The following is a 56,746-nucleotide window of genomic DNA, read 5'->3' on the forward strand; positions in this document are numbered from 1 at the left end:
CAGCAACCGTTCCGCCTGCGCACGCGCCTCGTCGGTCACCGTCGCCCCCGACAGCATGCGGGCGATCTCCTCGCGGCGTTCCGCCTCGCCGAGGACGCGGACGCCGGTGCGGGTGACAGTGCCGTCGTGGCTCTTGGCGATCAGCAGATGCTCGGCACCGCGCGCCGCGACCTGCGGCGAATGGGTGACGACGAGCAACTGGGTATGCTCCGCGAGGCGCGCGAGCCGTTCGCCGATCGCGCTGGCGACCGCACCGCCGACGCCGCGGTCGATCTCGTCGAAGATCATCGTCGCCGCGCCGCCTTCTTCGGCCAGCGCCACCTTGAGCGCGAGGATGAAGCGCGACAGCTCGCCGCCCGACGCGATCTTGGCGAGCGGCGCGAACGGCGCGCCGGGGTTGGTCGCGATCTCGAACTCGACGCGGTCCTTGCCGTGCGACGACCAGCCGTCCCGCGGCGCGGTGACGACCACGGTCCGGAACCGCGCGGCATCGAGCTTCAGCGGCGCCAGCTCCCCCGCGACCGCCGCGTCGAGTCTCTCGGCGGCGGCATGGCGGCGCAGCGACAGCACGTCCGCCGCGGCATCGTAATCGGCGCGCGCCGCGGCGACGGCGGTTTCGAGCAGGGCGATGCCGTCCTCGCCCGCATCGAGCCGTTCGAGCTTCGTGCGTAGGTCTTCGGTCAGCGCCGTGAGATCGTCCGGCTGGACGCGGTGCTTGCGCGCCATCCCGCGCAATTCGAACAATCGCGCCTCGTCATCCTCCAGCGCGCGGGGATCGAAGGCGAGGTCGCGACGCGCCTCGGCCAGTTGGTCCTCCGCCGCCGATGCCTCGATCACCGCGCGGTCGATCGCCGCCAGCGCCTCCGCCAGCGCGGCATGGTCACCCGCGACCCGCTCCAGCACCCGCGCGGCCTGGCGCAAGCGGGCGAGGCCGCCGTCGGACCCTTCCAGATACGTATCGATTGCGGCGAGATCGTCGGCGACCTTCTCGGCGCGCTGCATGCCGCGACGCTTGTCGGCAAGCGCCTCTTCCTCGCCGGGCTCGGCGGCGAGCGCGGTGAGTTCGCCGACCGCATGTTCCAGCCATTCGCGATCGCGCGCCGCGGTTTCGATCTCCGCCTGCACGGTGGCGAGTTGCGCCTCGGCCGCACGATACGTCGCCCAGGCCCGGGCGGTGTCGCCCGGATCAACGCGGCCGAACGCATCGAGCAGCGCGCGATGTCCGCGTGGGTTGAGCAGGCCGCGATCGTCGTGCTGGCCGTGGATCTCGACGAGCATCGGCGCCATCTCGCGCAACAGCGCGGCCCCGGCGGGCTGGTTGTTGACGAAGCCGCGACTGCCGCCATCCGCCTTGACGATCCGGCGGATGAGCAGCGGTTCGCCGGGCTCGATCTCGACGCCATTGTCGTCGAGCACCGCGGCGAGCGGGCCGGTCGGAGGATCGAAAGTGGCGGTGACGACCGCCTGAGTCGCGCCGTGGCGGACCAGACCGGTCTCGCCGCGACCGCCGAGCGCGAGGCCCAGCGCATCGAGCAGGATCGACTTGCCCGCACCGGTCTCGCCGGTCAGCACGTCGAGCCCCGCTCCGAATTCCAGATCGAGCGCCTCGATCAGCACCACATCGCGAATGGACAGCGCAGTCAGCATCGCCGCCGGTATAGCGTGCCTTGCGGCGATGTTGATCCTTAAATGTTCTGTTTCCGCGCGAAAGTGCGGACGCGCCGGCCCGTTTCGTCAGGTCGTCGGCGTTTCCGTCGTCGGTACCGGCGCGCCGGTGGTGCCGCCGCTCGGCGCGACCGGGGTCGGCGGCGCGGGCGCTTCCGCCTTGGGCGTCGCCGTGCCGGACTGCCCCGGCAGCGACAGCGTCTGTGCGCCCGGCGTACCGACCGGCACGATCTGCTGCCCGGGCGGAACCGGCGCGACGGCCTGCGGCGGATGCTTCTGCATCAGCTTGTACGCCTGATCGTACCACGGCGTGCCGGGATAGTTCGCGCCGAGCACCGCGGTCGCTTTCTGCGCCTCGTCGGGCAGGCCGAGCGACAGATAGCTCTCGGTCAGGCGCATCAGCGCCTCGGGCGTGTGGGTGGTCGTCTGATATTTGTCGATGACGGTGCGGAAGCGCAGCGTCGCCGACAGCCACTGGCCGCGCGTCTCGTAGAAGCGACCGATTTCCATCTCCTTGCCGGCGAGGTGATCGTTGACGAGGTCGATCTTCAGCCGCGCGTCGGAGGCATAGCGCGTGTTCGGATAGCGGCGGGTCAGCTCGCCGAGCGCATTCAGCGCCTGCAGCGTGATCTTCTGGTCGCGCGTGACGTCGCGGATCTGTTCGTAATAGCTGAGCGCGACGAGGTAATAGGCGTACGGCGCGTCGCGGTTGCCCGGATGGACCGACAGGAAGCGCTGCGCCGACTGGATGCTCTCGGTATAGTCGCGATTGAGGTAATAGCTGAACGCGCTCATCAGCTGCGCGCGGCGGGCCCAGACCGAATAGGGATGCTGGCGCTCGACCTCGTCGAACAGCACCGCCGCCTCCTTGTACCGCGCCTGATCGAGCCGCTTGCGCGCGGTCGAATAGAGCGTGCCGACGTCGCGGGCGACATAGGGCAGGTCGGATTTCGCGCGATTGCGGGCGCAGCCCGCGATGGGAAGCGCGAGGACGGCGATCAGCGCTGCGGCAAGCGCCTTGGACTGTGGGGTACGCATCGGCTAAGGCTCTTAGCGTAAGCCCGGCCTTGCGAACAATCCCTTCCGTCGCACGTTGGCGCTCACTGGTTTCGATCACGAAAGGACCCGCATGCCTGCTACGTTGCTCCACACCCATCGCGTCGAAAAGCCGTGGGGCCGGCACGACCTGGGCTTCGGGTTCGAGGATGCGCCGAAGGACGGCGAGCCGGTGGGCGAGATCTGGTTCCAGGAACCGGGCGACACGACGCCCGACCTGCTCATCAAATATCTCTTCACCGGCCAGAAGCTGTCGGTGCAGGTCCATCCCGACGACGAACAGGCGCATGCCCGCGGCCTGCCGCGCGGCAAGGACGAATGCTGGACGATCCTGGCGGCGCGACCCGATTCGACGATCGCGCTGGGGCCGAAGGCGCCGATGACCGCCGAACAGCTCCGCGCCGATGCGCAGGACGGCTCGATCGAGGCCGACCTCGACTGGGTGCCGATCAAGGTCGACGATTTCTATTATGCGCCGTCAGGCACGATCCACGCGATCGGCGCCGGGCTGACGCTGATCGAGGTGCAGCAGAATTCGGAGACGACCTACCGCCTCTACGATTACGGCAGCGATCGTGAATTGCACCTCGATGACGGAGTCGCGGTGTCGCACCTGACCCCCTATCAGCCGATCACCTCGCCGGGTCCGGCAGGCGAGGGGCGCGACATCCTGGTCGAGGGGCCGAAGTTCGTGCTGGAGCGCTGGACGGGCGGGACGCGCGACGTCGCGCTCGCCGATGGCCAGACCGGATGGCTGGTCCCGATCAGCGGGTCGGGCGAGGTCGCCGGCGTCGCGTTCAGGGCGGGCGAATGCGTCACCGTCACCGGCAGCGAGACGGTGACGACGAGCGCCGACGCCGACCTGCTGTTCGCCTATCCGGGGACCCGGCGAATCTGACCCCCCGGGAGAGGATGCGTTAACCCCGAAGCATTAGCGTATCCGCGCATGCTTCGGGTCCTGACGCTCTCTTCCCTGTTCCCGGACGCGACGCGGCCCAATTTCGGCATCTTCGTCGAACGGCAGACCGCCGGCCTTGCCGCGACGGCGGGCGTCGAGGTCAGGGTGGTGGCGCCGATCGGCCTGCCGCCCGGCCCGCTCGCGCTGATCCAGCACGCCGAAAAACTGTCGCTGCCGGCACGCGAGACGTGGCGCGGGCTGGACGTGTTCCGGCCTCGCTTCACCAGCATTCCGGGCGTCGGCGGGCGGTGGCACGTCCATCACCTGCTCCGCGCGCTCGAACCGCTGCTCGATTCGATCCGCCGCGATTTCCCGTTCGACGTGATCGATGCCTCCTTCTTCTTTCCCGATGGTCCCGCCGCGGTGGCGCTCGGTGCGCGGTATGGCGTGCCGGTGTCGATCAAGGCGCGCGGTGCCGACATCCAATATTGGGGGACGACCGGTCCGACCGCGGCGCAGGTCGTCGCGGCAGGGCAGGCGGCGGACGGCGTGCTCGCGGTCAGCGCGGCGATGCGCGCCGACATGGCGTCGATCGGCATCCCGCACGAGCGCATCCGCGTCCATCATACCGGCGTCGACCTGGATCGCTTCCGGCCGGTGGATCGCCGCGCCGCAAAGGCCGCTTTGGGCATCACCGGGCCGCTGGTGCTGTCGCTTGGCGGCCTGATCCCGCGCAAGGCGCATCATCTCGTCCTGCGTGCGGTCGCGGCGTTGCCCGGCACGACGCTGGCGATCGCCGGCAGCGGGCCGGAGCGCGCCCGGCTGGCTGCGCTGGCAGCGGAACTCGGCGTCGCGGATCGCGTGCGCCTGCTCGGCGGCATCCCGCATGCGGACCTGCCGGCGATCATCGGCGCCGCCGACGTGATGGCGCTTGCCTCGACGTCGGAGGGGCTCGCCAATGCGTGGCTGGAGGCGCTGGCCTGCGGTACGCCGATCGTCATCTCGGATGCCGGCGGTGCGCGCGAGGTGGTCCGAACGCGCGATGCGGGGCGAATCGTCGCGAGCAACCCGGCGAATATCGCGGTGGGCATCGCCGAAGTGCTCGCCAACCCGCCCTTGCCCGAAGCGGTGCGCGCCACGGCGGCCTCGTTCACGTGGGAGGCCAATCGCGCGGCGCTGGTCGATCATCTCACCGGGCTGGTCGCGCGGGGTCGCCGCAGGACGGTGCGCCGGGGTCAGGCGTCGAGAGGGTAGAGCGCGGCACCGATGACGCGGCCCTCGCCGCGCAGCACGCCCCAGGCGCGGGCGGCGGCACGGCTGTCCATCGCCTCGACGCCGATCTCCCGATCCTCCAGCGCGCGCACCAATGCGACCGGCGGGCGCACCAGCGCCGCACCGGTGCCGATCAGTACGAATTCGGGCGCCAGATCGATCAGCGACTGCAAGGCCGCTTCGGTCAGCGCATCGAGTGGCGGCGGCGTCCATTCCGCCGCCGTTTCGGGCGTCAGCAGCAATGCGCGATAGACCCGTTCGTCATCGACGCGAAAGCCGTTGCCGGCGAAGCCACGGACGATCGGTCCGCCGGCCTGCTGCTCCCGCTCCATCCGCATCGCGTCAGCCCTCCCGCGGGCCGACGCGCTCGGCATTGTCGACGCCGCCCCGGCGCGGCTTGTCGATGCCCTCCGGCTCGGCACGCAGGCCGAGCGTGATGAGCAGCGACGACGAGACGTAGATCGACGAATAGGTGCCGACGACGATGCCGAGGATCATCGCGGCGGTGAAGCCGCGCAGCACATGGCCGCCCAGCGCCAGCATCGCGACCAGCGCGAGCAGGATCGTGACCGAGGTCATGACCGTGCGCGGCAGCGTCTCGTTGACCGACAGGTTGATGATCTCGCGCATCTCCATCTTGCGATAGCGGCGCATGTTCTCGCGGATGCGATCGTCGATGACGATCTTGTCGTTGATCGAATAGCCGATGATGGTCAGCACCGCGGCGACGATGTTGAGGTCGAATTCGAACTGCGTCAGCGCGAAGAAGCCGACCGTCATCAGCAGATCGTGGACGATCGCGACGATGGTGGAGACGCCGAACTGCCATTCGAACCGCACGATCGCGAACAGGCCGATGCCGAGCACCGCGAGCACGACCGCGAGCACGCCGTTGCGGATCAGCTCGCCCGACACCTTGCCCGACACCGTCGAATAGCGGCTGAACGTCGCGCCGGGAAAGGCCTGCCCCAGCGCCGTCTCCACCTTCTTGACGACGGCGTTGGTCGCGCCCTCGTCGGCGCCCTCCTGCACGGGCAGGCGGATGACCAGGGTCTGGGGGCCGCCCTGCTGCTGGAGCGCGGCCTCGCCGACGCCGAGGCTGTCGACGACCGAGCGGACCTTGTCCTGATCGGGCGGGCTGGCGAACTTTTCCTCGATCATCAGGCCGCCGACGAAGTCGACGCCGAAATTGAGGCCCTTCACGCCGGTCAGTCCGACCGCGAGCAGGCTGAGCAGCAGGGTGAGCCCGAAGGCCCAGCCGCGCAGCGAAACGAAGTCGATATTGGTGTGATCGGGTACGATTTTCAGGAGGCGCATGTCTTGGCCTTTCGCCTCAGATGTTGATCGTCTTGGGCTTCTCGCGCCGGATCCACTGCGCGACGAGCATGCGCGTGAACGTGACGGCGGTGAAGACCGAGGTGACGATGCCGATCAGCAGCACGACGGCGAAGCCCTTCACCGGGCCGGAGCCCAGGATGAACATGATGATGCCCGAAATGGCATGCGTCATATTGGCTTCGAAGATGGTGCGGCTGGCTTCCTTGTAGCCGAGTTCGACTGCCTGGACGACGGAGCGGCCACGGCGACGTTCTTCGCGGATGCGTTCGTTGATGAGCACGTTGGCGTCCACCGCGGTGCCGATCGTCAGCACGAAGCCGGCGATGCCGGGCAGCGTCAGCGTACCCTTGATGAGCGCGAGCACGCCCAGGATCACGAACACGTTGATGACGACAGCGAGGTTCGCATAGAGCCCGAAGCGGCCATAGGTCACGAACATGAAGGCGATGACCAGCGCCACCGCGACGGAACACGCCAGGATGCCGGCGCGGATCGAATCGGCGCCAAGGTCGGGACCGACGGTCGATTCCTCGATCACCTTCAGCGCGACGGGCAGCTTGCCCGACCGCAGCGCGATCGCCAGCTGGTTGGCGCTCTCGACGGTGAAGCCGCCGTTGATGACCGCGTTGCCGCCGAGGATCGGCTCGTTGATGTTCGGGGCCGAGATCACCTTGTTGTCGACGATCATCGCGAACGGCTTGCCGGTGTTCTGCTGCGTCACCCGCGCGAAGCGGTTGCCGCCGACCGCATTGAACGTGATCTGCACGTTCGGCTGGTTGGTCTGCTGATCGAACGCCTGCCGCGAATCGGCGAGCTGGTCGCCTGAGATGATGACCGAGCGCTTTACCGCGATGAAGGGGATGCCCGACGGATTGCCGGGATAGGGAAGCACCTGGCTGCCGATCGGGGCAATGCCCTTCACGAGGTCGGCGGGATTGGTCGCGGTCGTGTCGACCAGCTTGAATTCCAGCCGCGCGGTCTTGCCGAGCAGGTCTTTCAGCGCCTGCGGGTTCTGGAGACCCGGCACCTGCACGAGGATGCGGTTGTCGCCCTGGCGGACGATCGTCGGCTCGCGCGTGCCGAGTTCGTCGATGCGGCGACGGACGACGTCGGTCGCGTCCTCCATCGCGGTCTTGATCGCCTCGTTCATCCCGGCCTGCGTCGGGCTGAGCACGAAGCGGCTCGAATCCACGACCTGGATGTCCCATTCGCGCTGGCCGGTCATGCCGGCACCGCCGCCGGTGATGCCGAGCAGCCGCTCGCGCGCCGCGTCCACCTGGCTGGGATCGCGCAGCATGAAGCTGATCTGGTTGTTGCGCGTCGAGATGTCGCCGATCAGGATCCGCGGCGTGCCGTTGCGCATCGTCCCCTGGATCTGCTCGCGCAACGCCTCGATCCGCGTGTTCGCGAGATCCTGCGTATCGGCTTCCAGCATCAGATAGCTGCCGCCGGCAAGGTCGAGGCCCTTGTTGACGCGGGACGGCTGGAACGGCCAGTTGGCCGTCATCGATTCAGGCAGGAACGTCGGGATCGCCAGCGCGCACAGCACCGCCAGCACCGCCCAGATCGACGCCACCTTCCAACGCGGAAAGTCCAGCATCAGTCGTTCGCCGGTTTCGAATTGGGGCTGGTCACCTCGGCGATCGTCGCCTTGACCACGCGGATTCGCGTGTTGAGCGCGATCTCGACCTCGACGATCGTGTCCTCCACCTTGGTCACGCGGCCGATGATGCCGCCGGCGGTGACGACGCTGTCACCCTTCTTCACCGCGGCGACCGCCGCCTGCAATGCCTTCATGCGGCTCTGCTGCGGGCGAATCATCAGGAAGTAGAAGACGATGAAGATGAGCAGCAGCGGTGCGAAGCTGATGAGCGAGGCGAACCCGCCGGCTTCGGCGGCGCCGCCCGCGGTCTGGGCATAGGCTGGGGAGATGAACATCTGATCCGTGCATGGCTGATCGGCAGGAGAAATCCCCCCGCACCTGAAGCGCCGCGCGCTAGCATCGCTTGGGGTTTCGCGCAACGCCGCGACGCTGCGAACGGCCGGCCCGACGCGCCGCATGCAAAGGCGGCTTGCATCGCCGCACCGACCCGCCTACAGGCCCCGCTCCGGGATCGATGGCCGCTTGGCCGACGGTCCCGTCGGTCGGGGCGTAGCGCAGCCTGGTAGCGCATCACACTGGGGGTGTGGGGGTCGCAGGTTCGAATCCTGTCGCCCCGACCATTTATCTTCCGCGGCGATACGATGCCGCGATGACGATCCGGCGGTATCCGGCTTTCCGAAAAATCCGCCCCGGGCGGCACCGTCAGCCGCCGCGCAATTCCGCCTGAAGGTCGGCGCGGGTCGAGGCGAGATGCCGGATCATCGCCTGCTCCACCGCGCCGGCATCACCCGCGATCCAGCTGTCCAGCATGTCGCGATGCTCGCGGTCGGCGCGGGCATAGCGGCCGTCGGGCTGCATATGGGCGATGACATAGCGTTCGGCGAGCATCGCCAGCCGCTCGACGAGGTCGGTGGTCAGCGGCCGCCCGGCGGGCCGTACCAGCGCGAGGTGGAACTGGCGGTGACGCACCGCGATCTCGCTGGCGGTGCTGTCGCGTGCGTCCTCCAGCGCGGCCAGCGCCGCCTCGGCATGGCGGTGCGCGGCGTCGTCGGCGCTGGCAGCGCCCGCCGCTGCGGCGGCCGGCTCGATCGCGAGGCGCAATCCGTAGATCTCGTCCGCCTGCGCCGCCGACAGCGGCAGCACCGAATAGCCGCGATTGGCCTGCCCCTGGATCAGCCCTTCATGCTCCAGCCGGGCGAGCGCCTCGCGCAGCGGGATCTTGCTGACCCCCAGTTCGGCCGCCAACGCATCCTGACGGATCGCGGCCTCGGGGCGGATCGACCCGTCGACGATGCGCTCGCGCACGATCGCGAAGACCTGCTCCGACAAGGTCCGGACAACGATGCTCATCGGCACACTTCCTCAGGCGACGGGCACGACGCACTGAAAGGCCATTCCAGAATGTGGAGGCGCGATCAATGCCTTACGCGAACATCATTCCTTGGGGCGTCAGCAGTTCGCGTTCACGGCGTCGCCACGGCCTGCGGCGCGCTCCATCCCAGTCCCAGCGCCTTTTGCAGCGCGACGTAGTCCCCGGTCAGCCCGGCGACGCCCGACGAGAGGTTCTGGTCGGCGGCGACCCGGCTGCGCTCGGCATCCAGCGTGTCGATCAGCGTCGCGGTGCCGGCGCGGAAGCGCTGCTGCATCAGCGCCGCGGCGCGGTCGGCGCTCGCCTTGCTGCGCATCAGGCTGGCGACCGTCTCGCGGCGATGGCCGAAGCGCGACAGCGCATCCTCGGCATCGCGCAACGCGCTCAGCACCGCGCCCCGATATTGCGCCTCCGCTTCGTCGCGCTGCCCCTCGGCCTGATCGATGCGGGCCCGGTTGCGGCCGAAATCGAGGAAGTTCCATTGCAGCATCGGCGCCGCCACCCCGAGCAGCTTGTCCGGGCTGATGTCCGACAGCTGCGTGCCGCCCAGTCCGATCAGCCCGAGGATGTTGAGCCGCGGGAAGCGTGCCGCATCGGCGACGCCGACCTGCGCGGTGCGTTGCGCGAGCTGCCGCTCCGCCGCGCGGATGTCGGGCCGTCGCTGCAACAATGCGGCCGGATCGCCGACCGCGACCTGCGCCGGGGGTAACGGGACCGGCGTCGCGGTGGCGAGCATCGTATCCAGCGTCCCGGGCTCTGCGCCGGTCAGCACGGCGAGCGCGTCGAGATAGGACTCCAGTTCCGCCTGCAGCGGCACGATCTGTCCATTGGTCGCCTCCACCTGTCCGCTCAACCGCTCGACATCGAGCGCCGAGGCGGCCCCGCGATCGAAGCGCTGCCGGGTCAGCGTCAGCATCTGCTGCTGCATCTGTGCCGATCGCCGCGCCAGATCGATGCGCCGCTGCCGGTCGCGCAGATTGACATAGGCTTGCGCGACCTCCGCGGTCAGGCTCACCTGCGCATCGGCGACATTCGCCTCCGCCGCCTGCGCCTGCGCGCGCGTCGCCTCGACGGAGCGACGGCGACCGCCGAACAGGTCGACCTCCCAGCTCGCGTCGAAGCCGAGATTGTAGACGTCGACCGCGCTGGCGCCGGTGTCGCCGGTGGTTTGCGTGTTGCCGAGGTCGAGCCCGGGCACGCGGGCGTGCAGATAGGTCGCCGACGCATTGGCGCTGGGGGCCTGGTTGGCGCGCTCCAGCCGCAGCGAGGCGCGCGCCTGCCGCAGCCGCGCCTGCGCGACCGCGATGTTCGGATTAGCGGCGAGCGCGCGGCCTTCGAGGTCGTTCAGCGTCGCATCGTTGAGCTGCGTCCACCAGTCGGCGACCCCCGGTGCGGCGGGACCGGCGCTCCGGCCGCCGCGGACGAAGCCGCTTTTGCCGGGCGTGGCGGACAGCGTCTGCGGCGGCCCCGCATAGTTCGGGCCGACGGTGCATGCCCCGAGAAGCAGGGCGAGGGAGAGGAGGGGGAGGGTACGCATCATCGCCTCAATGCATCGCCACGGGGCCGCCCTGCGGCAGCGGGCGGAGGAACAGGACGAGCGGCACGACACAGCAGATGCCGACCGACAGGAGCCAGAACAGGTCGTTATAGGTCATCACCAGCGCCTCGCGCTGGATCGTGCCGCCGAGCGATTGCAGCGCGGTCGCGGTGCTGCCGAGCGACTGCGCCATGCCCGCGACATAATCCTGCACCGCGACCGAATTGGCGTTGAGCACCTCGTCGATGCGGCGGCTGTGCAGATAGCTGCGCTGGTCCTGCAGGGTCGCGATCCCGGCCAGCGCAAACGACCCGCCGATGTTGCGCGCGGCGCTGAACAGCCCGGCGGCATCGCCCGCTTCCTCCGGCCGGACCGAGGCGATCGCCGCCTGGTTGAGGAAGACGAAGCCGAGGATCGTACCGACGCCGCGCAGCAGCTGCGAATCGGTGAAGGCGCTGCCGACCGATTCGGCGGTCAGCGTGGTGTCGAGATGACAGCTCATCGCCATCAGCAGCAGGCCCGATCCGACCGCGACGCGGATATCGAGGTGCCGGATCATCAGCGGCACCAGCGGCATCATCAACAGGCTGGGGATGCCGCTGAGCAGCACGACCTTGCCCGATTGCAGCGCATTGTAATCGGCGATCGCCGCGAGGAACTGGGGGATGACGTAGCTGCTGCCGTACAGCACCATGCCGAGCACCAGTCCCATGATCGCGACGCTGCCGAACTGGCGGTCGAGCAGCAGGCGCAGCTTCACCACCGGCTTCTCCGCGATGAACTGCCCCGCGAACAGCATGCCGAGGCCGAACACGGTCAGCACGGTCAGCTTGATGATCGTCGCCGACTGGAACCATTGCTCGCGCTGCCCCTCCTCGAGCACGACGGTCAGGCCGCCGAGGCCGAGCGCCAGTCCGGCGATGCCGAGCCAGTCCGCCTTCAGCAGTTCGCCCAGATGAGCCTTCTGGTGCGGCAGGCCGACGAGCAGCAGCACGAGCAGGACCGCACCGACGGGAATGTTGAGGAAGAAGGCGTAATGCCAGCTGACGTTCTCGGTCAGGTAGCCGCCGATCAGCGGCCCCATCACCGGGCCGAGGATCGCGGTGACGCCGAACAGCGCGGTGCCGATCGGCTGCTGCGACCGCGGCAATCGCGTCGCGATGATCGTCATCGCGGTCGGAATCAGCGCGCCGCCGGTGATGCCCTGGCCGGCGCGGCCGATAATCATCATCGTCAGCGTCGTCGACAGGCCGCAGACCACCGAAAAGGCGGTGAACAGCACCGAGGCGATCAGCAGGAAGGTGCGCAGCCCCAGCACCCGCTCCAGCCAGGCGGCGAGCGGGATGATGATGATCTCCGCGACCAGATAGGAGGTCGCGATCCAGGTGCCCTCGGTGCCGCTGGCGCCGATCTCGCCCTGGATCACCGGCAGTGCCGAATTGACGATCGAGATGTCGAGCGTCGCCATCAGCGCGCCGAGGCTGCCTGCGGCGACCGCGAGCCACGCGCCGAGGTCCGCCTTTTCCGGCGGCGCGGCATGGGCCGTCGCGGCACCGCGGCCGGCCGGGGCCGCCGCCGCGCTCATCGGGCGCGCCGCTCGTTATGCTGTTCCTGCTCGTCCTTGATCCGCTGCACCGATCCCTTGGCGGAGCGGGTGTCGACGGTGACGTCGACCGACATGCCCGGAACGAGCAGCTTGCGCGTCTCCGGCCCGGCATCGAGTGCGATGCGGACGGGCACGCGCTGGACGATCTTGGTGAAGTTGCCGGTCGCATTCTGCGGCGGCAACAGCGAGAATTGCGCACCGGTGCCGGGCGAGACGCTCTCGACATGGCCGCGGATCTCGACGCCGGGCAGCGCATCGACCTCCAGCGTCACCGGCTGGCCGACGCGCATCAGGCCGAGCTGGGTTTCCTTGAAATTGGCCTCGATATAGATTTGCTGGACCGGGACGACCGACATCAGCCGGGTGCCGGCCTGAACGAACTGGCCGATCCGCGCCGTCTTGTCGCCGACGCGGCCGTCGATGCTGGCGCGCAGGACGGTGGCGCCGACGTTGACCTGCGCGGCGTCGAGCTGCGCGCGGCTGGCCTTGCCCTGCGCCTGCGCCTGCGCGACCTGCGCCTGCAGCGTGCCGACGCGGCGGGTGGCGCTGGTCAGCGCCGCGCTGGCGGCGGCGACCTGCGCGTCCGCCTGACGCGCCTGATTGACGAGCTGCGACAGCTTCTCGCGGGTTTCGGCGCCCGACGCGGCGAGCGGCTGGTAGCGGATCACCTCGGCATGGGCGAAGGCGGCGTCGCTGCGTGCCGCGGAAAGGTCGGACCGCGCCTTGTCGATCGCGGCCTGCTGTTCGCGAATCTGCGCCCGGACGCCATCGGCATTGGCGCGGGCGACGTCGATCTGCGCCTCGACCTGCGCCGCCTGCGCGTGATAGTCGCGCGCGTCGATGCGGAGCAGCGGATCGCCGGCCTTCACCTGCTGGTTGTCGGCGACGAAGACCGCGTCGACATAGCCCGACACCTTGGGCGAGATGGTCACCGCATCCGCCTGGATATAGGCGTCGTCGGTGCCCTGCATGAACTTGCCGACGCTCTGATAGCGGACATACCACAGCACCCCGCCGATCACCGCCGCGGCAAGCACCAGCAGCAGGACGAGGCGGACCCTTCGCTTCTTCAGCCGCGATGCCTTGGCCGGCGAATCGTCGGTCGCCTCGCTGCGATCGTCCGGCTGTTGCTCGTGTTCGGCCATGCGCTTCATCTTCATCGGTCAGGAATGCAGGCGTAGATGCTCGCACTTGCAGCATAGTGCAAGACCATTTAATGAGGGTCCTCACATATGTCCGCACCCGATCAGCTCGCCTCCAGCGTTTTCAGCCTCTTCCTGCGGATGCACCGCCTGATGAACCGCCGGATGGCGGATCAGGGTGCCTCGCTGGCGCGGACCAAGCTGCTGCTCTTCCTCGATCGCCGCGGGCCTGCGCGGGCCGCGGACATCGCCGAATTTTTCGACAATGCGCCGCGCACGGTGACGGAGGCGATCGACGGGCTGGAGCGGGACGGACTGGTCGTGCGTGCGCCGGATGCGCACGATCGACGCGTGAAGCGCGTGTCGATCACCGAATCGGGCCGACGCGTCATCGGCGAGACCGAGCCGCTGCGGCAGGGGCTGATCGACGGCGTCTTCGGGGTGCTCGATGCCGGAGAGCAGGCCGCCTTGTCGGGCATGATGACGCGGATGCTGGCAGCGCTCGACGAGCAGGAACGGTCGGATCGGCCCCAATAACTGTTGCATCCGGATCGGCCTGTGTTAGCCTCTCCTTCGCCGCCGACAGAGCGGTAGATAGAGGAGAGGTGCTATGGACCGGTATCAGCCGACCTTGTGCCAATGCGGGTTCGGCATGCTGTGCGCGGCGAGCGGCGCGGCGCTGTCGATCTGCGCGATGACGTTCCTGCTGCTGGGCTGATCCGCCCGGCGTCACTGTCGTCCCGTGCGCTGCGCGTCAGCAGCAACGCCCGCCGTTGCGCCCGCCGTATCGCGCCTCCTGCCGGTTCCTGAAGAACGCTGCCTCGCTCATCACCGGCTGGTCCGGGTGCGTCGCCGCCATATGCTCGACATAGGTGCGGTAGGACGGCACGCCGACCATCAGCCGACCCGTCGCGGCGAGACCATGCCAGAGGCCCGCGACGCTCATTCCGCCGCCACCGCCAGCGCCGGGATCTCGCTCGCGCTCGGCCCGTCGAGACGCCGCGCGATCAGGCAGGTGCGGATGCCGTAACCGATGATCGACACCACCACGCCCAGGAACAGCGCGCAGAGGGCCGCGTCGATCCGGTCGTTCATCACCACCCGGCCCATTTCGCCGAGCGACTTCGCCGGCGCCAGCACCTCGCCCCGCGCCGCCGCCTCTGAAAAACGACTGGCGTGCGCGAGGAAGCCGACGCGCGGGTCGGTGGAGAACAGCTTCATGAGGCTGGCCATCACGGTGCACAGGACCAGCCACGATGCGGGCAGGATCGTCACCCAGGCATAACGTTCGCGCTTCATCCGGAACAGCACGACCGTCGCCAGCACCAGCGCGACCGCGGCGAGCATCTGGTTCGAGATGCCGAACAGCGGCCAGAGCGTGTTCACGCCCCCCAGCGGATCGGTGACGCCTTGATACAGGAAGAACCCCCAGGCCGCGACGCACAGCGCGGTGCCGACCAGCCCCGGCACCAACGAGGTCGCGTTGCGGAAGCCCGGCACCGCCAGCCCGATCAGGTCCTGCAGCATGAAGCGGCCCGCGCGCGTGCCGGCATCGACCGCGGTGAGGATGAACAAAGCCTCGAACAGGATCGCGAAATGATACCAGAAGGCCATCATCGCGCGCCCGCCGATCAGGTTGCTGAAGATATGCGCCATGCCGACGGCCAGCGTCGGCGCGCCGCCCGCGCGGCTGATGATCGTCGTTTCGCCGACATCCGTTGCCGTCGCCGCGATCGTATCGGCGGTGATCGGAAAGCCCATCGCGGTCACCGCCGCGGCGGCGCTGGCGGGGTCGGTGCCGACGATCGCCGCCGGGCTGTTCATCGCGAAATAGATGCCCGGATCGATGATCGACGCGCCGACCAGCGCCATGATCGCGACGAAGCTTTCCATCAGCATAGCGCCATAGCCGATGAAGCGGGCATCGCCCTCGCTCGCGATCAGCTTGGGCGTAGTGCCGCTGGCGATGAGCGCGTGGAAGCCCGACACCGCGCCGCAGGCGATGGTGATGAACAGGAACGGGAACAGCGATCCCGACCAGACCGGGCCGCTGCCGTCGACGAAGCGGGTCAGCGCGGGCATCCGCATCGGCGGTGCGACGATGACGATGCCGATCGCCAGCGCCGCGATCGCGCCGATCTTGAGGAAGGTCGACAGATAGTCGCGCGGCGCGAGCAGCAGCCATACGGGCAGCAGCGAGGCGATCGCGCCATAACCGATCAGGATCCAGCACAATTGCACCGGCGTGTAGGTGAACCACGGCGCCCATGTCGCCGACGCGGCGATATCCTGTCCGTAGACGATGGCGAGGATCAGCCCGACGAGGCCGAGCAGCGACACCTCGCCGATCCGCCCCGGCCTGATCCAGCGGGTGTAGGCGCCCATGAACAGCGCCAGCGGGATCGTCGCGGCGACGGTGAACATGCCCCACGGGCTGTCCGCCAGCGCCCGCACGACGATCAGCGAGAGCACCGCGAGGATGATGACCATAATCATGAACGCGCCGAACAGCGCGATCGTCCCCGGCACCGCCCCCATCTCCATCCGGATCAGTTCGCCGAGCGAACGCCCGTCGCGGCGCATCGACAGGAACAGCACCATGAAGTCCTGCACCGCGCCGGCGAGCACGACGCCGGCGAGCAGCCACAGCATGCCGGGCAGATAGCCCATCTGCGCGGCGAGCACCGGTCCGACCAGCGGCCCCGCGCCGGCGATGGCGGCGAAATGGTGACCGAACAGCACGCGGCGGTCGGTCGGGACGAAGTCGAGCCCGTCGGGATGGCGCGCGGCGGGCGTGGGGCGGGCGGGATCTATCCCGACCACGACCTTGGCGAGGTAGAGCGCATAGAAGCGGTAGGCGATCAGATAGACCGAAACCGCCGCGACGACGATCCAGATCGCGCTGATCGCCTCGCCCCGCGCGGTCGCGATCACGGCAAGCGCCCCCGCGCCGATCAGCGCGAGGACGATCCAGCCCAGCCTGCTTGCGATGGTCATGCGCGTGCGTCCCCCCGGAAGATACGCCGCGTGCCTAGCCGCTATGCGCCTCGTCCTTCAAGGGAGCGGACGCCTAGATCACCCGATTCGCGACCAGATCGTCGACCACCGCCGGATCGGCGAGCGTCGACGTATCGCCGAGACTGGCGACGTCGTTCTCGGCGATCTTGCGCAGGATGCGGCGCATGATCTTGCCCGATCGCGTCTTGGGCAGGCCCGGCGCGAACTGCAGCTTGTCGGGCGTGGCGATCGGACCGATCTCCTGCCGCACCCAGCCGACCAGCGCCTTGCGCAGATCGTCCGAACCGTCGCGACCCGCGTTGAGCGTCACATAGGCGTAGATGCCCTGGCCCTTGACGTCGTGGGACATGCCGACGACCGCGGCCTCCGCCACCGCCTCGTGCAGCACCAGCGCGCTTTCGACCTCGGCCGTGCCCATGCGATGGCCCGACACGTTGATGACGTCGTCGACCCGGCCGGTGATCCAGTAATAGCCGTCCGCGTCGCGGCGGCAGCCGTCGCCGGTAAAGTATTTTCCCTCATAGGTGGTGAAATAGGTCTGGAAGAACCGCTCCTCGTCGCCCCAGACGCCGCGCATCTGGCCAGGCCAGCTCTGCGTGATGCACAGATTGCCCTGCGCCGCGCCGACCAGCACGCTGCCCTGATCGTCGACCAGTTGCGGCGCGACGCCCGGCATCGGCTTCGATGCGGAACCCGGCTTCATCGGCACGGCGCCCGGCACGGGCGCGATCATGATGCCGCCCGTCTCGGTCTGCCACCACGCATCGACGATCGGTGCGCGCCCGCCGCCGACGACGTCGTGATACCAGCGCCACGCCTCCGGATTGATCGGTTCGCCGACCGAGCCCAGCAGCGTCAGCGACGACCGGTCGGTCCGGCGGACATACTCGTCGCCTTCCTTCATCAGCGCGCGCAGCGCGGTCGGGGCGGTGAACAGAATGTTGACCTTGTGCCGGTCGACGACCTGCCAGATCCGGCTGGCGTCGGGCGAGGTCGGCAGCCCTTCGAACATCACCGTCGTCGCGCCGTTCGAAAGCGGGCCGTAAAGGATATAGGTGTGCCCCGTGACCCAGCCGATATCGGCGGCGCACCAGAAAATCTGGCCGGGTTTATAGTCGAACGCGGTCTTGAAGGTGAAATCCGCCCATAGCAGATAGCCCGCGGAGGTGTGCAGCACGCCCTTTGGCTTGCCCGTCGATCCGCTGGTGTAGAGGATGAACAGCGGGTCCTCCGCCGCCATCGGCTCGGCCGGGCAATCGGCGGCGACGCCCGCGGCGGCGTCATGATACCAGACGTCGCGCTCCCCCATCGGAACGTCGGCGCCGGTCGCCCTGACGACGATCACCTTTTCCAGCCCCGGCGCGCGCACCGCGGCCTCGTCGACGCACGCCTTCAGCTTGATCCGCTTGCCGCCGCGGCGGCCCTCGTCGGCGGTGACGACGATCTTCGACCCGCAATCCTCGATCCGGCCGGCGAGCGCGTCCGCAGAAAAGCCGCCGAACACCACCGAATGAACCGCACCGATCCGCGCGCAGGCGAGCGCCGCATAGGCCGCCTCGGGGATCATCGGCATGTAAAGGGTGACGCGGTCGCCCTTCACGACGCCCTGACCCTTCAGCACGTTGGCGAAGCGGCAGACCTCGGCATGCAATTCGCGATAGGTGATATGGCGCGCCTCCTCACCCGGTTCGTCCGGTTCCCAGATGATCGCGACGGTATCGCCATGCTTGGCGAGATGGCGGTCGAGGCAATTGGCGGCGACGTTGAGCGTGCCGTCCTCGAACCATTTGATGTGGAAGTCGGCCTTGGCGAACGACCAGTCCCCGGCGATCGTCGGTTCCGTGATCCAGTCGAGCCGCTTGGTCGCCTGATCGAGCCAGAAGCCGCCCGGGTTGCTCGCCGCCGCCTCGTACAGCTCGACATAGCGCTTCGGATCGAGGCTGGCGTTGGTCCAGTCGCCGCTGATCGGATAGATTTCTGGATCGGTCATCACGCATCCTCGACTCAAAACCGCGGGCGCTCTGGCGGCACCCGCGGGTCTGACTAATCACGCGGCGGCCAAGATGCCAGCCGCCTTTCCCTATCGTCCGAGGAAGGTGAGCAGGTCGCTGGTCAGCCGGTCGCCATGGGTGGCGAACAGGCCGTGCGGCGCGCCGTCATATTCGACCAGCTGGCTGTTCGCGATGCCCACCGACGCCGCGCGCCCGGCAGCATCGATCGGCACCGTCGCGTCGTCGGTGCCGTGGATGATGAGCGTCGGCACCGAAAAGGCGCCGAGATCGGGCCGGAAATCGGTGTGGCCGAACGCCTGCGCGCAGGCGAGCGTCGGCTTCAGCCCCGCCTGCATCGCGGTCGTCGTCGCCCAGTCGAGCACGTCGTCGCTGACCGGATGGCTGATGACGCCGACACCGAAGAACTGCTTGAAGAAGGTATCGCGGAAGAAATGCGCGCGATCCTTCTGAATCGATTCCCCGATCCCGGCCAGCGTCTCTTCGGGCGTGCCGTAGGGATTGTCCTCGGTCTTCAGCATGTACGGCACCACCGAGGCGACCAGCCCGGCGGCGACCACGCCCTTGCCGCCGTGGCGGCTCATGTAGCGCGCGACCTCACCGCCGCCCATCGAGAAGCCGACGATCGCCGCGTCGCTGTCCGCACCGGTCGCCGCCATGACATCGGCGAGGTCGTCGGCGAGCGTGTCATAATCATAGCCGCTCCACGGCTGGCCCGACCGCCCGAAGCCGCGCCGGTCATAGGCGATGGCACGGAAGCCCGCATCGGCCAGCGCCATCATCTGCGGGTCCCAGCTGTCGGCGGAGAGCGGCCAGCCGTGCAGCAGGATCACCGGGCGCCCCGACCCCCAGTCCTTGACGTACAGGTCGGTGCCGTCGCGGGTTTTGACATAAGGCATGATGGTAAGTCCTTGCAGGCGTTTGCCTTGCGTCAACGATGACGGCGGACGGCCGTTCCTTGCCGGGTCGCATGGGGGCTCGGGGCGGGGTGGCATTCCGGCGGCGCGGCTGCCAGCATCGGCGGCAAGATCGAATCGAGGAGTAGGACATGCGTATCATCCTGACGGCGTCGCTGCTGGCCATGGCCGCGGCAGGCTGTTCGCCAAGCAAGCCGGCCGCATCGAACGAGGCCGCGCCGGCCGCCGCCGCCACCCCGGCCCGGCCGAGCAACTGGGCGCAGTTCCGCGATGGCTTCGTCGAGGGCTGGTTCAAGCTCGACCCCGCCAATGCCGTCTATCAGGGCCGCCACGACTTCGACGGGCAATTGCCGGACTGGAGCGCGGCGGGGCTGAAGCGTCAGTCGGAATTCCTGCATCAGGCGATCGACCGCGCCCGCGCGTTCGGCGACGCCGACCTCAAGCCCGACGAGCGGTTCGAGCGCGATTACCTGATCCGCGTCGCCGAGGGGAAATTGTTCTGGCTCGACGATGCCGACCAGCCGCACGGCAATCCCGCTTATTACGTCGGCGGCGGGCTCGATCCCAACGTCTATATCGCCCGGCCTTATGCCGACGCGCCGACCCGGATGAAGGCGCTGATCGCCTTCCTGCAACGCGTGCCGGCGGCGGCGGGGAACATCCGCGCCAATCTGAAGACGCCGATGCCGCGGTCGTACGTCGATTACGGCGTGGCGGGCTTCAACGGCTTCGCCGATTATTACGTCGGCGATGCGAAGAAGGCGTTCGCGGGCGTCGCCGATCCGGCGCTGCAGGACCAGTTGACGCAGGCCGCCACCGCGGCGAGCGGCGCGATGCGCGACCTCGGTACATGGCTGGCGAGCCAGCGGGCGACCGCCACCGGCGACTTCGCGCTCGGCGCGGACCGCTTCCAGCGGATGGTGCGCGCGACCGAGGGCGTCGACACTTCGCTCGATGCGCTCGAGGCCGCGGGCCGCGCCGACCTGAAGCGCAATCAGGACGCGCTCGCGGCGGCGTGCAAGCTGTTCGCCAAGGGCAAGACGATCCCCGAATGCATCGACAAAATGAACGCGAACAAGGCCGCCGACGGCCCGGTCGCCGAGGCACGCCGCCAGATCCCGACGCTGCGCGCGTTCGTGGTGAAGAACGACCTCGTCTCGATCCCCGGCACCGAAGAGGCGAAGGTCGAGGAAAGCCCGCCCTACAACCGGCAGAATTCCGCCTATATCGATCCTGCCGGGCCGTATGAGACGAACATCCCGTCGGTCTATTACATCTCGCCGTCCGACCCGTCGTGGGACCAGAAGACGCGCGATGCCTTCGTGCCCGGCAAGAAGGATCTGCTGTTCACCTCGATCCACGAGGTGATGCCGGGGCATTTCCTCCAGTTCCTGCACGCCAACCGGTCGAAATCGATGTTCGGCCGGATCTTCGTCGGCTACGCCTTCGCCGAGGGCTGGGCGCATTATGCCGAGGAGATGATGTGGGAGGCGGGGCTCAACAAGGGCGATGCCGAGACGCATATCGGCCAGATCAGCAACGCCCTGTTGCGCGACTGCCGGTTCCTGTCGGCGATCGGCCTGCATGCGCGGGGGATGACGCAGGAGCAGAGCCTGCAGATGTTCCGCGAGCAATGCTATCAGGATGAGGGCAATTCGCGCCAGCAGGCGGCACGGGGCACCTACGACCCCGCCTATCTCAATTATACGCTCGGCAAGCTGATGATCCGCAAGCTGCGCGACGACTGGACCGCCTCCCGCGGCGGACGCAAGGCGTGGAAGGCGTTCCACGACCAGTTCCTGAGCTACGGCGGCCCCGCCATCCCGCTGGTCCGCCAGCAGATGATGGGCGAACCCGAAGCGAAGGCGGTGTTCTAGAAGCAGGACGTTCACGCGGAGACGCGGAGGTGTTTTGCGTGCGGCAGCGTTATCCTGCCGATGCGAAGGTCCGGTATGCGGCGCGATCGAAAGATGAGCGCCGCTGCCCCGGACGAGACACCTCCGCGTCTCCGCGTCTCCGCGTGAACCCCCTTCTTCCTACCTCGAAACCTGCATCCCCGGCCGTTCGTCTTACAACGTCTCGCCGAAGGCATTCGACGACCAGTTTCGGCAGTTCCAGAGCTAGGGCGGCCCCGCGATCCCGCTGGTCCGCCAGCAGATGACAGGCGGGTCCAAGGCGAAGGCGGTGTTCTTGAGGGCTGATTGTTCACGCGGAGACGCGGAGACGCGGAGGTGTTTCGCGTGCGGCAGCGTTATCCTGCCGACACCAAGGCCCGGTATGCGACGTGATCGGAAGATGAGGGCCGCTGCCGCGGACGAGACACCTCCGCGTCTCCGCGTGCCCCCCTCCTTCCTACCGCGAAACCTGCGTCCCCGGCTGTTCGTCCTCCGCCTCGTCGCTGCGCGGATTGCGGATCGACGGGCGCAGCCGCGCGAGGCTGCACAGGCCGGCCACCAGCGCGAGGGCCGCTGCGACGAGCGGCGGCGTCGCGCCGCCACCGACGCCAATCGCCAGCAGCGCCGCGACCAGCGTCGCGCCCGTCGTCTGCCCGACCAGCCGCACCGTACCGACCAGACCGCCCGCGGCGGCGGCACGCTCGCGCGGGGCCGAGCCGATGATGAGGCGGGCGTTGGGCGGCAGGAACAGGCCGAACCCCGACCCGCACAGCGCCATCCGCCACGCGATATCGATATAGGCCGCCTCCGCCGGCAGCGTCGCGATCAGCAGCAGCGCGACGATCGACACCGCCATGCCGATCCCGCCGAGCAGCCCCGCCGGCACCCGGTCCGACAGCCAGCCCGCCAGCGGCGCGACGATCATGTTGGTCAGCGGCCATGGCGCGATCGCCGCGCCCACCTCGGCTGCGGAAAAGCCGAAGCCATGTTGCAGGCGGAACGGCGTCGACAGCAGCAGCGTCATCGATGCGGTAAAGGCGGTATAGGCGCCGACCGCCGACAGCGCGATCACCGGTCTGGCGAGCAGGTCGATCGGCAGGATCGGCTTCGCCTCATGCCGCTCGCGCCGGATGAAGAACCAGCCGATGCCGGCACCGACCGAGACGATCGCCGCCGACACCACCGGGCTGTCGCCGTGCACCGCGCTTTCCGCGCCCGATATGACGAGGCCGATCATGCTCGCGCACAGCACCGCGCCGAACACGTCGAACGGTTCGTCGCGCGGCTCCGGCGCAGGCAGGGCGCGGCCGAGGATCAGGCTCAGGATCGCGAACGGCACCGCGCTCGCGAACACCCACGGCCATGGCGCGATGCCGAGCACGAGGCCGCCGATGGTCGGCGCGGCGGCGGCGGAACTCGACACCACGACCGAGTTGATCCCGAGCCCGCGGCCGAGCTGCCTCGACGGATAGATCGACCGGATCAGCGCCGACGACACGCTCAGCGCCGCCGCCGCGCCCAGCGCCTGCGCGGCGCGGACGACGAGCAGGAACGGCAGGCTCTTGGCGAAGAAGCACAGCAGCGTCGCGACGGTGAACACCGCCTGCCCGAACTGGTAGGTGCGCTTGAGGCCGAATTTGTCGCCGAGCCCCGCGAACGGCAGGATCATCATCGCGAGGATCAGCTGATAGACGGTCACCACCGCCACCACCGCGCTGTTGCCGACGTGAAGGTCGCGCGCGATCGTCGGCAGCGCCACCGTCGCGATACCGCCGTCGATGATGACCAGCGCGGTGCCGGCGGAAATTGCGCCGATCGCGACATAGCGGCGGGGCAGGGGCAGGCCGTCGGCCGGGGCGATGCGTTCCGTCATGACCGCATGCATTGCGCCGCGACGCTTTGGCCGGCAAGACCGGCGCATCAAGGGAGATGCACCACCGATGATCCTCCGTACGCTGCTGATCGCCTCCACCATCCTTGCCGCCGGCCCGGCGCTCGCCCAAGTGAAGCCCGCCCCAATGAAGCCTGACATGACCCATATGACCGACACCGATCCCTATCTCTGGCTCGAGGACAAGGACGGCGCGAAGCCGCTCGCCTGGGTCGAGGCCGAGAATGCGAAGACGCTGCCGCGCCTGCAATCCGATCCGCGCTACCGCACCTTCTATGCCGAGGCGCTGGCGATCGCCTCGGCCAAGGATCGCATTCCGATGCCGAACCAGCTGTTCGGCCGCATCTACAATTTCTGGCGCGACTCCGATCATCTGCAGGGCATCTGGCGCTGGACGACCGAGGCCGGCTACGCAGCCGCGCAGCCGCAATGGACGACGGTGCTCGACCTCGACGCGCTGTCGCGGGCGGAGGGCAAGAAATGGGTGTGGAAGGGCGCATCCTGCCTCCAGCCCGACGAGCGGCTCTGCCTCGTGGCGCTGTCCGAGGGCGGCGAGGATGCGATCAGCTATCGCGAGTTCGATCTGGCCGCGGGCCGGTTCGTCGACGGCGGCTTCGCGCTGCCCAAGTCGAAGCAGGGCGCGGCGTGGCTCGACAAGGACACGCTGCTGGTCAGCCGCGACTGGGGGCAGGGGACGATGACCGCGTCCAGCTATCCCTTCGTCGTCAAGCTGGTGAAGCGCGGCCAGCCGCTCGAACAGGCGCAGGAGATCTTCCGCGGGCAGCCGACCGACCAGCTCGGCACCTATGCGGGCGTCATCACCGACGGGCAGGGCAACCGGCTGGTCGCGATCGAGCGGCGCACGACCTTCTTCGGCGGCGAGACGCATGTCTGGACGCCGCAGGGGACGAAGAAGCTCGACATTCCGGCACGCACCTTCCCCGCCGGGATGGTCGCCGGGCAGGTGCTGTTCCAGACCAGCGATCCCTGGGGCGCGGTGCCGGCCGGTGCGGTCGCCTCGGCGCCGCTCGCCGATGTGCAGGCGAATGCGATCCGGCCGACCGTGCTGTTCGCGCCGACGCCGCGCCAGTCGGTCGACGAGGTGGTGACGACGAAGGGCCATGTCGTCCTGATCTACAACGACAACGTCCGGGGCCGCGCCGCGATCTACACGCCCGGCGCGGCGGGCTGGACGTCGCGGCCGGTGGCGCTGCCCGACAACGCCTCGCTCGGCGTCGCCAGCGCCGACGACAAAGGCGATCACGCCTATCTGACCGTCACCGGCTTCCTGACGCCGACCACCCTGCTGCCGCTCGATGCCGCCGCGGCGACGGCGGCGGCGCCGGTCAAGACGCTGCCGGCGAAGTTCGACGCGAGCGGCCTGGTGGTCGAACAGCATGAGGCGACCTCGACCGACGGGACGAAGGTGCCGTATTTTATCGTCCATAAAAAGGGCATCGCGCTCGACGGCACCACGCCGACGATCATGACGGCCTATGGCGGCTTCGAACTGCCGATGCTGCCGAGCTACAATGCCTCGACCGGCAAGCTGTGGCTGGAGCGCGGCGGCAGCTACGTCCTCGCCAACATCCGTGGCGGCGGCGAGTTCGGGCCGAAATGGCATGACGCCGGCCGCAAGACCAAGCGGCAGGTGATCTACGACGATTTCGCCAGCGTCGCGAAGGACCTGTTCGCGCGGAAGCTGACCAGCCCACAGACGCTCGGCATCTATGGCGGGTCGAACGGCGGGCTGCTGATGGGCGTCGAGTTCAACCAGCATCCCGATTTGTGGAAGGCGGTGACCATCCAGGTGCCGCTGCTCGACATGATCCGCTACGAACAGATCGCCGCCGGCGCATCCTGGGTCGACGAATATGGCTCGGTGAGCGTCCCGGAGGAAAAGGCGTTCCTCGAGACGATCTCGCCCTACCGGAACATCCGCAAGGGCGTCGCCTATCCCGAGCCCTATATCTGGACGACGACCAAGGACGACCGCGTCGGGCCGCAGCACGCCCGCAAGTTCGCCGCGCGGCTCAAGGAATACGGCCTGCCGTACCTGTTCTACGAGGACACCGCCGGCGGCCATTCGGGCGATGCCGACATTGAACAGGGTGCCCGGCTACAGGCGCTCCAGATGACCTATTTCGCACAGAAGCTGATGGGGCCGGCGAAGACGACGACCGCGGCGAAGTGAGTGCGCCGCCACCGCGGGCATCGCCCCGCGGTGGCGGGTTGGTCCCGGCTAGTCGGTGTCCGTCGACGGCAATGACTCCAGCAGCTTCGCCCGGCAGACGTGCAAGATCTCATCGGCGAGCGGCGAATCGTCCGGACATGCGCGCGACAGCACGACCGCACCCAGCAGGTGCGCGAACATGTCGATCGCTTGCGCCCGCACCGCGTCCTGCCCCCCGTCGCCGAACATGCCCCCGCGTTCCACCGCGTCGAGGATGCGTTCGATCCCATCGGCGAACGTCGCCTTGAGATGCCCCGACTGGCGCGCGGCGTCGCCCGATAGCGCTGCCATCGTACAGCCGGCACCGCGACCGTCGCGATGCTCTCTCGACGTGTAGAAATCGATGAACTGGCGGATGTCGCCGCTGCCGGCCTGATCGAGGATCTGCGCGACGCCGCTTGCCGCCGCCTCGGCCATCAGGTCGGCCTTGGAGCCGAAGTGCTTGTAGAAGCCGCCATGGGTCAGCCCCGCCGCCCCCATCAGATCCGCCACGCTCACCCCGTCATAGCCCTGCTCGCGGAACATCGCCGACGCCGCGTCGACGATGCGCACCCGGTTCTCCTGCGACTGCGCCTTGGTGATCTTCATAGGGGACCTCTTTGCCCGACACTGCCGCCTGCTATACATTGATGTCGACCATAATCAAACCTGTTGACGAGTTTGATTATGAGTGACATCATAAAGCTACAGAGACCGGATGCAGGGGCGGATACCCTGCCGGTCTCGTCACTGGCGCTGAAGGACATCCGTATGACAACACCGAAAAAAGTGGCACTCGTGACGGGTGCATCGTCGGGAATCGGCGAAGCGGCGGCGCTGCAGCTCCTGTCGGCGGGCTATAGGGTCTACGGCACCAGCAGGCGCGGTGCGGACGCGGGCGACCGCGCGTTTCCGCTGCTCGCGCTCGACGTGACCGACGACGCGTCGGTCGCCGCCGCGATCGCGCAGCTGGTGGAGCGCGAAGGGCGGATCGACCTTCTGGTCAACAACGCGGGTGTCGGCGTGACGGGCGCGGCCGAGGAAAGCTCGATCGAGCAGGTCCATGCGCTGTTCGAAACCAACTTCCACGGCGTGGTCCGCGTCACCAACGTCGTCCTGCCGATCATGCGCCGGCAGGGCAGTGGACGCATCCTCAACATCGGGTCGGGGCTCGGCCTTATCCCGGCGCCGTTCAACGCTTATTATTCGGCGACCAAGCACGCGCTGGAGGGATATTCCGAATCGCTCGACCATGAGGTGCGCGGGTTCGGCGTGCGGATCGTCGTCATCGAGCCGGGCGCGACGCGGACCGCGTTCGAGACGAGCACCGTCCCGTCGGACAAGCCGATGGCCGCCTATGACGCGATCCGGGCGAAGTATCTCGCCGCCTACGATCAGGCCATCGCACATGCCGGCAGCGCGCAGGACGTCGCGGCGACGATCGTCCGCGCCGCCAGCGCCGGCACCCCCCGGCTGCGCTATCCGTCCGGCAAGGATGCCAGGCAAGGCGCATTCGCCCGCAGGTTCCTTCCCCGATCCCTGTTCGATCGGGTGCTGCACAAGCAGTTCGGGCTTGCGTAGCCCGGGACCGACACGGGCCTTTCCGACACAGATTATCACCGAACACGAGGGGAATAGCATGAAAGCCGTTCGATTTCACGCAACCGGCGACGCCAGCGTCCTGACCTATGAGGACGCGCCCGAGCCGACGCCACAGGACCATGAGGTGCTGGTGCGCGTCGAGGCCACGGGGGTCAATTTCGCCGATATCATGCGTCGACGCGGAGACGATTATCCGGAGGCATCGCCGCTGCCCTTCACCCTCGGCGCGGAGATCGCCGGCACGATCACTGCGGTCGGCAAAGCCGTGACCTCGCTGCACGTTGGCATGCCGGTGCTGGCGGTCGTCGGAGCGGGAGGATATGCGCAATATCTGTGCGTGCCGGAGGCGATCGTGGTGCCCTTGCCCGAGGGCGTGGCGCCGGTTCAGGCCGCGGCGATGATGGCCAACGGCCTGACCGCCGCGCTCGTGCTGCGCAATGCGGCCCGGCTGGCGCCCGGTGAAACCGTGTTGATCGAGGCGGCCGCCGGGGGCCTCGGCTCGTTCGCGGTGCAACTCGCCAAGGTCTACGGCGCCGGCAAGGTCATCGCCGCCGCCAGCACCCCGGAAAAGCGCGCCATCGCCGAGCGTCTGGGTGCGGATGCGACCGTCGACTATACCGCGCCCGGCTGGGCCGAACAGGTGCGCGCGCTGACCGACGGCAAGGGCGTCGACATCGTCGTTGAAACCGCCGGTGGCGACAATGTCGCCGAGGCATTCCGGGCACTGGCGCCGTTCGGCCGGATGATCTTCGTCGGCCAGTCCAGCGGCAAGACGAGCCTGATCGATCCGTGGGACCTGATCGTGCCGAACCATACGCTCACAAGCTTTTACGTCGGCGCCTATGCGGCCTTCCCCGATGTGATCCAGTCCACCCTGACCGAGATCTTCGGACTGATCGTCTCCGGTCGGATCGCGCTGCAGGTGAATACCGTCCTGCCGCTGTCGCAGGCCGCCGAAGCGCACCGCCTGCTGGAAGGCCGCCAGACGGCGGGCAAGGTCGTGCTGCAGCCCTGGGTCGACGTCTGATCCACCGCGGCGTGGAACAATCGGAATCGGGTTCCGCGATGCGGGGAACAGCAGGGAAGGGGTGGCGGAGCGCACTCGATGGTCATGAGCACGACGTCTCCGCTATCGCCCTTTGACGCCGCCGGACGCGAGCCGGAACGTTTTATCCACCCGGCGATCGGCTCAGGGGCATCCACCCATGTCTCGTACGCTTGGCTTTCGAGCAGCGGGCGTCGGTTTTCTTACCCACGTATTGCGCCAGTCCAGAGGGCGCCCGTCCTGCGCATGCAGGTCCAGCCGGGCGACGGGGGCGTCTGTTTCAATGGGGTTCATGCTTCACTCGCGCGCCGGACCAGCGGACAGTCCCTCGTTAATCGAACATCCGCAGCAGCGGGGGCACTCCTTTGCGCCCTGACGCTGCAGGCGCCCTACACCTCACGGTGCGGGGCGCTGACCCACCGCAAACGCTTATGCGTTCGCCACGCCCTCAAATAAATACCTTAGAGGGGCAGGGCAGAAGACCCGGTGTTCCGTTAGCACTTCTTCCACGACAGCCATGACCAGCGCCCCGCGATTGGACCACTTTCTCAGGTACGGAAATGCTGCACGGAGGGCGTCTTCGAGGGCGTGGTCGTCCATTGTGGCGTAGTCGCGCAGCACGTTTGACGTTTCCCCGCCCAGGTAAGTGATGGCCACCGGTCCGTTGGTGTTGCCAGGCAGCACCCTGTGCTGAACTGCATCAACCAGCCGTTGGATGTCCGCTGTGTTGAGCGTGTCGGCACCAGCGAAACGATCGATATCGTCCAGTCCCTCCGGTGGCCTTCGCTCCTTGAGGAGCAGTAGGCAGATGAGCAGCGGATCGAGAAGCAGGTTCTCAATGCCGTCATGCGTGCCCTCCGCAACCACCCTGACACGATCGGTTGACGTAGTCCCGCCGTCCCAGTCGACGATGCCAAAGACGCTCATGTTGCCCGTCTCGTTCAGGCGCTGGACGATGTTCGTGACGACGGTACAGCCACTGTTTATCTCACCGCCGTCTTTGTTGCGCATGCCGGTAGAGAGGAATTTAAGCTCCCGAGTGCAATTTATACGACCTTTCACGAGCGAGTATACACGCTCGTAGATAGCGGCATCAGTATCGCTCTCGGTGAAAATTTGCCTACGGCCAGAATAATCAATTGACAGCATGGGTACGCCGAAAGTCAGCCTGTTCAGGGCATCCTGCTTAGATATTTTCCTCAGGCCAGAACGGCCATCACGCATCTCAAACATTGCTTCTTCAGGTGCGAGGGCAATGGTGGTAGGAGAGTGGGTTGTCAGGATGCAGTTAATTCCCTGCTCCTCCACGATGCCGCTTTGGACGGCGGTGAGCCAATAGTGGACCATCTCTGGGTGTAAGGGCGCGTCCATCTCGTCCAGCAGGAGGAGTGAAGGTCGAGTCACCCTGGTAAGGTCATCGTCGTAGCTGATTGACGATATTGCGAACTGGAGGAGTATCTTCTCGCCAGACGACAGGTTTGTCGGCGCCACGGCGTCCCCGGTGTCTTGCCGTTGAAGGGAGAAAGAGACAGGCGAGAAGTCGTAGAGGTTCGGCGGTGTTGCGATGTACGGTAGGCGGAAGGACTGGAAGAGTGCCGATATCTCGTCCCATGGTGGGGCCCCGTAGGTGGAACGAAACGCCTCCTCGTTAAGCGCCGACGAGGTCCCGTTCGCGTTGTCCTGGAGGCGAGCCAATTGGTTCTTGAGGGCCGCGTCGCGGTACCTGCCGAACAAAGTCGCAAGATCGGCTTGAAATTGGTCAGTGCCCCAGGGCCTCAGCGCGCGTGCCTGTTCCTGCGTTACAGAAAGGATCGGCACGCCCAGCTTGGTCGCTATCCGAGCGATCGGTGCGAGGGCGCCGGCGACCATCGCTTGGTTTGGGGCAGAGACACCAGAACTAAATGGGTTGGCCATCGCTGAGGCGGCCGCTGCGAAGAGGTCGGCAATCTGCTCCGGCTCCGCCCGATTGCCCGCTCGCCGAATAACTTCGGCCTCACCCAGCCGCCACGGGTCCTGCCCACCCGCGAAGGCAAAAAGCGGCTCACCGATGAGTTGCTCGAGCTGAGCATTGAAGGGGTTGAGAAGCATTTGCCGCGCGCTGTCGAACGGGATTGCTTCCGGCTGCGGCATCGACTGGGCTTCAACCGACATGTATGTCGATTGCGCCACCGGCACATTCATAGCTGCCGCTGAACCTGTCGACAGCAGCCTGACCGGCCCACTCGGCTGTAGCATGGGCATGTTGCCGGCGACTTCTACAACCGAGTTGTGCACTGAGCCGTTTGCGATCGCTTCAAGGAGGTGAGTCGCCACTGCCGTTGAGTCCGAGGATGATCGCGAGGGGCGGCAGATCGACAGGCGGAAACGCGGTGATCGAGAGGTGACGCCGCCGAAATTCTAGTCGCATGTAAGGCCGCCCGAGAATTTGTTGGTAGATGGTGCGGCACGGTATGCGAGCCGACCTGTCGGCACCAGTGCGAGAACAGCTTTGTTGGCGGAAGAGGTGGGATTCGAACCCACGGAACGGTTGCCCGTTCGCCGGTTTTCAAGACCGGTTCCTTAAACCACTCGGACACTCTTCCGTACCACCAACCGGCTTGCAGCTTACGACATGCTTATGGGCGTTTGCACTCCCAATCATAGCCCAGCCGCAAACCCCCAGAAATCCTCGCCTATTCGCCTCCTCTGCAGTGTAGCTCCAGTGGCTTTCAAGACCGCTGCCTTAAACCACTCGGCCATCTCTCCGTGGTCGGCCCCGGATAGTCGCACCGCGGCTGCCCGTGCAAGCCCTGCGACGATAAGAGGTTCCCGTCACCGCCCCCCTGTGGCACCACGATCGGCATGTGGGGGCAAATGACACGGGGCTTGCGGGCCGGTATTCTGGCAACGACGCTGGCGCTGGCTTCGGCCAGTCCGGCGGCGGCGCAGGACGAGGCGGGGTTCCAGGCGTATCTGCCGACGCTCCGCCAGCAGGCGGAGGCGGCGGGCGTCTCGCAGCGCACGATCGACGCGGTGTTCCCGACGCTGACGCTCAGCGAACGCACGATCCAGCTCGACCGCGCGCAGCCGGGCAATCCGGGCAGCACCGCCACCCCGCCGTTCGCGCCCTACAAGGCGAGCCATGTCGACGCGGCGCGGATCGGCCGCGGGCGGACGACCTATCAGGCGCAGCGCGCACGGCTATCGCGGGTCGAGCGCGAGACGGGCGTGCCCGAATCGATCATGGTCGCGATCTGGGGGCATGAGACCAATTACGGCGCCTATACCGGCAATTTCGACCTGCTGCGCAGCCTCGCCAGCCTCGCCTACGAAGGGCGCCGGCGCAGCCTGTTCGCGGGCGAGTTCGTCGCGGGGCTCAAGATCCTCGACCGTGGCATCCCGCGCGAACGTCTGGTCGGCAGCTGGGCGGGGGCGACCGGCAACCCGCAGTTTCTGCCCTCCGTGTACCTCCGTCTCGCGCGTGACGGCGATGGCGACGGGCGTGCCGATATCTGGACCAGCCCCGCCGATACGCTCGCCTCGATCGGCAATTATTTCCAGAACGCCGGTTGGCGCCCGGGCCAGCCCTGGGGCGTCGCGGTCACCGTACCGGCCGGGTTCGACCGGTCGGGCATCGCCAACCGGCTCGTCTCGCCGCGCTGCCCGCGCGTGTTCGAACGCCACAGTCGCTGGCGGACGATGGCGGAATGGCGCGCCGCCGGCGTCGTGCCGCAGGGCAGGGCATGGCCGGCGGACGGCGTGCTGGCGACGCTGATCGAGCCCGACGGCCCGGGCGCGACCGCCTATCTGCTGACCGGCAACTACCGCGTCATCCTCGATTACAATTGTTCCAACTTCTATGCCCTCTCCGTCGGCCTGCTCGCCGATGCGGTAGAGGGCTGACGCCACGCGCTTGCGGCGCTATGCCTGCTCCATTCCCGCTACACGTCCCCGGAAAGTCAAAGACGACGTCATGAACAAGCTGATCGCCGCTCCGCTCGCCATCGTTGCGCTGGCCGTCCCCTTGGTCGCGGCCGCACCGCAGTTCCAGGGCACCGCGCCGATCGCCTATATGGAGGATCTGTCGTCGGGCGCGGTCCTGTACCAGCGGGACGCCGATCGCCGCATGCCGCCGGCGTCGATGGCCAAGATGATGACGGTCTATGTCGCGTTCGACATGATCAAGAAGGGCGAGCTGAAGCTCGACCAGACCTTCACCGTCCGGCCCGAGACGTGGCAGCGCTGGCATGGTCCGCAGGCGGGTTCGACGATGTTCCTGTCGACCGGCGAGAGCGTCAGCGTCGAGAATTTGCTCAAGGGCATCGTCACGCTGTCGGGCAACGACGCCTGCGTCGTGCTGGCGGAGGGGATTTCGGGCACCGAACAGACCTTCACCGACCGGATGAACCAGCAGGCGCAGAAGCTCGGCCTGACCAACAGCCATTTCGGCACGTCGAACGGCTGGCCCGACAATGGCGTCACCTATGTCACCGCGCGCGATCTGGCGCATCTGGCGACTTCGACGATCAAGGACTTTCCCGACCTCTACAAGCGCTTCTATTCACTGCGCAGCTTCACCTGGGGCAAGACGCTGGGTGCGGGCGCGGACATCACCCAGGCGAACCGCGACCCCTTGCTCGGGCGCGTCGCGGGTGCGGACGGGCTCAAGACCGGCCATACCGAAGAGGCGGGCTATGGCTTCACCGGGTCCGCGGAGCAGAACAACCGCCGCCTCGTCATGGTCGTCGCTGGGCTGACGTCGTCCAACGGCCGCGCCGAGGAATCGGTACGCTTCATGGAATGGGGCTTCCGCGCATGGCAGGCCAAGCCGGTCGTCGCTCAGGGCAAACAGGTGTCGACCGCCGAGGTGCAGATGGGCAGCGCGAGCAGCGTCGGGCTGGTCGCACCGAAGCAGCTGACGGTGACGCTGCCTGCCGGTGCGGTGCCGGAGATGAGCGCGAAGGTGGTCTACGAAGGGCCGATCCGCGCGCCGATCAAGGCGGGGCAGCATATCGCCGATCTGGTGGTGAAGTCGCCCGAAATGCCCGAACAGCGCCTGCCGCTGGTCGCTGCCGAGGATGTGAGCGAAGCCGGGTTTTTCGGCCGTGCCTGGGCAGGGCTGACCTCGCTCTTCGGGTGATGGCGACCGACAGGGGCCCCGTGCGGCCATGATCGAACTCTTCGGCCAGGCCGATGCGCATGCCGCCTTCACCGCGGCCCTGCGCAGCGGCGTGCTGCATCACGCGTGGCTGCTGGTCGGACCGGAGGGCGTCGGCAAGGCGAGCTTCGCGCAGGCGGCGGCGTTGCGCATGCTCGCCGAGGCGAGCGCGACCGGCGTTACCGCGCCCGGGCTGATCGTGCCGAAGGGCCATCCGACTCGGGCGCTGGTCGATGCCGGGTCGCATCCCGATTTGCGGGTCCTCAAGCGTCTGCCCAAGGATGCCGAGAAACCCGATCAGGATATTGCGCGCAGCGTCACGATCGCGCAGGTCCGCTCGCTCCAGCCCATGTTCGCGACGACGCCGTCGATGGGGGCGCGGCGCGTCGTCATCATCGATGCTGCCGACGATCTGGAACGCAACGGCGCCAATGCGCTGCTCAAGAACCTTGAAGAACCGCCGGCCGGGACGATCTTCCTGCTGGTCAGTCATGCGCCGGGGCGGTTGCTGCCGACGATCCGATCGCGCTGCCGCGTGCTGCGCTTCGCGACGCTCGATGAGGGCGAGATGGCGAAGGCGCTGCGCGGCGCCTTGCCCGATGCGGAGGCGGACGAGATCGCTGCACTGGTGCGGACGGGGGAGGGCGCGCCCGGCCGTGCGATCCGCTATGCCGGGCTCGACATCGACGCGCTGGACGATGCCATTGCCGGCATCGCCAGCGATGGCGATCCGATGAACGCGCGCCGCGCCGCGCTGGCCAAGGCGCTGGCGGGGAAGGGCAATGCCGCGCGGTACGAGGCCTTCCTCGATCGCGTGCCGGCGATGATTGCGCACGAGGCGCGTAGCCGGTCGGGCACACGGTTGAAAACCGCTCTCGATGCGCAGGCCGCAGCACGCGATCTCGCGGGCGCGGCGCTCGGCCTTTCGCTTGATGCGCAGGCGACGGTGTTCGAGATGGCGGCGATCGTCGCGACGCTGCGCTGACGCCGCTTCACCTCGCGGGATCGATCGACTAGGACGCGCGGCATGGCCGACCCTTATTATATCACCACCGCGATCCACTATCCGAACGGGCGCCCGCATATCGGCCATGCCTATGAAATGATCTGCGCCGATGCGATCGCGCGGTTCCAGCGTCAGGCCGGGCGCGACGTCCGCTTCCAGACCGGCACCGACGAACACGGGCTGAAGATGGCGCAGACCGCGCGCGCGCGCGGCGTCGAAACGCGCGCCTTCGCGGATGAGATGTCGGCGCATTTCAGCGCGATGGCGGACACGCTCAACATCTCCTACGATCGCTTCATCCGGACGGTGGAGCCAGAGCATTATGCCGCCAGCCAGGCGATCTGGCGGGCGATGCGCGACAAGGGCGACCTTTACCTCGACCGCTACGAGGGCTGGTATTCGGTCCGCGACGAAGCCTTTTACGACGAGAAGGAACTGGTCGACGGGGAAGGGGGCGTCAAGCTCTCGCCGCAAGGCACCCCAGTCGAATGGACCGCGGAGGAGACGTGGTTCTTCCGCCTGTCGAAATATCAGCAGCCGTTGCTCGATCTCTTCGCCGCGAACCCGGACTTCATCCGTCCCGAGGCGCGCCGCAACGAGGTGATGCGCTTCGTCGAAGGCGGGTTGTCGGACCTGTCGGTGTCGCGGACCAGCTTCGACTGGGGCGTGCCGGTGCCGGACAGCCCCGGCCACGTCATGTACGTCTGGGTCGATGCGCTGACCAACTACCTGACCGGTGCGGGTTATCCGGACGATGCCGCCATGATGGCCCGCTTCTGGCCGGCGGACCTGCATCTGATCGGCAAGGACATCACCCGGTTCCACACGGTCTATTGGCCCGCGTTCCTGATGTCGGCCGATCTGCCGTTACCGAAGCAGGTCTTCGCGCACGGCTTCGTGCTCCATCGCGGCGAGAAGATGTCCAAGTCGGTCGGCAACGTCGTCAGCCCGGACGCGCTGACCGATGCCTTCGGGGTCGATGCGGTGCGCTATTTCCTGCTGCGCGAGGTCAGCTTCGGGCAGGACGGCAGCTACTCTGCCGAGGCGATCGTCACCCGCGTCAACGCGGAGTTGGCCAACAGCTTCGGTAATCTGGCGCAGCGGACATTGTCGTTCATTGCTAAGAACCTGAGCGGTGCGTTTCCGGATGCCGGCCGGTCGAACCCCGCGGATGCGATGCTGATCGAGGAGGTCGTCGTCGCCTGCGCCGGGTTCAAGACCGCATTCGGCGACCTGCTGCTCAGCCAGGGGATTGAGGCATGGATGCGTGGCGTCTTCGCCTGCAACCAGTATATCGACGCGCAGGCGCCCTGGGCGTTGCGCAAGACCGATCCCGAGCGGATGCATGCGGTGCTGGGGACGCTGGTGCGTGCAATCCGCATGCTGGCGATCGCAATCCTGCCGGTGGTGCCGGACTCCGCTGCCAAGGTGCTCGACCAGATCGGCGCGACCGAGCACGACCATGCCGCGGTCGACGACGATGGCTGGTATGCGCGGCAGGCCGCGTCGGGCTTCGTCATCGCGCCGCCGTCGCCGGTGTTCCCGCGGCTGGAGATGCCGGCGGTGGTGGAGGCGTGATGTTCGCCGACAGCCATTGCCACCTCAACTACAAGGGGGTGTTCGAACAGCAGGGCGAGGTCCTCGCCCGCGCCCGGTCGCGCGGCGTCGGTGCGATGCTCAACATCTCCACGCGCGAGAGCGAATGGGATGCGGTGGTCGCCACCGCCGAGCGGGAGCCTGACGTCTGGGCGTCGATCGGCATCCACCCGCATGAGGCCGACCAGCATCCCGATATCGATACCGCGCGGCTGGTCGAACGATCGGCGCACCCGCGGATCGTCGGCATCGGGGAATCGGGGCTCGACTATTATTACGACCATTCCGACCGCGTTCGGCAGCAGGCGAGCTTTCGCACGCATATCGCCGCCTGCCGCGCCACCGGTCTGCCGCTGATCGTCCACACCCGCGACGCCGAGGAAGACACGCTCGCCATCCTGCGCGAGGAAATGGAGGAGGGGGCCTATAAGGGCGTCATCCATTGTTTCACCGCCAGCGGTGCGTTCGCCGACGCCGCGCTGGACCTCGGTTTCTATATTTCGATCTCGGGGATCGTGACGTTCAAGAATGCGCGGGATCTGCAGGACACGGCGGCGCGGCTGCCGATCGGGCGGCTGCTGATCGAAACCGACGCGCCGTTCCTCGCGCCGGTGCCGAACCGTGGCAAGCAGGGGGAGCCGGGCTTCGTCGCCGATACCGCCACCTTCCTCGCCAAGCTGCGCGGGGAACCGATCGAGGAACTGGCGGCGCGGACTGTGGATAACTTTTTCACGCTGTTCGACAAGGCGCAGCGAGGGACGCCGCAATGAAGGTCCGCATCCTCGGCTCCGGCACTTCGTCCGGCGTGCCGCGGATCGGGAACGATTGGGGGGCGTGCGACCCTGCCGAGCCGCGCAACCGTCGCACCCGCGCCTCGCTGCTCGTCGAGCATGACGGCACGCGCATTCTGGTCGATACCGGCCCTGACATGCGCGAGCAGTTGCTCGCTGCGGACGTCGCCGCGGTCGATGCGATCATCTGGACGCACGATCACGCCGACCATTGCCATGGCATCGACGATGTTCGTCAGATCTTCCATGCGCTCGGTCATCCGGTGCGCGGTTTTGCCCGGCGGCGGACGCTGGAGGCGCTGAAAACGCGCTTCACCTATGTCTTTGCCGGACGGCAGGGATATCCGCCGACCGTCGACGCGGCGGAATTGCCCGAGCGCCTGATGATCGGCGCGATCACGATCGACGTCGTCGACCAGCCGCATGGCAGCATCACATCCGCCGGCCTGCGCTTCTCGGCAGGTGGCATGAACGTCGGCTATGCCACGGATTTCCATGAACTGACCCCGGCGATGCGGGCGCTCTACACGGGCCTGGACGTCTGGATCGTCGACGCGCTGCGCTATGCGCCGCATCCGACCCATCCCGATGTGCCGACCGTCCTCGACTGGATCGGGGAGCTGGCGCCGGATCGGTCAGCCTTCATACACATGGACCATAGTATGGATTATGCGACATTGGTGGGGACGCTGCCCGCCGGTGTCGAGCCAGGCTATGACGGACTAGAATTCGGGCTATGACGATCGACCTGGGCGGCAACGTGCTGCTCTATCTGTTACTTCTCATTCTGCCAGTGTCGGCGCTGATTGCCCGCCGGGTGCCGATCCTGCGGGTGCTGCTGTCGCTGGCGAGCTGGGCGATCATCGCCGGCCTGTTGCTGATGGTGGTGAGTCAGCGCGAGAAGTTCGATCCGTATCTCCAGCGCGTTGCGCAGATGCTGAAGCTTGAGGACCAGAATGTTGTCGGCCGCGAGACGCGCATCCGGATGGCTCCGGACGGCCATTTCTGGGCGCGCGTGACGTTGGATGGTGTGTCCCGGCGGATGCTGGTCGACAGCGGCGCGACGGTCACCGCCGTGTCGACACGGACCGCGCAGGCGGCATCGCTGGACCTGACCAAGAGCATGTTCCCGATCGTCCTTAATACCGCCAATGGACGGATCAGCGCGCAAACCGCGACGGTGCGGGAATTACGACTGGGCGATATCGCCGCGCGAGATCTCGGCGTTGTCGTGTCGCCAGCGTTCGGCGATACCGATGTGTTGGGTATGAACTTCCTGTCCAAGCTGAAGTCGTGGCGTATCGAGGGGAATGTCCTGATCCTCGAACCCCACCACCACCAGGATTTTACATAATGAAGATTATCGGTTTTGCCGGTAGGGTTGGAAGGGGGCCGTGGTGATCGACCGGATCGTCGCGATCATGGCGCGGTTGCGCGATCCTCGGGACGGTTGCGAATGGGATGTCGCGCAGACCTGGGCGTCGATCGCACCCTATACCATCGAGGAAGCCTATGAGGTGGTGGACGCGATCGCCCGCGACGATGCCGACGATTTGAAGGACGAGCTCGGCGATCTGCTGTTGCAGGTCGTGTTCCACAGCCGGATTGCCGAGGAGGCCGGTGCCTTCACGCTGGCCGATGTCGTGACGGCGATCAGCGACAAGATGGAACGGCGCCATCCGCATATCTTCGGCACTGCCGATCACAGTCCCGGCTGGGAAGAATTGAAAGCCGCGGAGCGGACGGATAAGGACGATGCCAGCGCGCTTGCCGGCGTCGCCACCGGTTTGCCGGCGCTGATGCGCGCGGTAAAGCTGCAGAAACGCGCCGCACGCGTCGGCTTCGACTGGCCCGACGCCGACGGGTCGCGTGCCAAGGTCCACGAGGAAATCGAGGAGGTTACCGCGGCTCCTTCGGATGAGGTCGAGGAAGAGGTCGGCGATCTGCTGTTTGCGGTCGTCAACTGGGCGCGGCATCTGGGGATCGATCCAGAGGCGGCGCTACGATCGGGCAATGCCAAATTCGAGCGCCGTTTTCGGGCGATGGAGGAGCTTGCCGGCGCCGATTTCCCGACGCTGACGCTCGATGCGCAGGAAGCGCTCTGGCAGCAGGTAAAACGCCGTTAGCGTTGCAGGAAGCGTTCGTAGTCGCGTTCGGCGAGCCGCACTTCATATTGCGTTTCGAGTTCCTCGCTAACCTGACCGAGTACCTCGCCATGCGCGTGAAGCCACGCCGCTCCCGCGCCATCCCCGGCCTCCAGCGTGATCCAGTAGCGGCGGTGTCCGGCGGTCAGCTTGCCGGCGACCTGCTCGATCAGGGCATCGACCCCTTCCCCGCTGAGCGCCGACAGAGCCACGACGTCGTCGCGACGATCGGCTTCCGCAAGCATTGTATCATGCTGTTCGGTGTCGAGCAGGTCGAGCTTGTTCCACGCCTCGAACCGCGGCGTCATCTCGGACACGCCGATCTCGGCCAGCACCGCCTCGACGTCGCTGCGTTGCGCCTCGGTATCGGGGTGCGCGATATCGCGGACGTGGATCAGCAGATCGGCGGACACCACCTCTTCGAGCGTCGCCTTGAATGCGGCGACCAATTGTGTCGGCAGGTCGGAGACGAAGCCGACGGTGTCCGACAGGATCGCCTTGTCGATGCCGGGTAGCGCGATCTGGCGCAGCGTCGGGTCGAGCGTGGCGAACAGCAGATTCTCGGCCATGACATGCGCGCCCGTCAGCCGGTTGAACAGCGTCGACTTGCCGGCGTTGGTATAGCCGACGAGCGCGATGATCGGCCATGGCGCGCGCTGACGCCGGTCGCGATGGAGGCCGCGGGTGCGGCTGACCTGTTCGAGTTCGCGGCGCAACCGCGCCATCCGGTCGCGGATCAGCCGGCGATCCGCCTCGATTTGGGTTTCGCCCGGACCGCCGAGGAAGCCAAAGCCGCCACGCTGACGTTCGAGATGGGTCCAGCTGCGTACCAGACGTCCACCCTGATAATCGAGGTGGGCGAGTTCCACCTGCAATCGCCCTTCTGCCGTCGCCGCGCGCTCGCCGAAGATTTCGAGGATCAGCCCGGTACGGTCGATCACCTTCGCTTCGAGCGCGGTTTCAAGGTTGCGCTGCTGCACCGGCGTCAGGCTGGCGTCGAACACGACGAGATCCGCCGCGTCCTGACGGACCTGGACTGCGAGTTGTTCGACCTGACCGCTGCCGATCAGGGTCGCGGGCTTGGGCGCACGCACCCGGACCGCGACCTTGTCGGTCACGACCAGACCGATCGCTGCGGCAAGGCCCGCCGTCTCGTCCAGCCGGGCGTCGGCGTCGCGGTGTGCGTCACCCTGATCCGGCAAGACGATCAGCGCGCGCCCGCCGCGTGCGAATTCGTCCCGATCGCGGTTGAAGCCGGTACTCATATTCAGTCTTCCGTCTCGCCCTCATCGGCGAGATTGAGCGCCCGTGCCGGCTGGATCGTCGATACCGCATGCTTGTAGACGAGCTGTGCCATGCCCTCGCGCTGGAGCAGCATGCAGAACAGGTCGAAGCCCGCGATCTGGCCTTGCAGCATGACGCCGTTGATAAGGAACATCGTCACCGAATCTTCGGACTTGCGCACCGCGTTGAGGAAGATTTCCTGCAAAAGCGGCTGCTTGCGCTGTGCCTCTCCGACGGAATCGACGAGTGCGGCGATATCCATCGGACCCGACGGCATGATGGTGGAGATGGCATGCTTGTAGATCAGCTGCGACTGGCCGTCGCGGCGAAGCAATACCGAAAAATTGTCGAACCAGGTGACGATGCCCTGAAGCTTGACGCCCTTCACCAGGAACATGGTGACCGGGGTCTTCGAGCGGCGAAGGGCATTGAGGAACAGGTCCTGAAGGGACCCTTGCTTTTCGGCCATGACGAGCCTTTCGTGTTATTGGCGAGCCGTTTGCCCGCAATCGCGCCGTTTCCCGGCGTCGGATGCCGCCCTGATCGGGCGGCTACGTCCATCTATGAACGAAGGTGCTCCCCGTCCAGCGATCAATCCTCGCGCATGTCGGTGATGCCGAGCAATTTTAGTTTTCGGTGCAGCGCCGATCGCTCCATTCCGATGAAGCTGGCGGTGCGGCTGATGTTGCCCGAAAAGCGGCGAATCTGGACGCGGAGATATTCGCGTTCGAACGTCTCGCGCGCCTCCCGCAGCGGTGCGCCCATGATCGCGCCCCCGCCCCCGCTGCCCAGATCGCCCTGATCGCCGAGCACTTCGGCCGGCAGCAGGTCGAGGTCGATACGGCCGATGCGGTCACCGGGCGCGAGGATGATCGTGCGCTCGACGACGTTGCGCAACTGGCGGACGTTGCCCGGCCAGTCGTAGGATTGCAGCGCCACCATCGCGTCCGCGGCGATCTCAGGTGTCGGCACGCGGCGGTCGGCGGCATAATGCGCCATGAAATGCTCGACCAGCGCGGGAATGTCCTCGCGGCGTTCGGACAGTGCCGGGATCAGCACCGGCACGACGTTGAGGCGGTAGTAAAGATCCTCGCGGAACCGCCCCTCGGCGATCTCGTGCGTCAGGTCGCGCGAGGTGGCGGAGACGACGCGGACGTCGACCTTGACGATCCGCGTCCCTCCGATGCGGCTGAAGCTCTGGTCGGTCAGCACGCGCAGGATGCGCGCCTGCGTCGCGACCGGCATGTCCGCGATCTCGTCGAGGAACAGGGTGCCGCCGTGCGCCTGCTCGAGCAGGCCGGGGCGGACGAGGTCGCCGCTCTCCTCGACGCCGAACAGCTCTTCCTCGACCCGCTCCGGGGTCATGCGCGCGGCGCTGACGATGACGAACGGCGCCTGGGCGCGGTTGCTCCAGCCGTGGAGCAGCCGGGCGGCGACCTCCTTGCCGACGCCGGCGGGCCCCATGATGAGCACGCGACTGCCAGTCGCCGCGACGCGCTTCAGCGTCGCGCGGACGCCGTTGATCGCACCGGAGCTGCCGGTGAGGTCGCTTTCCCGCCCGGCGTAGACGCGCAGGCTGGCGACCTCACGGCGGAGGCGTTCGGTTTCGGTGGCACGGGCGACGAGCAGCAACAGTCGTTCGGCCTCGAACGGCTTTTCGATGAAATCGCTGGCGCCGCGGCGAATGGCGGCGACCGCAGTGTCGAGATTGCCATGGCCGGAGATGACCAGCACGGGGATCGAGGGATCGCGGCGCTTGATCTCGTCGAGCAATTCGAGCCCGTCGAGGCGCGAGCCCTGCAACCAGACGTCGAGCAGCACCAGCGACGGGCGTCGGGTGGCGATCGCCTCCAGCGTCGCGTCGCTGTCGGCGGCCGAACGGGTGTCATAGCCCTCGTCTTCGAGGACGCCCGCGACGAGTTCGCGGATGTCTTTTTCGTCGTCGACGACGAGGATGTCGAGCGCCATATTCTAATTCCGATTGCGTGTGAGTGCTGCGAGCTGGCCGTCTTCGGCAGGCTCGGGTGCCGCGGCGCCCTGGTCGAGGGCGGCGAGCGCGGCGGCGTCGAAGGTCATACGCACCACGGTGCCGCCACCGTCGCGGTCGGCGAAGGTCATGACGCCGTGATGATCCTCGACGATCTTCTTGACGATGGCGAGGCCGAGGCCGGTCCCCCTCGCCCGCGTCGTCATATAGGGTTCGACGATCCGGTCGCGGTCGGGCGGCAGGCCGACGCCGGTGTCGGCGACCTCCACGACCGTCACGTCGCCGTCCTCGCGCACGGTCATGGTGACCGATCCGCCTTCGCTGCCCTTGCTTTCGATCGCCTCGACCGCATTCTTGACGATGTTGGTGAACGCCTGGCTGAGCTGGCGGCGGTCGCACACCAGCGTCGGTGCCGGGATCGTATGGTCGAGCTCGAAGCGCGTCCCGGGATGCGCGACCTCGTGCAGGAAGAGCGACTGGCGCGCGATCTCGACGAGCGATTCCTCGCGAAACACCGGTTTGGGCATGCGGGCGAAGGACGAGAATTCGTCGACCATGCGGCGCAGGTCGCCGACCTGACGGACGATCGTGTCGGTCAGGCGTGCGAACGTCGTGTCGTCGGCGTCGACCTTGCTGCCGTAGCGGCGCTGGAGACGTTCGGCGGCAAGCTGGATCGGGGTGAGCGGATTCTTGATCTCATGCGCGATCCGGCGCGCGACGTCGGACCATGCGGCGCGGCGCTGGTCGAGCAGCTGCTGGGTGATATCGTCGAAGGTGAGGATCGGGCCGGAATCGGTGCGAGCGATTCGCACCGCGAGCGTCCGCGGCTCGCCGTTGCGGACGACCTGCACGATCGCCTCACGCTCGCGCCCCTGGACGAGGTCGGCGAGTTCGGGCGCGACCGAGGTCAGCGGCCGGCCGACCAGCCCGTCGTCGCCCGATCCGATCAGTTCGGTCGCCGAGCGGTTGGCGATCCGGACCGTGCCGTCCTCCGCGACCGCGATGACGCCCGCGGAGACGCCCGCCATCACCGCCTCGATCAACGCGCGGCGGTTGTCGAGCTGATCGTTGGCGGTGACCAGCGCGCTCGTCTGCTCCTGCAGCCGTCCGGTCATCTGGTTGAAGGCGTTGGCAAGCGTGCCGACCTCATCCTTGCGGCGCGGGTCGGGGACGCGCGCGGTGAGATCGCCCGTCGCCACCTTGCGTGCGGCATGGACGAGTTCTGTGACCGGGCGGACGAGGCGATCGGCCACCGCCAGCGCTGCCCAGACCGCGATCGCGACGATCAACAGCGATACGAGCAACAGCGCCGCATTGAACTTCAACTGGAGCGCGCGCGAACGGCTTTGCAGGCTCTGATAGTCGCGGATGATCGCATCGCCACGCCGGATCTGGCTGGCGAGTTGCGGATCAAAGATGCGCGCCGAATAGAGATAGGCGCCCTTGCCATAAGCGAGCGGAACGACCGCGCCGATCCGATCGCCGCTGCGGACGAGGACATAGGATCGGCCCGCATCGAGCGCGCGCTCCATCGCGGGCGTGACGATGTTCTGCAGCGGCCGGTCATAGGGGTTGAGGACGATCAATGGATCTGCCTCGCCGCGCCGGATTATCATGCCCTCCGACTGTTCGCGCCGGTAGGTCTGGACGAGCAGCACCTGCTGGAAGACCTTGCTGTCGACCGCATGGATGCGCAGCTCGGCGGACAGGTCGCCGCTCATCGCCTGTACCTGCGCAACGACCCGATCGGCCTCGCGCTGGTAATTCTCGCCGACGAGCGTCCGCGCATTCTCCAGCATCCCGCTGGCACGGTCGGACGACCAGAATTCCGTCCCGATCTGGAACAGCAGCGACGCGAAGATCGTCACCAGCAGCGCCGGGACGGCGGCGATGATCGAGAAGATCGCCACCAGCCGGACGTGAAGCACGCCCTCCCCCCCGACCAGCGATGCCGCGGCGCGGCGGCGCGCGATGCGGCGACCGACCAGCATCAACAGGGCGATGCCGGGAACGAGATTCGCGACCAGCAGCGCTGCGATCGTCGGCGGCGACAGCGGTACCTGCGGCCGGTTGCTGCCGGCGATGATGAAATAGGTGGTCGCGGCGATGCCGATGGCCAACGCCACCACGAACGCTTCCACCGCGGGCGTGATGCGCAGCCGGCGTTCCGGTGGAGTGTCCGTCAGATCGGGCGTTGGTCCCGCGTTCATTGCGGCTTACGTACAACGCGGATTGTTGCACGGAAACCACATAATTCGCCGTTGGCGATGGTTTGTGGTCACGGTCGGACGAGTGCCCTGTCCTATGCGGCGGTCAATCGTCGCCGCGGGCGCTGATCCCCAGCGTGTCGAGCCGCTTGCGCAAGGTGTTGCGATTGAGCCCCAGAGCGCGCGCGGCGCGCAGCTGGTTGCCGCCGTGGCGGGCGAGCATCGTCTCGATCAGCGGCCGTTCGACCTCGCCGATGACGCGGTCGTAGAGGCTGCCGTCCTCCAGCGCATCGGGACGCTCGCGGGCGATCCGTTCGACGAGATGGTGGACGGCTTCGGCGATGCCGGGATCCGCCGCCTCCCCGCCCGCGGTGCCGGGGGCGCCGAGCAGGTCGCGGATCGTCGGCGCGTCGATCAGTTCGTCGCGGGCGAGCACGGCGAGACGGCGCATGAGATTTTCGAGCTCGCGGACGTTGCCCGGCCAGTCGTGCGCAGCGAGCGAGGCCTGGGCTTCGTCGCTCAGCTGGCGCCGCGGCAGGCCCTGCGACGCAGCGCTTTCGAGGAAATGCCGGGCGAGCAGCGGAATGTCCTGCCGCCGTTCGCGCAGTGCGGGCAGCGCGATGGGCACGACGTTGAGCCGATAGAACAGGTCCTCGCGGAACTGGCCGGAGCCGACCTGCTGCGTCAGATCGCGATTGGTGGCGGCGACGACGCGGACGTCGGCGCGCAGCGGGCGGGCGCCGCCGACCGTGGTGAACTCGCCCGACTGGAGCACGCGGAGCAGCCGCGTCTGCGCCTCCATCGGCATGTCGCCGATCTCGTCGAGGAACAGGGTGCCGCCGGCCGCCTGTTCGAACCGCCCGGCGTTACGCACCGCCGCGCCCGTGAAGGCGCCGCGCTCGTGGCCGAACAGTTCGGCCTCGATCAGTTCGCGCGGGATCGCGGCCATGTTGATCGCGACGAACGGCGCCGCGCGGCGCGCGCCGAGATCGTGGATCGCGCGGGCGACCAGCTCCTTGCCGGTCCCCGATTCGCCCGAGATCAGCACGGTAAGGTCGTTGGACAGCACGCGCGCGATGATGCGGTAGACGTCCTGCATCGCCGGCGAGCGGCCGATCAGCGGCAGCGCCGGGTCCTCCCCCGCTTCCGGTTGCGGCATGACGGCGCCGCGCGCCAGCGCGCCGGTGACCGCGCGGGTCAGATCGTCGAGATCGAACGGCTTGGGCAGATATTCATAGGCGCCGACCTCCGCCGCGCGGACCGCGGTGGTCAGCGTGTTCTGCGCGGACAGGATGATGATCGGCAGCTGCGGCAGGCGCTGGCCGATCTCCTTCACGCGTTCGATGCCGTCGCCGTCGGGCAGGATCACGTCGGTGACGAGCACGTCCGGCACCCGCGTCGCCAGCGCGCGGTCGAGCTGCTGGAGCGTCTCCGCGGTCTGCACCTCGTGGCCCGCCCGGCGCAGCGCCTGCGCGACGACGGTCCGGATCGCGGCGTCGTCGTCGACGACCAGGATACGGGTCATGCGACGGCCGCCCGCGGCAGCAACAGGCGCAGGATCGTCATTTCGGGGCTTCCTTCGCGCGCGTACTGAACGATGCCGCCCATGTCGCGCATCAGCTTGTCGACCAGCGCCAGGCCGAGCCCCTGCCCCTCCGGCCGTCCAGAGACGAACGGGTCGAACAGGTGATCGACGATGTCGGCAGGGGCGCCGGGGCCGTTGTCGATCACGCAGATCTCGATCGGCAGCGGCACCCGCGGCTTGCCGGGCGCGGCGGCGACGGACATGCCGTGACGATAGGCGGTGGTGATGAGAATGCGGGGATTGCGTTCCAGTCGCGCCGCTTCGCGCGCGTTCTTGAGCAGGTTGATGAGGATCTGGAGCAGTGCGTCGCGGTTGATCGCCGCGGGGGGCAGCGACGGGTCGAACCGCTCCTCGATCGCGACGCCGCGGGCAAAGCCGGCGAGCGCCAGCCGCCGGGCATGGCCGATCAGCGGATAGATATTCTCGGGCGCGACCTCCAGCGGGCGGGTGTCGCTGAAGTCCTGCATCCGGTCGATCAGCGCGGCGATGCGATCGACCTCGGTGACGATCAGCGTGGTCAGCTCGCCCGCACCGAGCAACTGCGCGGCACCGCGGATGCCCGACAGCGGGTTCTTGATCTCATGCGCCAGCATCGCCGCGGCCCCGCTCGCGGCGCGCGCGCTCGCCCCCCGCGCGCTGGGGCCGAGCCCGCGCGTGCTGGCGGCGGTGTGCAGCGTGATCGCGCGCCAGCCGGGATGGTCGGGCACCACCGCCTCGACGAAATCCACGCGGATCTTGGGGCCGTGCGGCGTCGCGATCTCGGTATCGTAAAAGGCCATCCCCTGCCCTTCGCGCCGGTCGCCCGCGGCGGGCGGCGGCAGGATCGCGGCCAGCGGCTGGCCCAGCATCACCCGCTCCGACAGGTTGAGCAATTGCTCCGCCAGCGCGTTGGCGTGCGCGATGCGATCGTCGGGATTGACCACGACGACCGCGACGGGCAGCGCGGCGAACAGCTCGGCGAACCCCGGACGACCGGCCATGCTGCGGTCAGGCGGCTTGCTGGACGGGCGGCTGGTCGCAGTACGGCGCGTAGAAGTCGGCGAGCATGCGCTTGACCGTCCGCGCGTCCGGCTGCTGGTTCACGGCATTACGGAACTCGGCCGAACCGGTCAGCCCCTTGGTATACCAACCGATATGCTTGCGCGCCATGTTGACGCCGGTGACGTCGCCATAATGGTCGAGCATCGCGTCATAATGTTCGACGATCACGCGATATTGCTCGTCGAGCGACGGATCGGGCCGGCGCGTGCCGGTTGCGAGATAGTCCATCACCTGGCCGAGCACCCAGGGCCGGCCATAGGCGCCGCGCCCGATCATGATGCCGTCCGCGCCCGACTGGTCGAGCGCGGCGACCGCGTCCTCGATCGTGCAGATGTCGCCGTTGGCGATCACCGGGATATTGACCGCGTCCTTGACGGTACGGATGAAGCGCCAGTCGGCGCTTCCTTTGTACATCTGGTTGCGGGTGCGGCCGTGAACGGTGATGAGCCGGACGCCGAGGTCCTGCGCGATGCGCGACAATTCCGGGGCGTTGAGGCTGTCGAGGTCCCAGCCCATCCGCATTTTGAGCGTCACGGGGGCCTTCACCGCCTTCACCACACTGTCGACCAGCTGCGCGGCGAGCTTGAGGTCGCGCATCAGCGCCGATCCGGCGTCGCCGTTGGTCACCTTGCGCACCGGACAGCCCATGTTGATGTCGATGATCGCCGCGCCGCGATCCTCGGCGAGCTTCGCTGCCTCCGCCATCTCATAGGGCGTGCAGCCGACCAGCTGCATCGACACCGGCTCTTCGGACAGATGCCATGCGGCCTTCTGGATCGACTGGCGCGTCTCGCGGATCGCCGCCTGGCTGGCGATCATCTCGGTGACGTTAAGGCCCGAGCCGTAGCGGCGCACGAGCGTACGGAACGGCATGTCGGTGACGCCGGTCATCGGTGCCAGCACGACGGGGCTGTCGATCCGCACGGGACCGATCTGGATGGGCGTGAGGTGAGCCATGATCTGCCTGAAAATTGAGCAGCCACCTACCCGCTTCTCGCCGCTCTGGCAAGGTTGGCATGGCTGCGCTAGGCGGCGGCGATGATGGATCGACCACGCACGGTGGCGCTGATCGTGGCGGCGGGCTCCGGCTCGCGCGCTGGCGGCGCGGTTCCCAAACAATATGCTTATGTGGCCGGCAAACCACTGATCGCGCATGCTTATGCCGCCTTTGCCGGTCATCCGGCGGTGGACGAGGTGGTGGTGGTCATCGCCGCCGGTGCCGAGGAACTGGCGATGGCGGCGCTTGGGCCGGTGCGGACGGTAATCGGGGGGCGCACGCGGCGCGAGTCGGTGGCGCGGGGGCTGGCGGCGATCGTGGCCGATCGCGTCCTAGTCCACGACGCCGCCCGGCCGTTCGTGCCCGCAGGCGTCCTAGACCGAGTGCTGGCGGCGCTCGAGACGGATGACGGCGCGATGCCGGTGCTCACCGTCGCCGATACGCTGGTGCGGGACGGCACAGTCGTACCGCGCGATGGCCTGTCGCGCGTGCAGACGCCGCAGGGGTTCCGGCTCGGCGCGCTGCGGGCGGCGCATGACGGCTGGCCGGCGGGCGAAGAGGCGACCGACGACGCGCAGATGGTGCGACGGCTTGGCGGGACGATCGCTTTGGTGCAGGGCGATACGATGCTCGATAAAGTCACGCATCCCGACGATTTTGCCGCGGCGGAAGCCAGAGTGGCATGGGAGACGCGCAGCGCGTCCGGTTTCGACGTCCACCGGCTGGAGGCCGGCGAGGAATTGTGGCTGGGCGGCGTGCTGATCCCGCACGACAAGGGATTGTCGGGGCATAGCGACGCCGATGTCGGCCTGCATGCGCTGACCGATGCGTTGCTCGGCACGATCGCGGCGGGCGATATCGGCACGCACTTTCCGCCGAGCGATCCGCAGTGGAAGGGCGCCGATTCCGCCCAATTCCTGCAGCATGCCGCCGGGCTAATCGCTGACAAGGGCGGGCGGATCGACTTCGTCGACCTGACCCTGATCTGCGAGGCACCGAAGATCGGACCGCATCGCGAGGCGATGCGCGCGCGGATCGGCGATTTGCTGGGGCTAAGCGCGGACCGGGTGAGCATCAAGGCGACGACGACCGAGCGGCTGGGCTTCACCGGTCGCGGCGAAGGCATCGCCGCACAGGCGGTCGCGACCGTGAGCCTGCCGCGATGAGGGCGCTCGTCGCCGCCGTCGCGCTGCTCGCCAGCCCTGCGCAGGCGCAGACGCGGTGCATTACGACGCTTGAGGCGGAGGCGATGACGTTGGTTGCGTTGCCCGATATCGTCCAGCAGACCGGCATCGTCTGCGCGACGCGGCTTCCGGCGAGCAGCCTGCTGCGGCGGACCGACAGCGATTTCCTCGCGAAATATCAGGATGCCGCCGACCGCGCTTGGCCGAATGCGCGGGCGGCGATCGTCAAACTGTCCGACCCGATGATCGATTCGCTGCTCCAGTCCGAATTCGCACGGCCCCTGCTGACCGCAGCGCTCGCGCCGGTGCTGGTCGGGCGGATCAACCCGGCCGATTGCGGCACGATCGACCGGTTCGTGACGCAGCTCGCGCCGCTGCCGCCCGCGAACACCGCCGGCGTGATCGTCACCACATTGCGCTATTTCAAGGCGGAGAAGGCGAAGGGCAAGGCGATCAACGTCCCCGACCTGCCGCTATGTGCGGAAGCGGCGCGATGACCGATACGCTGCTGCCGCCCGAACTGCTCGCCGCCGCCGCGCATGTCGTCGAGGCGAACCGTGCCGCCGGGCGGACAATCGCGCTTGCCGAAAGCTGCACCGGCGGCCTCGTCGCGGCGGCGATCACCGAAATCCCCGGATCGTCCGACGTCTTCGGTGCTGGCTTCGTCACCTATTCGAACGAAGCCAAGATGAAGCTGCTCAAGGTCAATTCCGACGTGCTGGAAACCTTCGGTGCCGTCTCGATCGCGGTGGCGTGGAGCATGGCGCAGGGCGCGCTCGCCAATAGCGGTGCCGATGTCGCCGTCGCGATCACCGGGATCGCCGGACCGGGTGGCGGATCGGAGAAGAAGCCCGTCGGCACCGTCGTGTTCGCGCGCGCCGAAAAGGGCGGCGATCCGTCGGACGTCCATGCCGATCGCAAGATGTTCGGCGACCTCGGACGCGGCGGCATCCGCCTTCAGGCGGCGCTGGTCGCGCTGGAACTGCTGCTGCCGTAAAGCACCTTCGCGCGATCCTCGAACGCGCCGATCATTCGGCGTAGCGCCACGCCAAACACCTGGCCCGCCAGCATCTCGAACATCCGGTTCTTGAACTGGAAATCGACCGTGAAATCGACCGCGCAGCCGCCCTCCTCGCTGCGGAAGCGCCAGTCGTTGTGCAGATATTTAAGCGGCCCGTCGATATATTCGACGTGGATGTGATCGGGTCGCACCTTCTCCACCTTCGACGTGAAGGTTTCGCGCAGCCCCTTGAAGCCGACGATCATGTCGGCGAGCGTCGCGGTGTCGCTGTCCTGGCGCACGCGCATCGCGCTGACCCAGGGCAGGAACTCCGGATAGCGCTTCACGTCCGCGACCATTTCGAACATCTGCTCCGGCGTATAGGGCAGATGGCGCGTTTCGGCGTGCTTAGGCACGGACGTCCTGCGCCTTGCCGAGCTTCGCCTCGCGGTTGGCGCGCATCTTCGCGAAATCGTCGCCGGCATGATAGCTCGACCGGGTCAGTGGCGAGGATGCGACCAGCAGGAAGCCCTTCGCGCGCGCGATCGCGGCATAGCTGTCGAACGCCTTGGGCGTGACGAATTCCTCGACCTTCGCATGGCGCGGCGTCGGCTGGAGATACTGGCCCATCGTCAGGAAATCGATGTCGGCCGAGCGCATGTCGTCCATCACCTGATGCACCTCGAGCCGCTGTTCGCCGAGACCCAGCATCACGCCGGACTTGGTGAAGATCGACGGATCGAGCTTCTTGACGCTCTCCAGCAACCGGATCGACGCATAATAGCGCGCGCCGGGACGGATCGTCGGATAGAGCCGCGGCACGGTTTCGAGATTGTGGTTGTAGACGTCGGGCCGCGCCGCGACGATCGCCTCGACCGCGGCCTCATGCTTGTTGCGGAAATCGGGGGTCAGGATCTCGATCGTCGTGCGCGGGTTGGAGCGGCGGATCGCCTCGATCACCTTGACGAACTGCTTCGCGCCGCCGTCAGGCAGATCGTCGCGATCGACCGAGGTGACGACGATATGCTCCAACCCCATCTGCGCCGCGGCGTCGGCAACATTGTTGGGCTCCATCGGGTCGACCGCGCGCGGCATGCCCGTCTTGACGTTGCAGAAGGCGCAGGCACGGGTGCAGGTGTCGCCGAGGATCATGACGGTCGCATGCTTCTTCGACCAGCATTCGCCGATGTTCGGACAGGCCGCTTCCTCGCAGACGGTCGTCAGGCTTTTCGACCGCATCAGCTCGCGCGTCGCGGCGAAGCCGGCGCTGGTCGGCGCCTTCACGCGAATCCAGTCGGGCTTGCGCAGGCGTTCGGGGCGGGCGAGCGGCGTCATCTCGTTCATGGGCGCGAGATAGCGATTCCCCCTATTGTGAACAACCGTCATGAGTTTTGTGAGAAAGCTTTTCGCGCCGACATCAGCCGGCACCTCCATCGCCGACATGCGTTATGCACCCAAATCGACACGATTCTGGAGGACGCATGACCGATTTTTCCGACATGGTTAAGGGCTATGGCCGGTTCCGCGAGCAGAGCTGGATCGAACAGCGCGAGCGCTGGGAAGAGCTCGGCCGTGGCCAGAGCCCCAAGGTCATGGTGATCGCCTGTTCGGACAGCCGCGTCGACCCGATGCAGATCTTCGACGTCGCCCCGGGCGAGATCTTCGCGGTGCGCAACGTCGCCAATCTGGTGCCGCCCTATGAGACGTCGAAGGGCTATCACGGCGTCTCGGCGGCGATCGAGTTCGCGGTGACGCAGCTCGAGGTGCCGGAAGTCGTCGTGCTCGGCCACGGCTCGTGCGGCGGTTGCGCGGCGGCGCTGTCCGGCGGATTCGCCAATGCCGAGCATGGCGCGGGCGGGTTCATCTCCGACTGGGTCGGCCTGCTCGACGAGGCACGCGACAAGGTGAAGGCGGAGTTCGGCGACAGCCCCGAGGCGAAGACCGAGATGGAGCATGAGGCGGTGCGTGTCAGCCTCAAAAACCTCATGACCTTCCCGTTCGTCGCCGAGCGGGTCGAGGCGGGTTCGCTGAAGCTGCGCGGCGCCTATTTCGCGATCGCCGACGGCGTGCTGCACGTCATGGACGACGACGGCACGTTCAAGCCGGCGGCATAACCGCTATCGTGTCCCTCTCTCCGGCGGAGGGAGGGACATCGCCTATAGCGGGAGGGCGTAGATTAAGTCGTCGCACAGCGTTGCGCCGACCCGATATTGGCGGCGGCCGGCGATCGCAAAGCCTTGCCGCTCGTAGAACGCCCTCGCGCGGGCATTGCGGCCAAGTACGCCGAGCAGCAACCGGTTCCGCCCCATCGCGCGGGCATCGTCGATCGCCCGTGTCATCAGCAGCTTGCCGAGACCGGTGCCCTGCGCCAGCGGCAGCGTATAGATACGGCGCAATTCGATATCGTCCGCTCCGACGGGGATCGGGAATTCCGGATCCGTCAGCAGCGTATAGCCGACAGGCGCTCCACCATCGGGATGTTCGGCGAGCGTGACGACGCTGTCGGGGTCGACGCTCCAGGCGGCGAATTGCGCGGCCGAGCTGTTGCGGGTGACGTGCGCGACGATGTCGGCGCCGTCCAATATGCCCGCAAAGGTGCCGAGGAAGCTCGCCCCCGCCACCAGCGCGACCGCGGGCGCATCCGCAGGGGACGCACGCCGCAGCCGCCACTTGGTCATCAGCCGACGATTTCGTTCGGCTGGAAGAAATAGGCGATCTCGATCTCGGCATTCTCGTCCGAATCCGAACCGTGCACGGTGTTCGCCTCGATCGATTCGGCGAGTTCCTTGCGGATCGTGCCGGGCTCGGCGTTCGCCGGATTGGTGGCGCCCATAATGTCGCGGTTGCGCTGCATCGCATTCTCGCCCTCGAGCACCTGCACGACGACCGGACCCGAGATCATGAATTCGACGAGGTCGTTGAAGAAGGGACGCTCGCGGTGGACGTCATAGAAGCCCTCGGCCTGGTCGCGGGTCATCTGGATGCGCTTCGAAGCGACGACGCGCAGGCCGGCCTCCTCCAGCATCTTGGTGACCGCACCGGTCAGGTTGCGGCGGGTGGCATCGGGCTTGATGATCGAAAAGGTACGGTTCGCGGCCATGATGGTCACGGGCTCCTGTGGTTTTGTGGCAGGTTTTGAAGTGGCGCCGCCCTAGTCGGGGGTGGCTGGCTTTGCAACCGGTTCGGACGGCGCGGTGCGCTCAGGCCGCCTGCTCCCAGCGGCCGGCGTCATTCTGCTTCCAGTAGCGGCGCTCGACGCCCTCGCGTGCGCCGAGGTCGCGCCATGCCTGACGCGCGGGCTGGATGTGGCTGTCCTCGAAGAAATGGAAGGCACGGTCGAAATCGAGCGCTTCGTCGCGCCATTCGCCGTCGACCAGTGCGACGTGCCGGGCCTGATTGGCCGGGCGCACGTCCGGGGCGATGAGGATCGGCTGCGACGTGTCGTCACCGGTGCCGGCCTGCGCGTGCGGCAGAAAGCTGTCGGCGCGATAGGTCCACAACAGGCGATCGAGGTCCGCGCGCTGATCGTCGCGGGCGCTGACGATCAGCAGGCGCGCACCGCTCTCCACCACCTTCGCCGCGATTTGCGGCAGCGCGCGATCGAGCGGGGTGGCGGTGAGATGATAGAAGTCGACCTGCATGGCACCATGGTAGCGCGCCATGCCGGTCGACTCCAGTGGCCGTCAGCCCTCGAAATGCTCGGCGATGACGCGGTCGAGCAGCTTGACGCCATAGCCCGTCGCGCCCTTGTCATAGGTGGCGCCCGGCTTGTCGCTCCACACCATGCCGGCGATGTCGAGGTGGGCCCATTGCACGCCCGCATCGACGTAGCGCTGGATGAACTGCGCCGCGGTAATCGAGCCGGCGCCACGCGGACCGACGTTCTTCATGTCGGCGATCGGGCTGTCGATCAGCTTGTTGTAGGTATCCGACAGCGGGAAGCGCCACAATTTGTCGCCGGTCGCGAGGCCCGCGGCGAGCAGCTTGTCGGCGAGCGCGTCGTCGTTCGCGAACAGGCCGCCATATTCGTTGCCGAGGCTGACGATCATCGCGCCGGTCAGCGTGGCGAGGTCGATGATCGTCTTCGGCCGGAACGTCTTCTGCGTCCAGGTGATCGCGTCGGCGAGCACCAGCCGGCCCTCGGCATCGGTGTTGAGGATCTCGATCGTCTGGCCGGACATCGACGTCACCACGTCACCCGGGCGCTGCGCATTGCCGTCGGGCATGTTCTCGACCAGGCCCATGACGCCGACGACGTTGACCTTCGCCTTGCGGCCGGCGAGCGCCTTCATCGTGCCGGCGACGGCACCGGCGCCGCCCATGTCCCACTTCATGTCCTCCATACCCGCGCCCGGCTTCAGCGAGATACCGCCGGTGTCGAAGGTGACGCCCTTGCCGACCAGCGCCAGCGAGGGATCGCCCTCGCCCGCCCCGTTCCACTTGAGCGCGAGGATGCGCGCCTCGCGCACCGAACCCTGGCTGACGCCGAGCAGCGCGCCCATGCCGTGGCGGGCCATCTCCGCCTCGTCGACGACGACGATCTCAAGCCCGAGGCCCTCGACGTCCTTGCGGACCTGTTCGACGAAGCTCTCTGGATAAAGAATGTTGGGCGGCGCGGCGACGAGGTTGCGGGTCAGCTCCAGCCCCTTGGTCAGCGCGTCCTGATCGACCCATGCCGCATCAGCACCCTCGGGTGCGCCGACGATGGTGAACGAGGCGAGCGTTGCCTTCTGCTTCTCGGGCAACGTCGTGCGATACTGGTCGTACCGCCACGCACGCTGGGCGGCGGCAGCGGCGAAGCGTGCCGCGGCCTTCGGCGTCGGGCTGGCCGCGGACAGATCGGCGGTGAGTTCGGTCGCCCCCGACCGCAGCAGCTTCGCGACCAGCGCGCCGCCCGCCTTCTCCCAATCCGCCTCGCTGCCGGCGCCGACACCGACCAGCAGCACGTGCGACGTGCCGTCGCCTTCGGCGAGGAACAGTTCAACGATCGCCCCAGCTTCGCCGTCGAAGCGGGCGGCACGGGCGGCTGCGCTCGCCAGCGCCTGATGCTGTTCCCCGACGCCCGGCCAGCCGGCACGGCCGGCGAGATCCTTTTCCACCGGCAGCGCGAGGATCGCGGGCGCGGTGGCGGCGGTGGGGGAAAAGGCGATGTGCATGAAACGGGACTTCCTGAACTGAAAGACAGGCCAGCGATCTAGGGTTCCGGGGCCCGAAGCACAACGATTGCGGCGGCGCGCCGGTGATGCGATAGGCGGGATGAGTGGGGTGCCGTTCAGGGCGGCACCGGTCACGCCGAAAGGGTGTTCGAATCATCGTGTTGCGTTTCGACCTTCTGGCCGGCTGTGCGTCAGCGACGGCGATTGCTGCGGTTTTGTTCGCGACGCCGGCCGCGGCGCAGGATCTGCAGAACCGCCCGGTGGCGCCGCCCGCGGCAAGCGATCCGGCGAGCACCGCCCCGGCGGCCGAGGATCAGGTGCAGTTCAGCGCCGGCAGTCTGGAATATGACACCAATACCGATGTCGTCACCGCGCTGAGCGAGGTCCGCATGTTCCGGCAGGGCGACCGCCTGCGCGCGGACAAGGTCGTGTGGAACCGCAAGACCGGCCAAGTCGTCGCGACCGGCAATATCGCGGTGACCAACCCGCAGGGCGACGTCGCCTACGGCGATTCGATCGAGCTGACCGATTCGCTGAAGGACGGCATGGTCGACAACATGCTTGTCGTGCTCGAACAGGGCGGGCGGATGGCGGCGGAGCGCGGCACGCGCCTGCCCGACGGGACGATGCAGCTCGACAAGGCCGCCTATACGCCGTGCGCGGTGTCAACGTCGGACGGCTGCCCCAAGGAACCGTCGTGGAAGATCACGGCGGTGCGCATCACCTATCGCCCCGAACGCGAGCGCGTGTTTTTCGGCGGCGGGCAGTTCCACCTGTTCGGCCTGCCCGCGCTGCCGCTGCCCGCCTTTTCGATGCCGGTCGGCAAGGGATCGGAGAGCGGATTGCTCGCACCCGATTTCCAGCTCGACCGGGTCAACGGGCTGGAATTCGTGACGCCGTATTATTTCCGGCTGGCGCCTAACAAGGGGCTGACGCTGACCCCGCACGTCTTCACCCGCGTGCTGCCGATGATGGAGGCGCGGTACGAGGCGCTCGGCACGCATGGCGCGTTCCGGGTCACCGCCTATGGCACCGAGAGCCGGCGCAGCGACGACCTCAACACGATCACGCCGACCGACACCGAACGCGCCTTCCGCGGCTATATCGACGGTATCGCACGCTATCAGCTGTCGCCCTATTGGAGCATCAGCGGATCGGCCCGCATCGCCAGCGACCGCACCTTCCTGCGCCGCTACGACATCTCGCGCGACGACCGGCTGCGCACGACCGCGGCGCTGGAGCGGATCGATCCCAACACCTATTTCGCGCTGACCGGCTGGTACGTGCAGACGCTGCGGGTCAACGATCCGCAGGGCAACCAGCCGATCGCCCTGCCCCAGCTCGATTTCCGCAAGCGGATCGACCTCGGCGGCGGCAAGCTGCAACTGCAGGCGAACACGCTGGCGATCACCCGGACGGCGGGTCAGGATACGCAGCGCGCCTTCGTGGCGGGACAATGGGACCTGCGCCGCCTGACCAACTGGGGGCAGGAGGTGACGCTGACCGCCTATGGCCGCGCCGACGCCTATAACACGAACGATTCGCTGCTGACCTCG

The 56,746-nt window shown here is 67.5% G+C and carries 49 protein-coding genes, 2 tRNA genes and 1 pseudogene (2 of these 52 cut by a window edge); 21 read left to right on the plus strand and 31 right to left on the minus strand.

Annotated features, from left to right (window positions below):
- Both recN and B2515_RS14645 read right to left on the minus strand, forming a co-directional pair.
- Positions 1–1,647, minus strand: the 5' portion of a protein-coding gene (gene recN / locus B2515_RS14640) for a DNA repair protein RecN (RefSeq protein WP_293877506.1). It extends 12 nt beyond the left edge of the window; 1,647 of the gene's 1,659 nt are visible here — the first part of the coding sequence; it begins with the start codon at positions 1,645–1,647; its stop codon lies beyond the left edge, outside the window.
- An 87-nt stretch (positions 1,648–1,734) separates the two neighbouring features.
- Positions 1,735–2,703, minus strand: a complete 969-nt coding sequence (locus B2515_RS14645; RefSeq protein WP_293877508.1) for an outer membrane protein assembly factor BamD — start codon at positions 2,701–2,703, stop codon at positions 1,735–1,737.
- A 91-nt stretch (positions 2,704–2,794) separates the two neighbouring features.
- Between B2515_RS14645 and B2515_RS14650 the strand changes: the two genes are divergently transcribed.
- Both B2515_RS14650 and B2515_RS14655 read left to right on the plus strand, forming a co-directional pair.
- Positions 2,795–3,619 (plus strand): class I mannose-6-phosphate isomerase, encoded by an 825-nt coding sequence (locus B2515_RS14650; RefSeq protein WP_293877510.1) that lies wholly within the window; start codon positions 2,795–2,797, stop codon positions 3,617–3,619.
- 48 nt (positions 3,620–3,667) lie between these two features.
- On the plus strand, positions 3,668–4,873 hold the full coding sequence (locus tag B2515_RS14655; protein ID WP_293877512.1) for a glycosyltransferase: 1,206 nt from the start codon (positions 3,668–3,670) through the stop codon (positions 4,871–4,873).
- On the opposite strand, the gene B2515_RS14660 is transcribed toward B2515_RS14655, so the two are convergent.
- Genes B2515_RS14660 through yajC form a run of 4 tightly spaced genes read right to left on the minus strand, consistent with a single transcriptional unit; the run spans position 4,855 to position 8,167 of the window.
- Positions 4,855–5,223, minus strand: coding sequence for an Mth938-like domain-containing protein (locus B2515_RS14660; RefSeq protein ID WP_293877665.1), 369 nt, complete (start codon positions 5,221–5,223; stop codon positions 4,855–4,857). The two genes, B2515_RS14655 and B2515_RS14660, sit on opposite strands and share 19 nt — an antisense overlap.
- Before the next feature lie 10 nt (positions 5,224–5,233).
- Positions 5,234–6,208 carry a protein translocase subunit SecF gene (gene secF, locus B2515_RS14665; protein ID WP_293877514.1) on the minus strand — a complete coding sequence of 325 codons (975 nt, stop codon included), beginning with the start codon at positions 6,206–6,208 and terminating at the stop codon, positions 5,234–5,236.
- 16 nt (positions 6,209–6,224) lie between these two features.
- Entirely contained in the window at positions 6,225–7,829 is a 1,605-nt protein-coding gene (gene secD / locus B2515_RS14670) for a protein translocase subunit SecD (protein ID WP_293877516.1), read from the minus strand.
- On the minus strand, positions 7,829–8,167 hold the full coding sequence (yajC, locus tag B2515_RS14675; RefSeq protein WP_293877518.1) for a preprotein translocase subunit YajC: 339 nt from the start codon (positions 8,165–8,167) through the stop codon (positions 7,829–7,831). The genes secD and yajC overlap by 1 nt, the downstream gene beginning before the upstream one ends.
- Before the next feature lie 208 nt (positions 8,168–8,375).
- Here yajC and B2515_RS14680 point away from each other — a divergent pair.
- A tRNA-Pro gene (locus tag B2515_RS14680) sits at positions 8,376–8,452 on the plus strand.
- A gap of 82 nt (positions 8,453–8,534) precedes the next feature.
- Here the strand turns inward: B2515_RS14680 and B2515_RS14685 are convergent.
- From B2515_RS14685 to B2515_RS14700, 4 genes are all read right to left on the minus strand, one after another.
- Positions 8,535–9,182, minus strand: coding sequence for a GntR family transcriptional regulator (locus tag B2515_RS14685; protein WP_293877520.1), 648 nt, complete (start codon positions 9,180–9,182; stop codon positions 8,535–8,537).
- A gap of 113 nt (positions 9,183–9,295) precedes the next feature.
- Positions 9,296–10,738 carry an efflux transporter outer membrane subunit gene (locus B2515_RS14690; protein WP_293877522.1) on the minus strand — a complete coding sequence of 481 codons (1,443 nt, stop codon included), beginning with the start codon at positions 10,736–10,738 and terminating at the stop codon, positions 9,296–9,298.
- A 7-nt stretch (positions 10,739–10,745) separates the two neighbouring features.
- Entirely contained in the window at positions 10,746–12,323 is a 1,578-nt protein-coding gene (locus tag B2515_RS14695; RefSeq protein WP_293877523.1) for an MDR family MFS transporter, read from the minus strand.
- The gene (locus tag B2515_RS14700) at positions 12,320–13,498 is read right to left on the minus strand and encodes an HlyD family secretion protein (protein ID WP_414711410.1); all 1,179 of its coding nucleotides are present in this window, start codon (positions 13,496–13,498) and stop codon (positions 12,320–12,322) included. The genes B2515_RS14695 and B2515_RS14700 overlap by 4 nt, the downstream gene beginning before the upstream one ends.
- Before the next feature lie 78 nt (positions 13,499–13,576).
- Here B2515_RS14700 and B2515_RS14705 point away from each other — a divergent pair, with 78 nt between their 5' ends.
- Complete coding sequence (locus tag B2515_RS14705; RefSeq protein WP_293877524.1) at positions 13,577–14,023, plus strand: MarR family winged helix-turn-helix transcriptional regulator; 447 nt, start codon at positions 13,577–13,579, stop codon at positions 14,021–14,023.
- A 217-nt stretch (positions 14,024–14,240) separates the two neighbouring features.
- Here the strand turns inward: B2515_RS14705 and B2515_RS14710 are convergent, their stop codons facing one another.
- From B2515_RS14710 to B2515_RS14725, 4 genes are all read right to left on the minus strand, one after another.
- A complete protein-coding gene (locus B2515_RS14710; protein ID WP_293877526.1) occupies positions 14,241–14,432 on the minus strand; it encodes a YbdD/YjiX family protein in 192 nt (63 codons plus the stop codon).
- Positions 14,429–16,483: a carbon starvation CstA family protein gene (locus B2515_RS14715; protein ID WP_293877528.1), complete on the minus strand. Its 2,055-nt coding sequence runs from the start codon at positions 16,481–16,483 to the stop codon at positions 14,429–14,431. Before B2515_RS14715 ends, B2515_RS14710 begins: the two co-directional genes overlap by 4 nt.
- A 73-nt stretch (positions 16,484–16,556) precedes the next feature.
- Entirely contained in the window at positions 16,557–18,494 is a 1,938-nt protein-coding gene (gene acs, locus B2515_RS14720; protein WP_293877530.1) for an acetate--CoA ligase, read from the minus strand.
- A gap of 90 nt (positions 18,495–18,584) precedes the next feature.
- A complete protein-coding gene (locus B2515_RS14725) occupies positions 18,585–19,412 on the minus strand; it encodes an alpha/beta fold hydrolase (protein WP_293877532.1) in 828 nt (275 codons plus the stop codon).
- A gap of 149 nt (positions 19,413–19,561) precedes the next feature.
- Between B2515_RS14725 and B2515_RS14730 the strand changes: the two genes are divergently transcribed.
- Positions 19,562–21,307, plus strand: coding sequence for a DUF885 domain-containing protein (locus tag B2515_RS14730; RefSeq protein ID WP_293877534.1), 1,746 nt, complete (start codon positions 19,562–19,564; stop codon positions 21,305–21,307).
- 475 nt (positions 21,308–21,782) lie between these two features.
- On the opposite strand, the gene B2515_RS14735 is transcribed toward B2515_RS14730, so the two are convergent.
- The gene (locus tag B2515_RS14735; protein WP_293877536.1) at positions 21,783–23,198 is read right to left on the minus strand and encodes an MFS transporter; all 1,416 of its coding nucleotides are present in this window, start codon (positions 23,196–23,198) and stop codon (positions 21,783–21,785) included.
- A gap of 67 nt (positions 23,199–23,265) precedes the next feature.
- On the opposite strand from B2515_RS14735, the gene B2515_RS14740 reads away from it, so the two are divergent.
- Positions 23,266–25,410 carry a prolyl oligopeptidase family serine peptidase gene (locus B2515_RS14740; RefSeq protein ID WP_293877538.1) on the plus strand — a complete coding sequence of 715 codons (2,145 nt, stop codon included), beginning with the start codon at positions 23,266–23,268 and terminating at the stop codon, positions 25,408–25,410.
- 48 nt (positions 25,411–25,458) lie between these two features.
- Here the strand turns inward: B2515_RS14740 and B2515_RS14745 are convergent, their stop codons facing one another.
- Positions 25,459–26,037 (minus strand): TetR/AcrR family transcriptional regulator, encoded by a 579-nt coding sequence (locus B2515_RS14745; RefSeq protein ID WP_293877539.1) that lies wholly within the window; start codon positions 26,035–26,037, stop codon positions 25,459–25,461.
- Positions 26,038–26,199: 162 nt separating this feature from the next.
- On the opposite strand from B2515_RS14745, the gene B2515_RS14750 reads away from it, so the two are divergent.
- Complete coding sequence (locus tag B2515_RS14750) at positions 26,200–27,009, plus strand: oxidoreductase (protein ID WP_293877540.1); 810 nt, start codon at positions 26,200–26,202, stop codon at positions 27,007–27,009.
- On the plus strand, positions 26,924–28,057 hold the full coding sequence (locus tag B2515_RS14755) for a quinone oxidoreductase family protein (protein ID WP_293877542.1): 1,134 nt from the start codon (positions 26,924–26,926) through the stop codon (positions 28,055–28,057). Before B2515_RS14750 ends, B2515_RS14755 begins: the two co-directional genes overlap by 86 nt.
- Positions 28,058–28,504: 447 nt before the next feature.
- Here B2515_RS14755 and B2515_RS14760 read toward each other — a convergent pair whose 3' ends face one another.
- Entirely contained in the window at positions 28,505–30,388 is a 1,884-nt protein-coding gene (locus B2515_RS14760) for an AAA family ATPase (RefSeq protein ID WP_293877544.1), read from the minus strand.
- A 179-nt stretch (positions 30,389–30,567) separates the two neighbouring features.
- Positions 30,568–30,657: transfer RNA gene (locus tag B2515_RS14765), tRNA-Ser, on the minus strand.
- 259 nt (positions 30,658–30,916) lie between these two features.
- On the opposite strand from B2515_RS14765, the gene B2515_RS14770 reads away from it, so the two are divergent.
- From B2515_RS14770 to mazG, 8 genes and pseudogenes are all read left to right on the plus strand, one after another.
- The gene (locus B2515_RS14770) at positions 30,917–31,957 is read left to right on the plus strand and encodes a lytic murein transglycosylase (RefSeq protein WP_293877546.1); all 1,041 of its coding nucleotides are present in this window, start codon (positions 30,917–30,919) and stop codon (positions 31,955–31,957) included.
- A 70-nt stretch (positions 31,958–32,027) separates the two neighbouring features.
- Entirely contained in the window at positions 32,028–33,194 is a 1,167-nt protein-coding gene (locus tag B2515_RS14775) for a D-alanyl-D-alanine carboxypeptidase family protein (RefSeq protein WP_293877548.1), read from the plus strand.
- Between the two features lie 19 nt (positions 33,195–33,213).
- Positions 33,214–34,197, plus strand: a pseudogene (locus tag B2515_RS14780) (AAA family ATPase); the annotation flags it as partial.
- Between the two features lie 42 nt (positions 34,198–34,239).
- The gene (gene metG / locus B2515_RS14785) at positions 34,240–35,796 is read left to right on the plus strand and encodes a methionine--tRNA ligase (protein WP_293877550.1); all 1,557 of its coding nucleotides are present in this window, start codon (positions 34,240–34,242) and stop codon (positions 35,794–35,796) included.
- Positions 35,796–36,584 (plus strand): TatD family hydrolase, encoded by a 789-nt coding sequence (locus B2515_RS14790; protein WP_293877552.1) that lies wholly within the window; start codon positions 35,796–35,798, stop codon positions 36,582–36,584. Before metG ends, B2515_RS14790 begins: the two co-directional genes overlap by 1 nt.
- Positions 36,581–37,345 (plus strand): MBL fold metallo-hydrolase, encoded by a 765-nt coding sequence (locus tag B2515_RS14795; RefSeq protein WP_293877554.1) that lies wholly within the window; start codon positions 36,581–36,583, stop codon positions 37,343–37,345. The genes B2515_RS14790 and B2515_RS14795 overlap by 4 nt, the downstream gene beginning before the upstream one ends.
- A complete protein-coding gene (locus B2515_RS14800; RefSeq protein WP_293877556.1) occupies positions 37,342–37,959 on the plus strand; it encodes a retropepsin-like aspartic protease family protein in 618 nt (205 codons plus the stop codon). Before B2515_RS14795 ends, B2515_RS14800 begins: the two co-directional genes overlap by 4 nt.
- A 43-nt stretch (positions 37,960–38,002) precedes the next feature.
- Entirely contained in the window at positions 38,003–38,731 is a 729-nt protein-coding gene (gene mazG, locus B2515_RS14805) for a nucleoside triphosphate pyrophosphohydrolase (protein ID WP_293877558.1), read from the plus strand.
- Here mazG and hflX read toward each other — a convergent pair.
- The 7 genes from hflX to dusB form a co-directional block, all read right to left on the minus strand.
- The gene (gene hflX, locus B2515_RS14810; protein WP_293877560.1) at positions 38,728–40,014 is read right to left on the minus strand and encodes a GTPase HflX; all 1,287 of its coding nucleotides are present in this window, start codon (positions 40,012–40,014) and stop codon (positions 38,728–38,730) included. The genes mazG and hflX overlap by 4 nt on opposite strands.
- Before the next feature lie 2 nt (positions 40,015–40,016).
- Positions 40,017–40,502 (minus strand): RNA chaperone Hfq, encoded by a 486-nt coding sequence (gene hfq, locus B2515_RS14815; protein WP_293877562.1) that lies wholly within the window; start codon positions 40,500–40,502, stop codon positions 40,017–40,019.
- 122 nt (positions 40,503–40,624) lie between these two features.
- Positions 40,625–42,001, minus strand: coding sequence for a sigma-54-dependent transcriptional regulator (locus B2515_RS14820; protein ID WP_293877564.1), 1,377 nt, complete (start codon positions 41,999–42,001; stop codon positions 40,625–40,627).
- Positions 42,002–42,004: 3 nt separating this feature from the next.
- The gene (locus tag B2515_RS14825; RefSeq protein ID WP_293877566.1) at positions 42,005–44,230 is read right to left on the minus strand and encodes a sensor histidine kinase; all 2,226 of its coding nucleotides are present in this window, start codon (positions 44,228–44,230) and stop codon (positions 42,005–42,007) included.
- 103 nt (positions 44,231–44,333) lie between these two features.
- Positions 44,334–45,752 carry a nitrogen regulation protein NR(I) gene (gene ntrC / locus B2515_RS14830; RefSeq protein ID WP_293877568.1) on the minus strand — a complete coding sequence of 473 codons (1,419 nt, stop codon included), beginning with the start codon at positions 45,750–45,752 and terminating at the stop codon, positions 44,334–44,336.
- Positions 45,749–46,792, minus strand: a complete 1,044-nt coding sequence (locus tag B2515_RS14835) for a two-component system sensor histidine kinase NtrB (protein WP_293877570.1) — start codon at positions 46,790–46,792, stop codon at positions 45,749–45,751. Before B2515_RS14835 ends, ntrC begins: the two co-directional genes overlap by 4 nt.
- 7 nt (positions 46,793–46,799) lie before the next feature.
- A complete protein-coding gene (gene dusB, locus B2515_RS14840) occupies positions 46,800–47,810 on the minus strand; it encodes a tRNA dihydrouridine synthase DusB (protein WP_293877572.1) in 1,011 nt (336 codons plus the stop codon).
- 81 nt (positions 47,811–47,891) lie between these two features.
- On the opposite strand from dusB, the gene B2515_RS14845 reads away from it, so the two are divergent.
- From B2515_RS14845 to B2515_RS14855, 3 genes are read left to right on the plus strand one after another with little or no spacing between them, the layout of a single operon-like run.
- Entirely contained in the window at positions 47,892–49,016 is a 1,125-nt protein-coding gene (locus tag B2515_RS14845; protein WP_293877574.1) for a bifunctional 2-C-methyl-D-erythritol 4-phosphate cytidylyltransferase/2-C-methyl-D-erythritol 2,4-cyclodiphosphate synthase, read from the plus strand.
- Positions 49,013–49,531, plus strand: coding sequence for a hypothetical protein (locus B2515_RS14850; protein ID WP_293877576.1), 519 nt, complete (start codon positions 49,013–49,015; stop codon positions 49,529–49,531). The genes B2515_RS14845 and B2515_RS14850 overlap by 4 nt, the downstream gene beginning before the upstream one ends.
- Entirely contained in the window at positions 49,528–50,031 is a 504-nt protein-coding gene (locus tag B2515_RS14855) for a CinA family protein (RefSeq protein ID WP_293877578.1), read from the plus strand. Before B2515_RS14850 ends, B2515_RS14855 begins: the two co-directional genes overlap by 4 nt.
- Here B2515_RS14855 and B2515_RS14860 read toward each other — a convergent pair.
- Positions 49,992–50,450 carry a type II toxin-antitoxin system RatA family toxin gene (locus B2515_RS14860; RefSeq protein ID WP_293877580.1) on the minus strand — a complete coding sequence of 153 codons (459 nt, stop codon included), beginning with the start codon at positions 50,448–50,450 and terminating at the stop codon, positions 49,992–49,994. The genes B2515_RS14855 and B2515_RS14860 overlap by 40 nt on opposite strands.
- Positions 50,443–51,378 (minus strand): lipoyl synthase, encoded by a 936-nt coding sequence (lipA, locus tag B2515_RS14865; protein WP_293877582.1) that lies wholly within the window; start codon positions 51,376–51,378, stop codon positions 50,443–50,445. Before lipA ends, B2515_RS14860 begins: the two co-directional genes overlap by 8 nt.
- 137 nt (positions 51,379–51,515) lie before the next feature.
- Between lipA and B2515_RS14870 the strand changes: the two genes are divergently transcribed.
- Positions 51,516–52,148 (plus strand): carbonic anhydrase, encoded by a 633-nt coding sequence (locus B2515_RS14870; RefSeq protein WP_293877584.1) that lies wholly within the window; start codon positions 51,516–51,518, stop codon positions 52,146–52,148.
- A 42-nt stretch (positions 52,149–52,190) separates the two neighbouring features.
- On the opposite strand, the gene B2515_RS14875 is transcribed toward B2515_RS14870, so the two are convergent.
- The 4 genes from B2515_RS14875 to B2515_RS14890 form a co-directional block, all read right to left on the minus strand.
- A complete protein-coding gene (locus B2515_RS14875; protein ID WP_293877586.1) occupies positions 52,191–52,712 on the minus strand; it encodes a GNAT family N-acetyltransferase in 522 nt (173 codons plus the stop codon).
- Positions 52,712–53,134 carry a nucleoside-diphosphate kinase gene (gene ndk, locus B2515_RS14880; RefSeq protein ID WP_293877669.1) on the minus strand — a complete coding sequence of 141 codons (423 nt, stop codon included), beginning with the start codon at positions 53,132–53,134 and terminating at the stop codon, positions 52,712–52,714. Before ndk ends, B2515_RS14875 begins: the two co-directional genes overlap by 1 nt.
- A gap of 100 nt (positions 53,135–53,234) precedes the next feature.
- Positions 53,235–53,675, minus strand: a complete 441-nt coding sequence (locus B2515_RS14885) for a DNA polymerase III subunit chi (protein ID WP_293877671.1) — start codon at positions 53,673–53,675, stop codon at positions 53,235–53,237.
- 42 nt (positions 53,676–53,717) lie between these two features.
- On the minus strand, positions 53,718–55,190 hold the full coding sequence (locus tag B2515_RS14890; protein ID WP_293877588.1) for a leucyl aminopeptidase: 1,473 nt from the start codon (positions 55,188–55,190) through the stop codon (positions 53,718–53,720).
- Positions 55,191–55,348: 158 nt separating this feature from the next.
- Between B2515_RS14890 and B2515_RS14895 the strand changes: the two genes are divergently transcribed.
- Positions 55,349–56,746: the 5' portion of an LPS-assembly protein LptD gene (locus B2515_RS14895; RefSeq protein WP_293877590.1), read on the plus strand. Its footprint extends 855 nt past the window's final position; the window shows 1,398 of its 2,253 coding nt (coding positions 1–1,398); its start codon is at positions 55,349–55,351; its stop codon lies beyond the right edge, outside the window.

Origin of the sequence: Sphingomonas sp. UBA978, from assembly GCF_002292295.1 — a bacterium.
GTDB lineage: Bacteria > Pseudomonadota > Alphaproteobacteria > Sphingomonadales > Sphingomonadaceae > Sphingomonas.

Excerpts from the sequence above, each read along its gene's own strand:
- B2515_RS14645 (WP_293877508.1), bottom strand. The coding sequence starts at position 2,703 with ATGCGTACCCCACAGTCCAAGGCGCTTGCCGCAGCGCTGATCGCCGTC.
- B2515_RS14650 (WP_293877510.1), top strand. The coding sequence starts at position 2,795 with ATGCCTGCTACGTTGCTCCACACCCATCGCGTCGAAAAGCCGTGGGGC.
- B2515_RS14655 (WP_293877512.1), top strand. The coding sequence starts at position 3,668 with ATGCTTCGGGTCCTGACGCTCTCTTCCCTGTTCCCGGACGCGACGCGG.
- B2515_RS14660 (WP_293877665.1), bottom strand. The coding sequence starts at position 5,223 with ATGGAGCGGGAGCAGCAGGCCGGCGGACCGATCGTCCGTGGCTTCGCC.
- secF (WP_293877514.1), bottom strand. The coding sequence starts at position 6,208 with ATGCGCCTCCTGAAAATCGTACCCGATCACACCAATATCGACTTCGTT.
- secD (WP_293877516.1), bottom strand. The coding sequence starts at position 7,829 with ATGCTGGACTTTCCGCGTTGGAAGGTGGCGTCGATCTGGGCGGTGCTG.
- yajC (WP_293877518.1), bottom strand. The coding sequence starts at position 8,167 with ATGTTCATCTCCCCAGCCTATGCCCAGACCGCGGGCGGCGCCGCCGAA.
- B2515_RS14685 (WP_293877520.1), bottom strand. The coding sequence starts at position 9,182 with ATGAGCATCGTTGTCCGGACCTTGTCGGAGCAGGTCTTCGCGATCGTG.
- B2515_RS14690 (WP_293877522.1), bottom strand. The coding sequence starts at position 10,738 with ATGCGTACCCTCCCCCTCCTCTCCCTCGCCCTGCTTCTCGGGGCATGC.
- B2515_RS14695 (WP_293877523.1), bottom strand. The coding sequence starts at position 12,323 with ATGAGCGCGGCGGCGGCCCCGGCCGGCCGCGGTGCCGCGACGGCCCAT.
- B2515_RS14700 (WP_414711410.1), bottom strand. The coding sequence starts at position 13,498 with ATGAAGCGCATGGCCGAACACGAGCAACAGCCGGACGATCGCAGCGAG.
- B2515_RS14705 (WP_293877524.1), top strand. The coding sequence starts at position 13,577 with ATGTCCGCACCCGATCAGCTCGCCTCCAGCGTTTTCAGCCTCTTCCTG.
- B2515_RS14710 (WP_293877526.1), bottom strand. The coding sequence starts at position 14,432 with ATGAGCGTCGCGGGCCTCTGGCATGGTCTCGCCGCGACGGGTCGGCTG.
- B2515_RS14715 (WP_293877528.1), bottom strand. The coding sequence starts at position 16,483 with ATGACCATCGCAAGCAGGCTGGGCTGGATCGTCCTCGCGCTGATCGGC.
- acs (WP_293877530.1), bottom strand. The coding sequence starts at position 18,494 with ATGACCGATCCAGAAATCTATCCGATCAGCGGCGACTGGACCAACGCC.
- B2515_RS14725 (WP_293877532.1), bottom strand. The coding sequence starts at position 19,412 with ATGCCTTATGTCAAAACCCGCGACGGCACCGACCTGTACGTCAAGGAC.
- B2515_RS14730 (WP_293877534.1), top strand. The coding sequence starts at position 19,562 with ATGCGTATCATCCTGACGGCGTCGCTGCTGGCCATGGCCGCGGCAGGC.
- B2515_RS14735 (WP_293877536.1), bottom strand. The coding sequence starts at position 23,198 with ATGACGGAACGCATCGCCCCGGCCGACGGCCTGCCCCTGCCCCGCCGC.
- B2515_RS14740 (WP_293877538.1), top strand. The coding sequence starts at position 23,266 with ATGATCCTCCGTACGCTGCTGATCGCCTCCACCATCCTTGCCGCCGGC.
- B2515_RS14745 (WP_293877539.1), bottom strand. The coding sequence starts at position 26,037 with ATGAAGATCACCAAGGCGCAGTCGCAGGAGAACCGGGTGCGCATCGTC.
- B2515_RS14750 (WP_293877540.1), top strand. The coding sequence starts at position 26,200 with ATGACAACACCGAAAAAAGTGGCACTCGTGACGGGTGCATCGTCGGGA.
- B2515_RS14755 (WP_293877542.1), top strand. The coding sequence starts at position 26,924 with ATGCCAGGCAAGGCGCATTCGCCCGCAGGTTCCTTCCCCGATCCCTGT.
- B2515_RS14770 (WP_293877546.1), top strand. The coding sequence starts at position 30,917 with ATGTGGGGGCAAATGACACGGGGCTTGCGGGCCGGTATTCTGGCAACG.
- B2515_RS14775 (WP_293877548.1), top strand. The coding sequence starts at position 32,028 with ATGAACAAGCTGATCGCCGCTCCGCTCGCCATCGTTGCGCTGGCCGTC.
- metG (WP_293877550.1), top strand. The coding sequence starts at position 34,240 with ATGGCCGACCCTTATTATATCACCACCGCGATCCACTATCCGAACGGG.
- B2515_RS14790 (WP_293877552.1), top strand. The coding sequence starts at position 35,796 with ATGTTCGCCGACAGCCATTGCCACCTCAACTACAAGGGGGTGTTCGAA.
- B2515_RS14795 (WP_293877554.1), top strand. The coding sequence starts at position 36,581 with ATGAAGGTCCGCATCCTCGGCTCCGGCACTTCGTCCGGCGTGCCGCGG.
- B2515_RS14800 (WP_293877556.1), top strand. The coding sequence starts at position 37,342 with ATGACGATCGACCTGGGCGGCAACGTGCTGCTCTATCTGTTACTTCTC.
- hflX (WP_293877560.1), bottom strand. The coding sequence starts at position 40,014 with ATGAGTACCGGCTTCAACCGCGATCGGGACGAATTCGCACGCGGCGGG.
- hfq (WP_293877562.1), bottom strand. The coding sequence starts at position 40,502 with ATGGCCGAAAAGCAAGGGTCCCTTCAGGACCTGTTCCTCAATGCCCTT.
- B2515_RS14820 (WP_293877564.1), bottom strand. The coding sequence starts at position 42,001 with ATGGCGCTCGACATCCTCGTCGTCGACGACGAAAAAGACATCCGCGAA.
- B2515_RS14825 (WP_293877566.1), bottom strand. The coding sequence starts at position 44,230 with ATGAACGCGGGACCAACGCCCGATCTGACGGACACTCCACCGGAACGC.
- ntrC (WP_293877568.1), bottom strand. The coding sequence starts at position 45,752 with ATGACCCGTATCCTGGTCGTCGACGACGACGCCGCGATCCGGACCGTC.
- B2515_RS14835 (WP_293877570.1), bottom strand. The coding sequence starts at position 46,792 with ATGGCCGGTCGTCCGGGGTTCGCCGAGCTGTTCGCCGCGCTGCCCGTC.
- dusB (WP_293877572.1), bottom strand. The coding sequence starts at position 47,810 with ATGGCTCACCTCACGCCCATCCAGATCGGTCCCGTGCGGATCGACAGC.
- B2515_RS14845 (WP_293877574.1), top strand. The coding sequence starts at position 47,892 with ATGATGGATCGACCACGCACGGTGGCGCTGATCGTGGCGGCGGGCTCC.
- B2515_RS14850 (WP_293877576.1), top strand. The coding sequence starts at position 49,013 with ATGAGGGCGCTCGTCGCCGCCGTCGCGCTGCTCGCCAGCCCTGCGCAG.
- B2515_RS14855 (WP_293877578.1), top strand. The coding sequence starts at position 49,528 with ATGACCGATACGCTGCTGCCGCCCGAACTGCTCGCCGCCGCCGCGCAT.
- lipA (WP_293877582.1), bottom strand. The coding sequence starts at position 51,378 with ATGAACGAGATGACGCCGCTCGCCCGCCCCGAACGCCTGCGCAAGCCC.
- B2515_RS14870 (WP_293877584.1), top strand. The coding sequence starts at position 51,516 with ATGACCGATTTTTCCGACATGGTTAAGGGCTATGGCCGGTTCCGCGAG.
- B2515_RS14875 (WP_293877586.1), bottom strand. The coding sequence starts at position 52,712 with ATGACCAAGTGGCGGCTGCGGCGTGCGTCCCCTGCGGATGCGCCCGCG.
- ndk (WP_293877669.1), bottom strand. The coding sequence starts at position 53,134 with ATGGCCGCGAACCGTACCTTTTCGATCATCAAGCCCGATGCCACCCGC.
- B2515_RS14885 (WP_293877671.1), bottom strand. The coding sequence starts at position 53,675 with ATGCAGGTCGACTTCTATCATCTCACCGCCACCCCGCTCGATCGCGCG.
- B2515_RS14890 (WP_293877588.1), bottom strand. The coding sequence starts at position 55,190 with ATGCACATCGCCTTTTCCCCCACCGCCGCCACCGCGCCCGCGATCCTC.